Genomic DNA, 55914 nt, shown 5'->3' on the forward strand with positions numbered 1-55914 from the left:
GGCTGGCGCAATCCGCTGGCGCTGGTCTTGTCGCTGGTGATGCTCGGCGTTTTCTATACGCAGGTGATTGCGCCCGCCCGCAGCGCGCCCTTCATGCATGACATCACCACCGATGTGGACGATCCGCCGCAGTTCCAGACCCTGCCGCTGCGCGACGATTATCTCGAGATGTATGAAGGCGATATCGAAGCGTGGCGATCAGCGCACCGCGAAAGCTATCCCGATCTCGAGCCGGTGATTATCGACCAGCCACCCGAACTGGTGATTGCCGATGCGCGTGCGCTAGCCGAAGAACGCGGCTGGGAAATCGCCGAATATTCGCCCGAAGCGGGCCGCTTGGAAGCAACCGCGACAGCAGGTTTCATCCGCTTCTTCGACGATGTGGTGGTCGAAGTGACACCGATTGCGGACGGCTCCACACGCGTCGACATGCGCAGCATCAGCCGCGTTGGCGGCAGCGATCTCGGCTACAATGCTGCACGGATCGAGGCATTCCTGTCAGACCTCGAAGAAGTCCCTATGCGTTAGACCAGCGGGCGAAAATGGCGGTGGGCAGCAGCCTGCCGCCCCGCCCCTCTTCGCGGACAGCCAGTTCGCCGCATTCGATAGTGCCCGGCAAATCGGCAAAGACCTCAGCCAGCAAGCCGCCGATCGACAGCGCGCTCATCCGCACGGCGTAGACCGTAAGGAACAGGAAGCTACTGTCGGCATCGAGCAATTGGCGACAATCGCCGATGAGGCCCGGTAGTGATTCCTCCAGACGCCATGTCTCATTCTTTGGCCCGCGACCGAATTTCGGCGGATCGAGAATAATCCCGTCATAGCGCCGCTCGCGCCGCACTTCGCGTGCTGTGAACTTGGCCGCATCATCGATCAGCCAGCGGATCGAGCGATCCTCCATGCCAGACAGAGCCGCATTGTCGCGCGCCTGCGCCACGGACTTCTTGCTCGCATCGACATGGGTGACGGGGCCGCATTGGCTTAACGCCAGCGAGCCGACGCCGGTATAGCCGAACAGATTCATCGTCTGCGCATCGTCGCGACCGGAAAGCTGTCCGCGCATCCATTCCCAAACGGGCGCCATGTCGGGGAAAAAGCCGAGATGGCGGAAGGGAGTGCATTGCGCGGTGAATTTCACCTCGTTCCACACCAGCTCCCAGCCGTCGCGCGGGACTTCGCGATTGAAATGCCAGCGGCCGCCGCCATCCTCGTCACTGCCGGGTATGAATTCCGCATCAGCCTGCCATTCGGCATCGGAGAGACGCGGTTGCCACATGGCCTGCGGTTCGGGGCGAATGAAACGGTAGGGGCCGTAGCGTTCCAGCTTGCGACCATTGCCGCTATCGAGCAGGCCGTAGTCAGACCACGCCTCGCCAGCCATCACGAGAGGTTGCGGCGCGAGATCAGCCATCGGTGCTCTCCGTGGCGTGCTGGGCCACGTAGTCGCGTATGGCATCGTAGGTGCCGGGGAGGCGCGTGAAGCTTTCCTCCCGATCGAACAGGTCGCCCATGCGCGCAGGCAGGTCCGGATGCACGCCGGTAGCCGCCTTCACTGCATCGGGGAATTTGGCCGGATGCGCGGTGGCGAGTGTCACGACAGGCACTGCCGGATCGATCCCGGCATTGCGCGCGGCGGCAAGACCGATGGCGGTATGCGGATCGAGGATCTGTCCGTAACGCTCTGCCGCATAAGCCATGGTTGCGCGCATCGAATCCGCATCGGCACGCGCACTGGTAAACAGGGCGGAGGCGCCATCACGCTGTGCATTTGTCAGCTGCATGGCCTTGTCTGCCTCGAAACCGCGCATCTGGTCGGCCAGTGCCGCGCCGTCCCGGCCACCGACATCGAACAGCAGGCGTTCGAAGTTCGAGCTGACCTGGATATCCATACTCGGTGCATCGGTGGGGGTTACGGTGCCCGCCGAATAATCGCCCGTGCTGAGTGCGCGGTGGAGGATGTCGTTCACATTGGTGGCGACGATCAGCCGCTCTATCGGCAATCCCATCTGCGCCGCGACATAGCCTGCAAATACATCGCCGAAATTGCCCGTCGGCACTGCAAACGCGACTTTGCGCTGCGGCCCGCCCAATTGCAGCGCGGCGGCGAAGTAATAGACGACCTGCGCCATCAGCCGCGCCCAGTTGATCGAATTGACCGCGGTGATGCGGAAGCGGCCACCGTTCGAAGCGGCCATTTCTGTATCGTTGAACATCCGCTTCACCATCGCCTGCGCATCGTCGAACGATCCGTCGATGGCGATGTTGTGGACGTTGGGCGCCTGCACCGTCGTCATCTGCCGGCGCTGCACATCGCTGACGCGGCCATCGGGATGGAGCATGAAGATGTCGACCCGCTCGCGCCCCGCGACGGCATCGATGGCCGCGCTGCCGGTATCCCCGCTCGTCGCGCCGACGATGGTCAGGTGATTCTCGCTGCGGCTGAGGAAGTGCTCGAACAGCCGACCGAGCAATTGAAGCGCCACATCCTTGAAGGCGAGCGTGGGGCCGTGAAACAGTTCGAGCAGCCAGTGCTGCTGATCCAGCTGGACGAGCGGCGTCACCGCATCATGGGCAAAGCTGCCATAGGCTGCTTCACACAGGCTGCGCAGCTCGTCCTCCCTCAGCGATCCGGCGGTGAACGGCGCCATGACGCGCAGAGCGAGTTCAGCATAAGGCAGGCCAGCCATCGCCGCGATCTCGTCTTGCGAAAAGCGCGGCCATTCTTCCGGCACATAAAGCCCGCCATCGCCGGCGAGCCCTGCCAATGTGACCCCTTCGAAATCGAGCGCCGGAGCGCTCCCCCTGGTGGAAATATACTTCATGCTGCGCTGCGACGTAGCCGCGCGTCCCTTTCTTGCCAAGAAAGCAATGCTTTTCGCCCTGTTACGCATGCGAGCGCGCCCCGAAGCTCTTCACCGCACTGCACCATAAGTTTCTGATTACAGAATGGTAATTCGTTTTGGAGCGCAAACAGGTTCATTGCGACCATGGGTTCGCATAGCTGAATCCGGAAAGAGAATTGCCCTGCTCTGCAGACGCGATCGACCGGAACTTCATTCAACAAAAGAAAGAATGGGAAGGAAGATCAATGCAAGAACTTACCATGGAACAATCGCGCCCCGATCAGGATCATATCCAGCAGGCCACGATTGAATCGCTCGGCAAGGCTGTGGGGGAAGACCAGGCGAGAGAATTCGTTGCCAAGATGGCGAGCGAGTCCACACCTGCGCCAATCGGCGCGACAGCCAGCCTGAAGCTCGCCATATGGGGGAAAATATCCTGCGAACCGGATGGGAAGCCTTACAAATTCGACCAGACGGTTTGGGGCGGGCCAGCCTATTTCTGCACCTCCGCGGGATTTCTCTACACCGCCTACGATAGCTGGGACGCGTTCTTCAGTCTGACCACGTCCTTCCACGCGCAAGGCATCGCGTCGGGTGGTGGCTTCCTGCAGATCAACTGGTTCAACAAGGATGCTGTCCCCATCGGCCAGTTCAACGGCGCATCGGGCGGTGCCGGGGTCGCAGAAGCTGGCGGCAAAGGTGGCTGGAGCCACACCTGACCCTGAAGGTCTGGTGAAGGTTCTCAGGCGTCGCGCCAGCGGCGCCTGAGTGCCAGCCCATAAATGAGCAGCGCGGTGAGCGCGAAGAAGAACCACTGGCCCGCATAGGCGAGATGATTGTTGGGCATGTCTGACGGGTCGGGCGCGGCGGAAGCTTCAAGTCCCTGTACCGGCTCGGCAAGGGTGATCCGGTAATCATCGCCAAGCTGCGTCAGAACGCCAGTGATATTGCCACCCGACCAATCGGGTTCATTCGGTCCCGGAGACCATCCCACCACGGCATATATGGCAGGCGTTATCGCCACATCGGGCTGACCCCAATCCGTCCGTTCGCGGCAGGTGAATTGCTGAGAATAACCGGTCCGCCCAGCGCGGTTGCGGCCTGCGATCGCGCTCCAAGACGTGGGTTCAGGGCACGCGAACTCCACCGTGCGATAAAGGTAATTATCGAGATCCTGATCGCCTATACGCACCGGGCCCCGCTCAGAAGCGGACTCGAATTCAGCAATCAGCGCCTCCTTCTCATCCGCCCTGCCCAGCTGCCAGATGCCGAGCGCCACCATCACACATGCGGCGGCCACAACGATGATTGTCGGGATGATCGGAACCTTGCGCACGCTCATTGCCCATCCTCCGCCTCATGCCGATGCTCTTCGGCGCGGCGTCTGTATTCGGTCGTAAGCAGCCACGCCTTGGTCATCCGCAGGCCGAGCACAACGCCGCCCACGATCAGCGGCAGCCACAGCAACACATGCACCCACCACGGCGGCTCCACGCTCAATTGCAGCCACAGCGCCAATGCGACGACAATCGCGCCCACACCCATCGTCAGGAATGCGGCTGGCCCATCGCCCACATTGAACTTGGTGAAATCGAGCCCGCAGGCGTCACAGCGATCGGCGAAGGCTATGGGGCCTGCAAACAGCGTCTTCGCGCCGCAGCGCGGGCAGGATGCGAAAAGGGCGGCCACGCCAGATGCGGGCCGCCCCTTCGTTTCGTGAGGAAAATCCGTCACGATAATCCTTAGTAGATCGGCGCGCCCCATCCGCCCCAGACGTAGACAGCGATGAAGAGGAACAGCCAGACGACGTCAACGAAGTGCCAGTACCAGGCAGCCGCTTCGAAGCCGAAGTGCTGCTGCGGCGTGAAGTGGCCCTTGTAGGTACGGAACAGGCAGACCGCCAGGAAGATGGTGCCGACGAGAACGTGGAAGCCGTGGAAGCCGGTCGCCATGTAGAATGCGCTGGAATAGGTGTTGCCACCGAAGCCGAACGGCGCGTGGCCATATTCGTAGACCTGCACGGCGGTAAACAGTACGCCCAGTGCGATGGTAAGCCACAGGCCCTTCTTCAGGCCTTCACGATCGCCATTGATCAGCGAGTGGTGCGCCCAGGTTACCGTGGTGCCCGAGCACAGCAGGATCAGCGTGTTGAGCAGCGGCAGGCTGAACGGATCGAGGACTTCCACACCTTCAGGCGGGAATTGTGCGAGCAGCGCAGCCCCTTCCTGACCGATAAGGTTCTGCCAGACATTGTCCGCCGCCTCTCGAATAGGCGCAGGGAACAGGGCAAAATCGAAGAAAGCCCAGAACCAGCCGACGAAGAACATCACTTCCGATGCGATGAACAGGATCATGCCGTAACGCATGTGCAGCTGCACAACCGGCGTGTGATCGCCGCGCTCTGCTTCGTTCACGATCTTGGTGAACCAAGCGAAGAAAGTCGCGATCAGCAGCGCAATGCCGACGCCGAGAACAGCCGGTCCGCCGGCCAATTCGTGCATGAACAGCACCATGCCGCTGGTGAAGACGAGCCCGCCGAGCGCGCCAATCAGCGGCCAGATATCGGGATCGAGAATGTGATAGTCGTGGTTCTTCGCGCCAGCCATGTGTCTGTCCTGATCTTGCGTTTCAACAGCCCCTTAAACTCCGCTTCGCAGCGGGTCCAGAGGCTTAACTGGGTTCTTCGTTATTTGCTGCAGCCTCGTCCGCATCCTCGGCGAGACCACGGTGGAAAGTGTAGCTGAGCGTGATCTGCTCAACGCCTTGCATATTGGGGTCATCCAGCGCTGCCGGATCGACATAGTAAAGCACCGGCATGCGGATTTCCTCGCCCGGCCGCAGCGTCTGCTCGACAAAGCAGAAACACTGAACCTTGGCGAAATAGCGGCCTGCGGATTTGGGCTCTACATTGAACGTGGCCGTGCCGGTGATCGTTTCGTTCGTATCGTTGCGCGCGATGTAGAAAGCCATGTCGCGCTCACCCACGGCAACGGTGTCGGTCACCTGCACCGGCTCGAACGTCCAGGGCATGTCACGCGCCGTGTTGGCATCGAAACGGATGGAGTAGGTCGCTCCGGTCGCGCGGGAGGCTGCGGCATCCGCCTCTGCCTCACTTGCAACCTGAGTCGTGCCGCCGAAGCCGGTAACGCGGCAGAAAAGGTCGTAAAGCGGCACAGCGGCATAGCCGAGCCCGAGCATGGCCAGCGCCGCGCCAAAGGCAAACAGCATGGTGCGACGGTTGCGATCTTCGAGAGTAGCCGTCGTCATTGCTCGCCAATCCTCACGATGGTGATGGCGTAGAACAGCACGACCATGCCGAGCAGCACCATGCCGATCACGGCATTGCGCGCTTTGCGGCGGCGCTTGAATTCCTGCTCTTCTTCAGGGGTCATGCGATTACTCCTGCCTGTGCCAGCACGCGGTCGAGCACCAGCGCACCGAACAGGACGAACAGATAAAGGATCGAATAGGCGAACAGCTTCTTTTCCGGCTTCATCCCGTCGCCCTCGACACTGCGGCGCAAGCCTACGGGAATGGTCAGGGCAAGGAAGATGGCCGAAAGGATCAGCGCCGAAATGCCGTAGATCGGGCCAGTGCCGCCGATGAGCCATGGCGTAATGCTGAGCGGCAGCAGGAGCACGGAATAAACAAGGCTCTGTCGGCGGGTCGAAACTTCGCCTGCGGCATTGGGCATCATGGGAATATTGGCTGCGGCATAATCGGGCTTGACCCACAGGGCGAGCGCCCAGAAATGCGGCGGGGTCCACATAAAGATGATCGCGAACAGCAGCACCGGCATCCATGTCACTTCGCCTGTCACGGCAATCCAGCCGATCAGCGGCGGGAACGCTCCTGCGGCGCCGCCGATGACGATATTCTGCGGAGTGCGCGGCTTCAGCCACATCGTGTAGATCACGACATAGAAGAATACCGAGAAGGCGAGGAAAGCAGCGGCGAGCCAGTGGACCGCGAGGCCCATGACCATCACGCTCATGCCAGAAAGCAGCAGGCCGAAATCGCGCGCATCGATCGGGCGGATCGTGCCGCGCGGAAGCGGGCGGCCCTGCGTCCGCTTCATCTTGGCATCGATATCGGCTTCCCACCACATGTTGAGCGCGCCTGCGCCGCCTGCGGCCAGCGCGATGCACAGGATGGCGGTAAAGCCGATAACGGGGTGGATGCTACCCGGCGCGGCGAGCAAGCCGCACAGCGCCGTGAACACCACCAGACGCATGACCTTTGGCTTGGTCAGCGCGAAGAAATCGCGCCAATCCGCCGGCATGCTCGTGCCGCTTGCAGGAAGCGCGACCACATCCACCGGGCTGGCAGCCACGGCGATTGCGTCGATCTCTTCTGCATTGGGGGCGGTAATGGCGGTCATTGTCCTGTTGTCTTGCAGGAAGGGGCGCTCCGTTTCCGAAGCGCCCCCTCCCCGTTGTTCAGTGCAGCCGAGAGGCGGGCGTTATGCCGTCGCCGGCTTCGAACTGATGTGATCGTCAGCGCTGTGGTGGTCTTCGATCACCGGCAGCGTTTCGAACTGGTGGAACGGCGGCGGGCTGGAGAGGCTCCATTCGAGCGTCGTTGCGCCAGCGCCCCAGTAATTGTCTTCCGCACGGCGACCCGCCAGCAGCGCGTAACCGATGTTTACGAAGAACACGACCATCGAACCGGCCATGATCAGATAGCCGTAGCTGGCAATCTCGTTCCAGTAGGCGAACGCGGCGGTGAAATCCGGGTAACGACGCGCCATGCCCTGCAGGCCGAGGAAGTGCATCGGGAAGAAGATCACGTTCACGCCGATAAAGAACAGCCAGAAATGCACGTGGCTCAGGAATTCGCTGTGCCAGCGGCCGCTCATCTTCGGGAACCAGTAGTAGAAACCGGCGAAGATCGAGAAGACTGCACCCATCGAAAGCACGTAGTGGAAGTGTGCCACCACGTAATAGGTATCGTGGAGGTTGTCGTCCACGCCGCCATTGGCGAGCACAACGCCGGTCACGCCGCCCACGGTGAAGAGGAAGATGAAGCCCATCGCCCACACCATCGGTGACTTGAACTCTATCGAGCCGCCCCACATGGTCGCAATCCAGCTGAAGATCTTGATGCCGGTCGGCACCGCGATCACCATGGTTGCGGCAGTGAAGTACATCTTCGTGTTCACATCGAGGCCGACGGTATACATGTGGTGCGCCCACACGATGAAGCCGACGACGCCGATGGCGACCATGGCGTAGGCCATGCCGAGATAGCCGAACACCGGCTTGCGGCTGAAGGTCGCCACGATCTGCGAGATCATACCGAAGCCCGGCAGGATCATGATGTAGACTTCGGGGTGACCGAAGAACCAGAACAGGTGCTGGTACAGAACCGGATCACCACCGCCGGCAGCGGTGAAGAAGGTGGTTCCAAAGTTACGGTCGGTCAGCAGCATGGTGATAGCAGCCGCAAGCACCGGAAGCGCGAGCAGCAGCAGGAATGCCGTGACCAGCACCGACCATACGAACAGCGGCATCTTGTGCAGGGTCATACCCGGCGCGCGCATGTTGAAAATGGTGGTGATGAAGTTGGTCGCACCAAGGATCGAGCCCGCGCCAGCCAAGTGGAGCGAGAAGATCGCAAAGTCGACAGCCGGGCCGACGGAGCCCGTGGTCGAAAGCGGTGCATAGACTGTCCAGCCGGTACCTGCGCCAAGGCCCACGCCGCCCGGAACGAAGAGCGAGAACAGCAGCGAGAAGAAACCGGCAACGGTCAGCCAGAAAGAAACGTTGTTCATGCGCGGGAAGGCCATATCCGGCGCACCGATCATCAGCGGGACGAACCAGTTGCCGAAGCCGCCGATCATTGCCGGCATGACCATGAAGAACACCATGATCAGGCCGTGTGCCGTGATCAGCACATTCCACATGTGGCCCTGCTGGTCGAAGCTTGAGCCGTCGCCACCCAGCATATTCACGATCCAGCCCATGTGCTGGAGACCCGGCTCTGCCAGTTCCCAACGCATCGCGCCGGAAATGACGCCGCCAATGATACCCGCGATGATCGCGAAGATCAGGTAGAGCGTACCGATGTCCTTATGGTTGGTCGACATGAACCAACGCGCGAAGAAACCAGGCTTATGATCGGCGTGATCATGCGCATGGTCTTCGTGGTGGGCTTGGAAACCGTCTGCGGTGGTGGCCATTTTCGTGAACCTTACTGTTTACGTCTATTCTTGAAATTCGATCAGGCGGCTTCAGCAGCTTCGGCTGCCTCGACACCTTCAGCATCGCCTGCCTCGGCAGCGTCTTCAGCCGACTCTTCGATTTCGGCTTCGGTACCGGCAGCCGCGGCTTCGGCCTCAAGCTGAGCACGGGTCATACCGCCGGGCTGCGACTGCACCCACGCGTTGAAATCTTCCATGCTGCGCGCTTCGATGGTGATCGGCATGTACCCGTGACGGGCACCGCACAATTCCATGCACTGGCCGTAGTAAATGCCTTCCCGCTCGATCGTCAGCACCTTTTCATTGATGCGACCGGGCACGGCATCAAGCTTGAACCACAGCGAAGGCATGCCGAACGAGTGGATCACGTCTGCGCCGAACGTCTGCAGGCGGATCGGAACGCCAACCGGCACAACCATGCGATTGTCGACTGCGAGCTGATGCGGCTCACCGGCGGTCAGCGCTTCTTCTTCGCTCAGCATGTTCGAAATGACTTCGAAACCGCCATTGTCGACGTATTCATAGCCCCAGTACCACTGGTAACCATTGGCCTTGATCGTGATCGCATCGGCAGGCGGTGCCTGATATTGCTTGGCGATCAGCGAGATCGACGGAACAGCGATCACGACGAGGATGATTACCGGAACAACCGTCCAGATGACTTCGATCAGCGTGTTGTGGCTGGTCTTGGAAGGATTGGGGTTTTTCGCACGGCGATACCGCATGATGACCCACATCAGCAGGAAGAGAACAAAAATGCTGATAGCGGTTATAACCGGCATCAGGATCCAGTTATGCATCCAAAGCGCGTAGTCTCCGTTGGCAGTATACTGGTCCTGGAAGGTCATCGAAGCGATGGCATCGTCTTCAAAAGCGGTCGGCTGGCCGAGAATCATGTCGGGCCCGAAATGCTCGAAAGCGGGCGCGTCGGCTTCCAGCACCACGTCGCCGTCAGCCACGCTCTGGCCTTCTGCCACAGCCTCTTCAACCGAAGTTGCAGGCTCGGAAATTTCCTGCGCAAAGCTGCTCTGCGGCAGAATTGCTAGGGAAACGGCAGCGACCAGCAGGGCCAGGGACTGCAGTTTGTTGCGGGCGATGTCGCCAAAATTCATAGCGTCCGTGCTTTCCAATTTTCTACTCGGGCCAACAGCCGTCTCGACCAAGCTTGGGCTGTTTGTGCGCGCCTATACGCGCGCTTGCCCCATGCCTCAAGCGCATCTAGGGACTTTTTTCGACAGGGTCTATGTGGCCCTTTGTCCCAAGTCCGGCAACACGATCAAAAGTATAAGAGGCCTGCCCATATGACACAGGATGAAGTCCTTGCCGAATTCCGTGCCAGCGGCGCCTTGCTCGAAGGGCATTTCAAGCTCTCCTCAGGCAGACACAGCGGGCATTACCTGCAATGCGCCCGCGTGCTGATGAACCCGCACCGCGCGGCAAGGCTCGCAGAGGCGCTGGCAGAGAAAATCCCCGGAGACATCCTCGACTCGCTCGATGCGGTCGTTGCACCCGCAATGGGCGGCATCATCATAGGCCACGAAATGGGGCGCGCGCTCAACCTCGACGCGATGTTTCTCGAACGGCCCGAAGGCACTTTCCACCTGCGCCGCGGATTCGCTCTGGAGCCGGGCGCCAAAGTGTTGATGGTGGAGGACGTTGTCACCACCGGTCTTTCCAGCCGCGAGGCGATTGCAGCAGTGGGCCACGAAGGCGGCGAAGTGCTGGCGGAAGTCGCGCTGGTGGATCGCAGCAACGGCTCGGTTGACCTGGGCGTGCCTTTCTTTCCGCTCATCGACATCGACTTCCCGACTTACGCCGAAGATGAGGTGCCGGCGGAGCTTGCAGCGATTGAAATCACCAAGCCGGGGAGCCGCGCTTCTTGAGGTATGTCCTCGCAATTATTGTGGGCCTGTCTGCGATTCTCGCCACGCCTGCGGTCGCGCTGGCCTGCACATTCTGGGCTGTCGAACCGCCGAGCGAAGAGGAGCGACGGGCCGCAGTGCCACCCTTCGCCATTATGACCGGTGATGCTTTAGGCGAAGATTTCCCGGGCGATGCCATCCTCTATCGTGAAGGCATGACCTACTTTTTGCATTGGGCTGGCGAATGCGACGAGGGAGCCGATTGGCCTTGGGCTTCGGTCAGCAAGCAGGTTGTCGCCACACTGGTGATGCAGGAAGTGGAGCGAGGCACCCTTGCGCTCGATGCTTTGGCAATTTCGTATCTGCCATTCCCGCCAGCGATGACGGACGACGCGCCAACAATACGCCAGCTCCTTCAGCACCAGTCAGGCCTGCGCAATCCGGAAGACTCGCCCCTGAATGCAAACGGCATTCCGGAATTCTATGCGACCGGGGAACATGGGCTCGACTGGTGTCTCGCCGGGCGCGACAATCCGCGCACCGAAGGCTGGGAATATAACAATTGCGATTACATAGTGCTTGGCGCCGTGCTGGAGGCTGTGACCGGGGAGCGTTTTGCAGGTCTACTCAACCGCCGGTTTCGCGAGGCAGAGCTTAGGCAGATGTCCTTGCCGTCGCGCAGACCGCGCGGTGGCATCAAATACTATGATAGCGACTTCCCAATAGATATCTCGCGTTACGGCCCGTCAGCCGGATTGCTTGGCTCAGTAGATGATATGATCGCGTTCGATCGCGCGCTTCTCGACGGGCGCCTCTTGTCAGATGAAGCGCGCGAAACGATGTGGGAAAGCGATCCGGCGCTTGGCTACATGGCGCTTGGCCAATGGGTCTTCGAACTGGCACTGGCGGGATGCGATGCACCTGTACGGATCGTGGAGCGTCGCGGCGATATCGGAGCATATGAAGTGCGCAATTTCATCATTCCTGAACGCGACGCTGCGCTCGCGATGATTGTCCACGATGAAGATTTCTCTTTCGGCGAGACATGGCAGGCGGACAGCTTCAGCAACTCCGTGCTTTCAGCGGCCATTTGCGGAGACGCGGCATGAGCAAACCCCTCCGCCTTGGCGTGAATATCGATCACGTCGCCACTATCCGAAATGCGCGCGGCGGCGATCATCCCGATCCGGTCCGCGCGGCGGAAATCGTGGCGCGATGCGGTGGTGATGGTATCACGGCGCACCTTCGCGAAGACCGGCGGCACATCCGCGACGATGATCTGAAACGCATCCAGGATGCGACCGACCTGCCGCTCAATCTGGAGATGGCGGCGACCGAGGAAATGCTCGCCATCGCCCTCGCCCACAAGCCGCATGCTGCATGTATCGTGCCGGAAAAGCGCGAGGAGCGGACGACCGAAGGCGGGCTCGATGCCGCTGGCCAGCATAATCACCTCACCCCGATCATCACCCAGCTGAAAGATGCCGGGATTCGCGTTTCACTTTTCATCGAGGCGAGTGAGCGCCAGCTCGATGCCGCGCTGCAGATGGGTGTGCCCGTGGTCGAATTTCACACCGGCGAATACGCCCATGCCGCGCTGGATGGCGACAATGAAAAGGTCGAGCGCGAGCTGAAACGCATTTCCGATATGTCGGCCCTCGCGGCCAAGAACGGGATCGAGCCACATGCGGGCCACGGGCTGACTTACGAAAACGTCCAGCCCATCGCCGCCATCCCGCAGCTCGCCGAGCTCAACATCGGGCATTATCTAATTGGCGAGGCGATTTTCGACGGGCTGGAGCCTGCAGTTTTGCGGATGCGCGAACTGATGGATTTGGCGAGATAATTATGATCAAAACAGCCCACCCCGCTGCGACTATGCCTCGCCTTTCGGCTCGGCAAATCTCGCTCCCCTCCCGCTTGCGGGAGGGGTTGGGGGTGGGCAAATGATCATCGGTCTCGGCTCAGACCTCTGCAATATCGAGCGCATCCAGAATTCGCTCGACCGGTGGGGTGATCGCTTCAAGCAGCGCAGCTTTACCGATGTGGAGAACGCCAAGGCGGCGCGCCGTCCGCTCACACAGGCAGGCACTTATGCCAAGCGTTTCGCGGCGAAGGAGGCGTTCAGCAAGGCAGTGGGCACCGGTTTCAAGCGCGGCGTTTTCATGAAGGATATCGGCGTGGTGAATGCGCCCTCCGGCGCGCCGACTCTCGCGCTGACCGGAGGGGCGAAAGCGCGGCTGGAACAGCTGACGCCGGACGGGTATGAGGTGTTCATTCATCTCACCCTCACCGATGATCATCCATGGGCGCAGGCCTTCGTGATCCTTGAAGCGCATCCCAAGCCCTAGAAATTCCCGGCAATGACTGACGAAAAAGAGCAGGACGAGAAGGTCAACTGGTGGGCGGAGCTGCGCGGCCTTGCCGTGATGCTGCTTGTCGTGTTGCTGTTCCACACCTTCATCGCCAAGCCGTTCTACATACCCTCAGCCAGCATGGTGCCCAATCTGATGGTGGGGGACCGGCTGATCGTGTCCAAATATCCCTATGGCTGGAGCTGGGTCTCGGCGAGCTTTCACGTCTTTCCGCGCAGCGACTGGCGCATCGCCCCTGCAACGCCCGAATATGGCGACATTGTCATCGCCGTGCCGCCCGATGAAAACACCGATTATATCAAGCGCGTGATCGGCCTGCCGGGTGACACCGTGGCGCTAGTCGATGGGCAGATCATCCTGAACGGCGAGCCGGTGCCGCAGGATATGGAGCCCCCGGTTCGCATTCCGGCAGAAAACGATAATCTGTGCGCCACCGCTTTCGGCAGCGAAGTTCCGTGCCTCGATGACTTCGAGCCCTATCGCGTGACGCTGGAAAACGGGACGCAAGTTTACGAGCCGCCCACCTATCGCGAAACCCTGCCCAATGGCGCGAGCTATCTGATCATCGATCATATGCGCCAGCGCTTCGACAATATGCTGCCCGTCACCGTGCCGGAAGGTCACGTATTCCTGATGGGCGACAATCGCGATCACTCCTCGGACAGCCGCGCGCCTTCGCTGATGCAGGGCGGCAATGGCCTTGGCGGGCCGGTGCCGCTGACCAGCGTGGGCGGGCGGGCTGAGATCATTACATTTTCGCTGGACGGAACTTCCAGCTACAACCCGCTTTCTTGGTGGGGGGCCTTGCGCGGCGAACGTGCCTGGACTCCGTTACGGCCGGAGCTGAGAGGTGAGCCATCGCAATGACTGATATGACAGAGGATGACGAGAGCGGCATTGGCGCCAGCCCCGCGCGCATTTCCAGCCCGGAATTGCGATTTGAGGCGTGGCGGGCTTTCGTTTGGACTGCCGTTATCGGTCTGATCGCGCTGGCAGTCTATATATCGCACAGCCTGCTGGTCATTTTCGGAGCAATGGTCTTTGCAGCCATGGTCGATGGCGGTTCCCGCCTGTTGGGCCGCGTCCTGCCGATTGGCCGAATGTGGCGCGTGGCAATCGTTCTCATCACCGTATCCGGCCTTCTCCTGTGGCTCAGCATGTTCGCGGGATCGCAGATTTCGCGCGAAGCTGCTGAGTTTCCCTCAATCGTGCAAGAACAGGCCACGCGCATCTTTGCCTGGATGCGGGAACAGGGCTTTGAAATCAGCATGGACAGCGTGCAGGCAATGGCCAGTCAGGCAGCCAGCGGCTTCGGTACTGTGACACGCGCCCTTGGCGGCCTGCTCGGCGGCGTGACGACGCTTGTCCTGATCGTGATCATTGGGATCTACTTCGCGCTCGAGCCGCAGCTTTACGAGCGCGGTGTGGCATGGATGCTGCCCAAGCGCCGTCGCCACGATTTCTTCCAGACGGCCAAGAAAATGGGCTTCACCATGCGCCGACTGATGGCCGGGCGACTTGTCGGCATGGTGGTGGAGGGCATTTTCACCTATCTCATGCTGCTCGGATATGGCCTCGTCACGGGCGACGAAATCCCGATGGCTGCGCTGCTTGCGATCCTGACCGGCTTGCTGGCTTTCGTGCCCAATATCGGCGCGATCATTTCCGGCGTGCTGATGGTGCTGGTGGGCTTTTCGGGCGGCGTGCAGATGGGGGTCTATACGATCTTCGTCTATTTCTTCGTCCAGAACATCGATGGCTACATTGTGGTGCCGATGATCGCGCGAAAGACGGTGGACCTCGCCCCTGCCCTCGTGCTCGCATTCCAGCTCATCATGGGTATCCTGTTCGGCATTCTCGGCCTATTCCTTGCCGATCCGTTGCTCGCAATGATCAAGGTGGCGCTGGAACAGCGCGCCGCAGCCCATGATGCGGATGATGAAGCGGCCCGGATCAACGGCCAAAGCCCCTTGGAGACCGACCCTGCGTAAGTTTCTCTATACGATCGTTTTCCTGATCATCCTCGTGGGCGCTGGTGCGTTCGTGCTGCGCATGTACGGCGAGGAACTGACCGAGCTCACCTTCGTGCCGGACAGCGAGTTCGTTGCGCCCGACGCGCTGGCGGACAACGCCTATCAGGACCCGGCCATGTGGTTCAGCCGCCCCGGTAAGGGCGCGCAGAACGATCCGGCACGCTGGCAACCGCTGTTTGAAGGCGATGAAGGACCGCGCGAGGAGGATGGCACGCCAATTCCCTCAGCTGACCTCCCGACCCCGCGCTTCGCAGTATTCTTTGTTCATCCGACCAGCTATTTCGATGGTCGCCAATGGAATGCGCCGATCGATGACGAGGAATCGCAGGCCCGCGCGCGGTTGATGGTGCGCGGCATGGCGAGCGCGTTCAACCAAGCGAGCGAGATCTGGGTGCCGCGCTATCGCCAGGCGACTTTCGGTGCGTTCATCACCATCGATCCGCAAGCGCAGGAAGCGCTCGACGCGGCCTATTCGGATATCGAAGCGGCCTTTGCCTTTTTCGTAGACTCAATCCCGGCAGATATGCCGATCGTCATCGCCGGACACAGCCAGGGCGGCTATCACGCGACCCGCCTGCTGGAAGAGCAGGTCGCCGGAACCCCGCTGCAACAGCGCGTCGCCATGGCCTATCCCATCGGCTGGCCGATCAGCATCGAACATGATTTGCCGAGCCTTGGCCTGCCGGCATGCGCGACGGCCGATCAATCGGGCTGTATCGTGAGCTGGGCGAGCTTTGCCGATCCGCCCGAACCCGGCCAGTTCCTGCGCCGCTACACCGAGCTTCCCGGCATGGACGGAGAGCCGCGCGGCGAATCTCCAATCCTCTGTGTCAATCCGCTGACCGGCGTGATGGGCGGCAGCGCCGATGCGGAGATGAACCTTGGCACGCTGGTTCCGGAAGACGATCTGTCGACCGGCACGCTTGTCAGGCGCTCTGTGCCCGCGACCTGTGCGGACAACGGCCTGCTGATCATCGGCAATCCGCCCGATCTTGGCCAGTATGTGCTGCCGGGCAACAATTACCACGTCTATGATATTCCACTCTTCTGGCAGAACCTGAACGAGGACGTGGTGCGAAGAGTGGCGGCATGGCAACCCGCGCCCTGATCACCGAGAACGCCGCCGAATTCCGTGACGCGCTGCCCGATGGCGGTGTGCTGCTCGGCCTCGACCTCGGCACCAAGACCATCGGCATTGCCACATGCGATGCCGGCTGGAGCTTTGCCACGGCGGGCAAGACCCTGGCCAAAGGCAAGTTCGCGCGCGACAAGTCGGCGCTGGAAGCGATTTGCAAGGATCGCGGTGTGGCGGGTGTCGTGATCGGCCTTCCGCTGAATATGGATGGCAGCGCCGGCCCGCGCGCGCAGGCAAGCCGCAGTTTTGCTCGCAACCTCGTCCAGCAGGACATCGGCCTCGGTCTGCCTGTATTGCTGTGGGATGAGCGCTGGTCCACAACAAGTGCGGAGCGCGATCTGATTGCGCAGGATCTCAGCCGAGCCAAACGCGCCGAGCGGATAGACAGCCACGCGGCTGCCGTCATCCTGCAAGGCGCGATCGATAGGCTGGCAGGCGGTATCCTTTAAGCCAGTTCGAGCGCCGCTCTGCGCCGTGTGGCTTCTCTCGCGATCAAGCGGCTGCCGGAACATTCCGCCGCGCGCCAAAGTGCATCCTGAGCAGCGCCATCAAGCACCCCCGCCTGCGCTTCCAGCGCTACCAACCGCATGCGGTCGCTAGGGTGCGACCCGGCGAAGTGGTGCGCAAGATCGCGCGCCTCCTCGCCCCCCAGCCCGACCGCCATGCGGAGGAAAATCTCACTGCCGCCAGAACTCACCACTCCGGCAATCACATCATTCTCGACATCGAAGCGATACTGATCGAGCCACCCTTGTGCCCCGCCGGCATGCATGATGTTGAGCGAAACCGAGAGGCTTTCCGGCGGCAATTGCGAATGTACATCGCGATGTGCGCGGTAATGCATCAGCTTTCCGGGGGAGAGCGTCGCGCGTTCCACGAAGCGCAGATTGGCCTTTTCTCCCACAACGCCCGCCACGGCTTCATAATCATATTCGTAATAATCACTGGCATAACCAGGCCCGAAATATCCGACAGTTAAAAAATCGAAATTATGGTCATGCGGCAGCTCGTAAGAGAAAGCGGAATGGCCCGATGCGCGGAACATGTGTTCATCCCGGCTCGGCCAGAGATTGGCGCGCAGATAGAATTCGCTGCCGAGAGCCGAGAGCATGATGGTTTGGGGGCCGTAGTCCCCCGGCACTTTCGAGCTTTCCGGCCCGCGCTTCAGTTCCTCCACCATCAAATCGGCGAGAAATTCGCGATTGTTATTGAGCCTGCGAAGCCAGCGCGCTGCGCCCAGCAGGCTGTCTTCTTCCCAGGGATTGAACCCTTTTTCGTGAAGCGCGTCGATACATTCGCCAAGCTCGCACGATGAGGTATCGTCGCAATGGATTACGCGGGGCATCTGTCGGCCTCCAGTCTGGCAAATTCGGGATAGGTTTCGAGCAGCTGTGCTCGCAGCGCTCCCGCTGCTGCCGCGAGCGGATCGTCCCCAGTGCGGGCAACTCGCGCAAGCGTGCAGAAACCGCATGCGCTATCGAGGGCGATACACTCGCGAAGCGCCTGCCAGCGCAGTGACACGTCTTTCGCGGCAAGCGCGATCCGGGCAAGCTCAGGCGCGGCATCGCGGCGACCCATGCGCCCGAGCAGGGCAATCATGGCTTCCTGTCGGCTGATCGCGACCGAGGCTGCGCTTTGGCTCACCAGCCTGCCGGTTTTTAGATTAAAGCTTCGCTTCGGCTCCGGATCAGCAGCATCGCGCATGAGCTGCAGAGTAACCAGCCGCCGTTCCACCACGTCGACGACAAGCGTTTCGCTCGTGCGATCCAGAGCGATGCGCTCTTTCCCTGTGAGCACCATTGCCTGCGCACTGATATCCACGCGGTCCTCGCCAGCGCTGTGCGCCCGCAGGATGCGTGCTTCGGCGCGGCCGGCTAGCACGGCATCATATCGGGTCGCATCGCTAAGCGTGATTGACTCAGCGCCATAAGTGCCGGGTTCGCGGGTCTGCACCATCAATTGGGCGCGTCCCGATCTGGCGAGCAAGGTCGAACTCGCTCTGCCGTCGAAGCCGGTGCGGAAAGGCGGATGGCCAATCGGATTGGCCCGGATCGCGGCGCAATAATGCTGTGACAGCAGGCGCATCAGGCGTTCCGCTTCGCCGCATTCAGTGAAAATTGTCTCGAGCTGGGGGCAATGCTCCAAAGGTGCTCCGGCACCGTAGCGCTGCAGCTCCGAAAGCATCGCATCGGCACCGGGCTCCGCCCGCCAAGCCATGCGTGCGCGCTCCATGGCGGTCTGGGCGTCGCGTTGCGGAGAGCGATCTCTCCGCAACGCTGCGATTTCAGGATTTACGTCCATCGCCTGACCCGATTCAATCAGAACAAGCCGCTGGCCGGCGGATTGCTGTCATAGACGATGGTGGCGATCACAATGATCGTATCGTCATGGCCGGGGCCTTCGGAAAAACCGAAGAAGCCGGTCAGCTTGTCGAGGTCCGGCAGGCTGGCGAGATCGATCTTGGGAAGTTTCATTGCGGTTCTCCATTTGCACGGGGCGACACCATGTCGACCTGTGCAAAGCCTGCCGATGCAGAACCGCCCTTTGAAATTAAATTGCTGTAATCACTGTATTTATTGTAATTTTTCTATATTGAGTACAATCACCAGACCGTCAGGCTCAGAGCCCTCAAAAGGTTGGAAAAAACGCTGCGCATCAGCCCTGGCACGGGCGAGAATTTCGGCAGGAATCGCAGGATCAGCTATGATCGCATCTGCGCTGCCAAGGAGCCGAGCCTGACGCAGCGTCAGATCCTCGGGATCATCACTGGTGAGTGTGAAAGTGATCCTCTGCGATGACGTGACTTCGTCAGCCCCTTCGAGCCAGTCATCCAGCCGGGCAGGCCCACCTTCGCGCAGGGGATCTAGCGGCCCGCCTTCGCGCATCGCATCGTCCAGCGCGCGGCGCCGGTCTGGCATGGCAGGAAAGCGCGCCTTGATCGCATCGCGCGCGCCGAACAATCTCTCGGCGAGCTGGCCAAGATCGGCGGGAAGAAGCTTTTCGAGGCGCAGGCGCAATTGCTTGGCAAGCCCCGCCGATGCCCCACCCGTCCCCACCGCCACGAGCACGGGATCGCGATCAAGTATGCTTGGCGTCGTGAAATCGCACAGATCAGGCCGGTCGACGACATTGACGAGGAGCCCGGCACACCGCAGGCGGATCGCATCGGCTTCGCACATGGCCGCGTCATCATGCGCGACGAAGGCTATCCGAGCGCCTTCATCTATGCCGGTCTGCATATCGGTGATGATATGCGCGCCAGCCCGCTCGACCAAACGCCGCTTTGGCTCGGCCATATCGCCTTCACCCAGAACGATCACCGGCTTGCCGGTCAGCTGGTGGAAGAGCGGGAGCGACTGCATTGCCTAGCTAAGCAGGAAGTCCGGCACGCGTTCGGCATCGGCGATATCGCCGGGCAGGATGCGATCGGCGACCACGGCATAATCGCTGCCATCGACCATCACTTCAGCCACGAATCCGCGCGAGTTGTAACTGCTGGCCATGGTCGCGCCATAGGCCCCGGCGGTCCGGAACACGGCGAGATCGCCCGATGCCAGCACGTCGGTCTCCCGGTCCATTGCGAAAGTGTCCCCGGTCTCACAGATCGGGCCGACGATATTGGCCATCATCCGCTCGCCCGAAGGCTTGACCGCATCGAAATCGTGCCATGCACCGTAGAGCGCAGGCCGCGCCAGATCGTTCATCGCCGCATCGACGATCACGAAGGGGTGGTTGAGGCCTTTCTTCACGCGAATCACGCGGGTCAGCAGCACGCCCGCATTGCCCGCGATCACACGCCCCGGCTCGAACATCAGCGTAACATCCCAGCCTTTCGTGATGCGCGCGACCATTGCGCCATATTGAGCGGGAGACGGCGGCACTTCGCCTTTTCGATAGGGCACGCCAAGACCCCCGCCGAGGTCCATATGCGTGATCGTGTGCCCCGCAGCTCGCAGGCGAGACAGCATGGCACCGAGCTTTTCGAAGGCCAGTTCCAGCGGCGTGAGTTCTGACAGCTGGCTGCCGATATGCACCGCAAGACCGCGCAATTCGAGACCGGGGAGCGCCGAGAGCTCGGCAAACAGTTCCGGCGCGCGGCCGATGGGAACACCGAATTTGTTGTCCGCCTTGCCGGTCGAAATCTTGTCATGCGTGCCCGCGTCGACATCCGGGTTCACGCGCAAAGCGCAGCGCGCAACTTTCCCGCGCGCAGCCGCAATGGCCGCAAGCTCGCGCCCTTCTTCGCCCGATTCAATGTTGAACTGGCCGATGCCAGCGTCGAGCCCCTGAACCAGCTCGGCATCGGTCTTGCCGACGCCGGAGAACACGATGTCGCTTGCCGGCATGCCCGCCTGCATCGCGCGCGCCAATTCACCGCCGGACACCACGTCCGCCCCATATCCTTCGCGGCTGAGCAATTTAAGAACCGCGAGGTTGGGATTGCTCTTCACCGCAAAGGCGATGTGCGGCGGTTTCTCAAGGTCGCTCAGCGCCTCTTTGAACACTCTTGCATGGCGCTCGAAAGTCGCGCGCGAATAGACGTAGACAGGTGTGCCCACCTCGTCTGCGATGCGCGACAGTGGCACATCCTCGGCGTACAGCTCGCCATTGCGGATCTGAAAATGGTCCAAAACTTAGCTTTCTGGCGGAAGATCGAAAGGATCGTCCTCACGCTCTTCGCTTTCGCGGCGTAGCTCGACACTGCGTTCCGGGACAGCCTGGGGATCGGTTTCGAGCAATTCCTCCGCGGTCAGCGGCTCGCTCACACCGTAAGGAGGCGGCGGAAGGGTTTCGCCAGCAGCGGGTTCAAGGGGCGCGCGCTGCCCGCATGCCGCAAGTGCAGCAGCAAGAGCAAAGGTGATAGGGATACGCTTCATGTGTCCATTCCCAATTTCTGGCGAGCCTTTGCCACCTGTTTGCGCACCTGATCCGGCGCAGTACCACCATAGGATCCCCTCGCGGCGACCGATGCTTCCACCGAAAGCGCCGTGTACACGCGATCATCAATACGCGCATCAATATCCTGAAGTTCCGCGAGCGAAAGCTCATCCAGCGCAGCGCCCTTGCTTTCCGCCAGCTTCACCGCAGCGCCTGTAATGTGATGGGCTTCACGGAAAGGGATATCGGCCTCACGCACCAGCCAGTCTGCGAGATCGGTGGCGGTCGCATAGCCAAGTTCAGCGGCCTGCCGCATGCGGTCTGTGCGGAAATCGGCTCCTTCGACCATCCCGGTCATGGCCGCGATGCACAGTTGAAGCAGCCCCGCCGCTTCAAACACGGGGGGCTTATCGTCTTGCATATCCTTGGAATAGGCGAGTGGCAGCCCCTTCATGGTGACCATCAGCGCAGTGTGACAGCCGACAATACGCCCGGCATGGCCGCGCACCAATTCGGCTGCGTCGGGGTTCTTCTTCTGCGGCATGATCGAGCTGCCGGTCGAGAGCGCATCGGGCATGCGCACGAAGCCGAAAGGCTGGCTCGCCCAAATCACGAACTCCTCCGCGAGGCGGGAGAGATGCAACGCGCATTGGCTGGCCGCCGCGAGATAATCGAGGGCGAAATCGCGGTCCGATACGGCATCGAGACTGTTCGCAGTAGGCGCATCGAAGCCGAGCGCCTGCGCGGTCATTTCGCGATCGATCGGAAAGCCCGTGCCCGCCAGCGCCGCACTGCCCAGCGGCGACTGGTTGAGCCTGCCGCGCGCCTCGGTAAAGCGCGCCATATCGCGGCTCACCATCTCGTAATAAGCCATCAGGTGATGACCTAGGGTGACCGGCTGTGCGGTCTGTAAGTGAGTAAAGCCCGGCATGATGGAGCCAGCATGCTCATCAGCGCGTCCGACCAGAGCGCGCTGCAAGGCCTTCAGCCCGGCCCGTGTCTGGTCGATCATGTCGCGGGTCCACAGGCGAAAATCGGTCGCCACCTGATCATTGCGGCTGCGCGCGGTGTGGAGGCGTCCGGCAACCGGACCGATAAGCTCGGCCAGCCTCGCCTCTGTTGTCATATGGATATCTTCGAGGTCCCAGTTCTCCGGAACCCCATCCGCTTCATATTCCGCTGCGACCTTTTCCAGACCGTCGATGATGGTTTCGGCATCCTCATCACTCACGATATCGCAGGCGGCCAGCATAGCGACATGCGCCTTGCTCGCCGCGATATCCTGCCGCCACAGCGCCTTGTCGAAAGGGATAGAGGCATTGATTTCGCGCATGATAGCACTAGGTCCATCTGCGAACCTGCCGCCCCACATCTTATTGCCCTGCTGGGCGTTAGAGGAATTATCCGTGGCCAAGATCAACTGTCCTTCGATCGCATATGCGTGCCTTGCCGCAGGCTTGCTTGCCGCGTGCGATACCGGCGCGGCTGACGAGGCGCAAGAAAGCACGGCTGTTGAGGGTGAAAGCACGGCTGATGTGCTGACCGGCACACTGGATCGCAGCTTTGCCGGTGATCCCATCCCCGCAGTGACTGTCGCGACGCCCGATGGCGAAACGCTGCTGCTCACCGATCTTGGCGAACCGGTGCTGGTCAATCTCTGGGCGACATGGTGTGCGCCCTGCGTGGTGGAGATGCCGCTGCTCGATGGCCTTGCCGCCGATCTGGACGGCCAAGTCCGCGTGATGACCATCAGCGAGGATCTGCGCGGCGCAGAAGTGGTGGTCCCGTTCTTCGAGGCGAACGACCTCCCTAATCTCCCGCAATGGATGGACGAGGAAAACGAGCTCGCCTTCTCCTATGGCGGCGGTGCGGTCCTTCCGCTCACCATTCTTTATGATGCCGAAGGGCGCGAAGTCTGGCGCGTGATCGGCGCCTATGACTGGGGCAGCGCTGCGGCGCGAGAAGAGGTGCTTGAGGCACTCTGACCACGCGTCAATGCGGTGTAATCGGGGACACTGAGTTCCAGCTCGTCTAGACGCGCGCCAGCCAATCCCGCCACCAGATGCGCCTTCAATCCCGGACCGGGCGGCACGCGCGATGCCGGCGCCATGAAAAGATCGCGGAACAGCGCTGGCCAGATCGAATCCGACTGGAACGGCGGAGTGAACAGCCAGGTCAGCGCCTGATACAGCCGGACATGCGATGCGCGCAGACGGACATAGGAGGACAAGGCTTCATCCAGATCGTCTGATTTCTCCATCGCCACGGCGAGACCGCGCGCATCGAGCAGCGCCATATTGGCACCCTGCCCCAACTGCGGGCTGGCTGCGTGCCAGCTATCACCGATGTGAGCTATGCGATCACCTGTCGCATGTGGGCTCGTGCGGTGGGCATAGCGGGCGAAGGTCAGCTGCTCCGGATCAGTCAACTGCTCCATGACCGGATCAAGCGCAGGCCAAAGGGTGCAAACCTCCTCATGGAAGGCCGCCATTCCGCGGGTTTTCCAGCTTTCGTAATTTTCGCCCTTCAGCGACCAGAAGAACGCCGCCTTCCCTTCGCCGATCGGCAGCAAGCCGACCATCTGATCCGCGCGGCGATAGCGTTGTTCGAGCAGCCGCGGATTGAATGGCCCTGTACCCGGCCAATCGACGGTCGCCCAAAGCGCGCCGAACGGCAGGCTGGCTTCCGCAGGCGGAACGAGCGGCGAACCGATACCAAGCGAATCGATCACCAGATCAAATTTTTTCGAGGCACTGCCATCGGCAAAGGAGAGCGTGCGGCCATCCGTATCGACCGATGTCCCAGTGACCTGACGTCCGGTTTCAATCGCAATTCCTTCCGCTCGCACAGCGTCAAAGAGTGTTGCGAAAAGGCTCGCACGGTGAATCCCGATACCCACGGCATCGGGATAGGGGAGATCGGCATAGGCGGCCTCCAGCACAGGCTCGCCCTCGGTATTGAGCCCCCACAAGCCGTCGACCGGCGCACCGCGCGTTAGGACCGTTTCGGCAAGGCTCAGCGCGTCCAGCACCGCCAGGCCTGTCGGCTGGATCATCAAGCCGGAGCCTATTGGGCGCGCCTCGGCAAATCGCTCAAACAGGGTAATCCGATGCCCCTGCCGATGCAGCATGAGCGCAGCCGCCAGCCCGGCAATGCCGCATCCGGCAATCGCGATGTCGATTTTCTGCATATTTTCTCTTTTGCCCCGATCAACCTTTCGCTAAGGCGCGCCAGCTACACACTGTGTAGGGGCGATTAGCTCAGTTGGTAGAGCATCTCGTTTACACCGAGAGGGTCGGCAGTTCGAGCCTGTCATCGCCCACCAGTTTTCGCTAGACGAAACCATCCGGGGGATGGTTTCGCGCGAAAACTCCCGAGCGCAAGCGAAGGGCTGGTCTCACGTGAAACCAGCGTCTATCGGCGCTTCATGAGCGAAACCTCCATTCTCGTCCTTGCCACAGGCGGCACGATTGCCGGGCAGGCTGGCTCTGCCACGCGGCGCGATTATCGGCCCGGCCAGATCAATATTGCCGACTTCCTCGTCGAATTCGACACGCTGGGTGTGAATGCACGGCTTGAAGGCAAGCAGGTTGCCGCTATCGATTCGGCCAATATCGGACCTGATATCTGGCGCGAACTGCACAGCGCTTGCGCTGCGGCGATGGGCGATCCTGCGTGTGGCGGGGTCATCATCACGCATGGGACCGACACGGCGGAGGAAACCGCCTTCCTTCTCGACCTGACCCTGCCCGCTACAAAGCCGGTAGTTCTGGTGGGCGCGATGCGGCCAGCCGATGCGGTGGGCAGCGATGGCCTGAGAAACTTCGCCAATGCCGTGCAGGTTGCGGCTGATCCTGAAGCGGCTGGGCGCGGCGTGCTGTTGGTCATGAGCGACCATGTCTTTTCCGCGCGAGACGTGCGCAAAGCGCGCACCAGTGGCTCCAACGCATTCGAAGGGTTTCCGCGCGGGCCCATCGGCCTGGCGACCCCGTCCTCGCTCGATTGGCTGTCGCCGCCATGGCGCTCGCAAGAAGATGCGCGCTTTGGCTTTCCTTCGGAATTTCCGCCCGTTCCCATCCTGCATGCCTTTGCCGGAATGGATGCAAGCTATGTCGAGCATGCGATAGCGCAGGGAGCAAAGGGTATCGTTTTGGCGGGTATGGGCGACGGCAATGCGCCCGATGTCGTCCGCGCTGCTCTTGCAGATGCGGTAAGCAAAGGCATTCCCGTAGTCCGCGCCAGCCGCGTGGATGAAGGCCTCGTCGATCCCGATCCCAGCGATACAAAGCATGGCTTCATCGTCGCGCGCGCACTTGGCCCCGCCAAGGCACGCATCTTGCTGCAGGTGTTGGTCGCGAACGGCGTTACCGATCGCGAGAGTGCGCAGGACGCTTTCGATAATCGCTAGGTCTGGCTTACGCCGCCATCAGCGCGCCTTGCCCGATCTCCTCGAAATAGCGCGCCATGGCGTCCGCTGCCTTGTCGCTGAGATCGATAAAGGCGCGGCGGCGATCGGCATCGTCTTCCACGCGCTCAAACAGGCCGGCTTCGATCATCTGTCCGATCCAGCGCAGCGCGGTCGTCGGAGGGACACCCGAAGCGATGCAGAGTGACGTAACGCAGACGCGCTGATGCTCCACGCGCGCTGCCGTCAGGTCGAGAAGCATGTCCCATGCCGGATCTGCAAACAGGTCTTCATCGAAGAATTTCGCACGCGCCTTGCGCTGGGCGATGATCTGCCGGACCAGACGCGCGTCAGGCAGCGGCGGGCGCGGCTTGCGGACCAGATCATTCTCAGCGCGATAGCCCTCTTTCGGACTCTCAAAACGAAACGCACCGCCGGCCGATTTCTGGCCCCAGCCGCTCGCACTATCGAGCCGGTCCAGCCGCTCAGCAATGTGCCCGACTTGCTCGGTGAGCCGCAGCAGCGTCAACCGGTCATCCTCCGACAATTCGCGCACGCGCAGATTGGGGATGTCCGCCAGTACGCGGCCGAGAGCGATGACCCGCTCAGCCCGAAGCGGATTGACGAGGATTTGCGGGCTCGACTGGCTGCAGCAGGCAAACACCGCATCGAGCGCTTCGATAGTAGTCGAAAGAATCAGGCGTGCGCCTGAATTACCCGCCCGGCTGTCCAGCCTTGCCAATACCGCCATCGCCGCCGCATCGGGATCGGGGCAATCGACAAGCACCAACTCTCCCAAGGCGCGGACATCGCCCGCCAGCAATTGCGCCAGATCACCGCTTTCACGCACCGTCAGGCCAGCTTGTGCGACGTCATCCTGCATCTGCTCGAGCAACACGGCATCATCGGCGAAAATAGAAACCGCCAGCGGCAGGCCAGCAGCATCGGCCGCCAATGAATAAGCAAAATCGGCCTGAGCCATCGAGTGTTCCTTCCATGCCGCGATTCGCGAACACAGTGAGAACAAAACGAGATCGTGTCAAGAATTAGCGCTCAAAATCAATCCGCAAACGGGTCTCGCACAAGGATCGTGTCGTCACGCTCCGGGCTGGTCGAGACGCTCGCAACCGGGCAATCGATCAGCTCTTCGATGCGGCGGATGTATTTAATCGCCTGCGCGGGAAGATCGGCCCAGCTGCGCGCACCCACAGTGGTGCCTTCCCAGCCTTCGAATTCTTCGTAAATCGGTTCGACCGCGTCCTGCTCCGCCGCGTGGCTGGGCAGGTAATCGAGGACCTTGTCGCCCAACCGGTAGCCAGTGCAGATCTTGATGGTCTCAAACCCGTCGAGCACATCGATTTTGGTAAGCGCTATACCCGTAACGCCCGAGAGTGCGCAGGTCTGGCGCACCAGCACCGCATCGAACCAGCCGCAGCGACGCTTGCGTGCGGTGACTGTGCCGAATTCGTGGCCGCGCTCGCCCAGTTTCTGGCCCGTTGCGTCCTCCAGCTCGGTCGGGAACGGGCCGCTGCCGACCCGGGTGGTATAAGCCTTCACGATACCGAGCACGAAGCCCGCGGATCCCGGGCCGAGGCCTGAACCACTCGCGACGGTGCCGCTCACAGTGTTGGAGCTGGTGACGAAGGGGTAGGTGCCGTGATCGACGTCCAGCAGCACACCCTGCGCGCCTTCGAACAGGATTTTCGCGCCGGTCTTGCGCACATCGTTGAGGCGCTTCCATACAGGCTGCGCGAACTGCGCAACGAAAGGTGCGATTTCGCGGAGCTCTGCGAGAAGTCCTTCACGGTCCACCGGGTCCTGACCGAAGCCGGCACGCAAGGCATCGTGATGCGCGCACAGGCGATCGAGTTGCGGTTCCAGATCATCGAGATGCGCCAGATCGCAAACCCGGATCGCGCGGCGGCCGACCTTGTCTTCATAGGCGGGGCCAATGCCGCGGCCGGTGGTGCCGATTTTGCCCTTGCCAGCAGCCGCTTCGCGCAGACCATCGAGATCGCGGTGAAGCGGCAGGATCAGCGGACAATTGTCTGCAATGCCGAAATTCTCCGGCGTGATAGACACACCCTGGCTTTCCAGCTTAGCGATTTCATCGCGAAGCGCCCACGGGTCTAGCACCACACCGTTGCCGATCAGGCTCAGCGTGCCGGTGACGATACCGCTCGGCAGCAGGCTCAGCTTGTAGGTCTGGTCGCCGACAACCAGCGTGTGGCCGGCATTGTGACCGCCCTGAAAGCGCACGACAGCATCCGCGCGGGACGCCAGCCAGTCGACAATCTTGCCCTTGCCTTCATCGCCCCACTGAGCGCCGATAACGGTGACATTTGCCATGCGATCAATCCTGCAGTTTTCAAGCCAAGGCGCGCCCTAGGCGCTCGCGCGTGATGGGGCAATGGCTTACGCCTGTTGAAGAGACGGGAAAGCGGATTTCAGCCACAGCTAAAGGGTGATTAACTGTGACTGGAAGCTGCGCATTAGCAATGTTGCGGCAGGCTTGGCCTGCTGGATTGTAGGGATCGAGGGGCCCAATGCTGGACGACAACTCCGATAACATCGCGCTGCGCGACGAAGATCAGGATACCGCGCCTGCCGAGCGCGACACGCCATCAACGACTCGGACGCTTGGACGCGCTGCGAGTCTCGCGGCACTTGCGAGCGCGACTGCGGCATGCGGCGGAGGCGGTTCGAGCAGCGGCGGCGGTGGCCCTGTTGCTGGCGGTGGCGGCGGAGGAAGCTCCGGCGGAGGCACGCCCACACCCACGGTAGTCAAACCGCAGACCGATCAGGAAGCCGCGCGCTTTCTTTTGCGTGCATCCTTGCGCGCTTCTACCGGCGACATCTCTTCCCTGCGCGATCGTGGCTATGAGCCCTGGCTTGACGATCGCATGGATGCGCCCAACAGCCAGACGGGCGCGCAATTCCTGCAGGCGCGCGGTTATGAAACCGTCGATACCAATGAATGGTACAACCAGAGCAGGCCTGGCGATCACATGATCTGGAGCCAGCTGCTGTCCAGCGGCAATGCGGTGCGCAAGCGCGCGGCGCTGGCGATGTCCGAATTCTTCGTCGTTTCACTCAACACGATTTCCATGTCGTGGCGCGGCAGCGCAATCGCGGCCTATTGGGACATTCTGAACCAGCACGCCTTCGGCAATTTCCGCGACCTGCTGGAAGACATCACGCTCAATCCCGCGATGGGCGTCTATCTCAATACGCGTGGCAATCGGAAGGCCGATCCGCGCACCGGCCGCGTGCCTGATGAGAATTTTGGCCGCGAGATCATGCAGCTGTTCACCATCGGCCTGTATGAACTCAATATCGACGGATCGCTGCGGCTCGATGGCAATGGGCAGCCGATCGAGACTTACGACAATGACGATGTGACCGGCATCGCCAAGGCCTTCACCGGTTATGATTTCGATTTCAACGGCATCGGCTTCACCCAGCAGATCGGCGGGACTCGTCAGGTCGAGGACGCGGCATATGCGCGCCAGCCGATGACGGCAGATACCAATCGCTGGCGCCAGACCTGGCTTGCGGGGCGCGATTATCACTCTGCCGAAGAAAAAAGCTTTCTCGGCGTCACGATCCCGGCGGGCACCAATGCCAGCGAAACGCTGCGGATCACGCTCGATACGCTGTTCAACCACCCGAATGTCGGCCCGTTCTTCGGTAAGCAGATGATCCAGCGGCTGGTCACCAGCAATCCCAGCCCGGGTTACGTCCAGCGCGTAGCAGAGGCGTTCAATAACAACGGCTCGGGCGTGCGCGGCGATCTGCGCGCCGTTTTCAAGGCAATCTTGCTCGATGACGAAGCGCTCGACAGCGGCAATTTGAGCAGCGCGCAATTCGGGAAAGTGCGCGAGCCCATGCTGCGTTTCGTACAGTGGGGCCGCACTTTCGGTGCGCAATCGGCCAGCGGCAATTGGGAATTGCGCGATTTGGGCGATTCCTCGTCCGCGCTCGGCCAGTCGCCGCTGCGACCGCCTTCGGTCTTCAACTTCTTTCGCCCCGGCTACGTGCCGCAGAATTCGGAAACGTCCTCCGCCGGACTGGTCGCGCCGGAAATGCAGATCACGAACGAGACGAGCGTTGCCGGCTATGTGAATTTCATGGAGCGCTTTATCGACGGGCGCCTCTGGATGGCCAGCGATGTGAAGGCGACCTACGCGGACCAACTGCCGATCGCGCATGATACCGCTGCGCTGCTCGACCAGCTCGATCTGCTGCTTACCGCAGGGCAGCTAAGCGAGGCGACGCGCAACACGATCGCAACCACGCTGAACGCCAATCCGGTGGCGCAAGGCGATAGCGATGATGCGAAGCGCGCGCGTGTGCATGCGGCCGTCTTCCTCGTCATGATTTCCAACGACTACACGGTCCAGCGATAGGAGGGCCTCGCGCATGTTCATCGGCAAGAACCTTGAAATTACGCGCCGCGCTTTCCTGCAGCGGTCCAGCCAGCTCGCCGCGGTGGGCGCAGCATCAACCTATGCCATGGGCCTCGCCGGGATGAGCGAGGCGGCAGCTTTCAGCTCAGCTGGTGGGTACAAGGCGCTGGTTTGCGTCTTTCTCTATGGCGGGAATGATTACGCCAACACGCTGATCCCTTTTGATGATACCAATTACGCGCGCTATCTCGACATTCGCGGAAGAGCGGCTGACGGCGGGATCGCGCTGCCGCAATCGAGCCTCGCGAACACCGTCTTGCCAGCGCCGCAGGGCCAGACGCTGACCGACGATATGACGCTGGCAATTGCGCCCACTATGCCGCGACTTGCCGCGCGCTATCGTGAAGGCGCGATGGCCCCGCTGCTCAATGTCGGTCCGCTGGTGGTTCCGCTGACCAAGGAGCAATACGAAAGCGGCAACAATTCCAGTTTCCCGCGCCCGGCCAAGCTCTTCTCGCACAATGACCAGCAATCGACCTGGCAGAGTTCGCAGCCCGAAGGATCGGTAACCGGCTGGGGCGGCCGCATGGGTGACCTCGCCCAGTCGAGCAATACCAACTCCATGTTCACAGCGATCAATGCGAGCGGCAATGCGGTTTTCCTCGCCGGCAACCAGGCGCAACCCTACCAGCTCTCCGGTGACACGGCGACGACGATCCGCGGCCTGACGCGCCGCGTTTACGGATCAAGTGATGTGAGCGGGGCGATGAATTCGCTGCTGACCACGCACCATGGTCACATGCTGCAAGCCGATCACGCGCAGACGCTGGCGCGCTCGATCCAGTATGCCGACTTCGTCAATTCCGCGCTCGCTAACACCAATCTCTCTACCGATTTCGGTACGGGCAATCGGCTCGCCAGCCAGCTGCGCACAGTTGCGCGGCTGATTGCTGCGCGCGGTTCACTGCAGGTGACGCGGCAGGTGTTCTTCGTCAGCATCGGCGGGTTCGACCACCATGACGGGCTGATCGGATCGCATGAGGCACTGCTGGGCCAGGTCGATTTCGCGATGGATGCCTTTTACCGCGCAACGCAGGAAATGGGCGTGGCCGATCAGGTGACGACATTTACCGCATCCGATTTCGGTCGCACGCTGGCGAGTAATGGCGACGGATCGGACCACGGCTGGGGCAGCCATCACTTTATCATGGGCGGCGGCGTAAACGGAGGCCGCTTCTACGGCACTGCACCCAAGATCGCGGTGGATGGGCCGGACGATGTGGGCCGCGGACGCCTGCTGCCGACAACGTCGGTGGACGAATATTCCGCCACGCTCGCCAAATGGTTCGGCGTATCGCCCAACGAGATGCCGAGCATTTCTCCCAATATTGGCCGATTCAACAATCCCGATCTGGGCTTCATGCAGGCGGCCACCTGACTCCGCCGAAAAGGCAAGAAAGTTGGAAAGAAGATCGCCCTTGTCCGTTGATCGGGCAAAGGAGATTTTATGACTGACTACCCTACACTTACGCTCAATGACGATCGCCAGATTCCACAGCTCGGCTTCGGAACCTTCAAGATGAAAGGCGATGATGCGACTCAGCCGGTGAAGACCGCAATCGAAACCGGTTACTGGCTGATCGACACGGCTGCCGTCTATGAAAACGAGGAAGGCGTCGGCAAAGGCATTGGCGACTGGTCGGACATCTTCCTCCAGACAAAAGTCTGGAATGATGATCAGGGTTACGAAAGCGCCAAACAGGCCGCGCGCGACAGCCTTGAACGCCTTGGCCGCGAGCATGTCGACATGCTGCTGATCCACTGGCCCTGCCCCGACAAGGGCAAGTTCGTCGACACGTGGAAAGCCTTTGTGGAACTACGCGATGAAGGCCTCGCCAAGTCGATCGGTGTATCGAATTTCCGCGAGCAGGATCTGAAGGCCATCGTCGATGCGACCGGTGTCGTTCCCGCGCTAAACCAGATCGAACTCCACCCCGCATTCCAGCAGCACGAAATGCGCCGCGTGCATGAGGAGATGGGTATTGTGACGCAGTGCTGGTCCCCGCTTGGGCAGGGTGACGGCCTCGAAAACGAGACCATCAGCCGCATCGCCGAGGAAACGGAAGCGTCACCCGCCGCTGTCGTGCTCGCATGGCATCTGCATCATGGCCTTCTGCCCATCCCGAAGGCGAGCAGCGAAGACCATATCAAGGACAATTTCACCGCCCTTAACCTCTCGCTGAGCGATGACCAGATCGCTGCCATCGACGCGCTCGACAGCGACGACGGACGCATCGGGCCTGACCCGGCAGAATTCTGCTAAGAGAACAGGCTAAAGAGCGCTCGGCTCGCCATCCGCCAACACGTGGGTGCAGCCGAGCGCTTTTCCATCATCATCTTCCGATAATGCCGCGACGGTGCGCCAACCTTCGGCGCGGAGCTTCGCCGCTGCATCGCGGTCGTGCCCTAGCGGCAGGAAGAGTTTGTCGCCCAGCTGTTCGTCCGCTTTGACCGCTTCGATCAGCTCTTCGGGATATAGCGAGAAGCCCGTGGCCGCCTCGTCCGAGCCGCCGATGCAATAGGTGCCGCCGCGACCCAGCGCACCGCGGACGCCGTCCGCATAGAGCGTGAAGCCGAGCCAGCTCTGATATTCAAAGCCATGACGCTCGGAAGGATCGAGCGTGATGCGTGCGCGCCCTTTGATACCCTCAGCGATCTGGCGCAGCGCGGTGATGCGCGTTTCCAGAACACCCGACGTATCGATCGCGGAAAGCTTGTCTGCCGCCTCTTCGAATGGCCCTGCGGCATGGATGAGCGGAAGGTAAGCCTCGCCGCCCGCATCGACCAGTCCGCCGGCATCCTTGGTGTCGAGCTCCCGGCGAACCGCAGCGCGCGTTTCCTCATCCAGCGGCAATGGTCCATCGGCGAGCGTGTCGACGAGATCCGGCAGGGTAAAATCGACGGAAATGCCCTTTGCGCCAGCCGCTTCCAGTGCTTCGATGGCCAGCGCAACAATCTCGCCCGCGGCGGCGACGCTGTCTGTCCCGATCAGCTCCGCACCGATCTGGAGATTCTCGCGGCGCGGATCGAGCATATCGCCTGCGATGCGAGCAACCTGTCCGGCATAGCATAGGCGCAGCGGACGCGGCGCGTCGGCCAGACCGGTCGCGGCGATGCGCCCGACTTGCACGGTCATGTCGGAGCGCAGCGCAAGGCTGCGCAGGCTCTTCGGATCGACGAAGCGGAAGAGGTTGCGCGTGCGGACGCCGTCCATCCGCGCCGCCATGCTCTGCTCGAATTCGATCAGCGGCGGGCGCACCTGGTCATAGCCATGTGCGCCCATCGCATCGAGCATCGCACGCTGGATGCGCGATGCAGCAGCCGCGCTTTGCGGCAGTCGGTCTTCGAGCCCTTCGGGCAGCAAATCTTGCGTCGGATCGGTCATGCCGCGCCTCTTAAGCGGAAGAGTGTCAGAACGAAAGCGCCCTGACCTTCTTCACGCCTTCGAGCGCGCAGACGGCATCCTGCACATCCTTGCTCGGTGCCTGATCCAGCGTCAGCATCAGCACAGCATCGCCGCCCTTGTGCTTGTCCGGCAGGCGGCGGCCAAGGTGGAAGTTGCCGATATTGACGCCCGCTTCACCGAGTACGGAGCCGAGGCGGCCGATGAAGCCGGGACGGTCTTCGTTGACGATATAGATCATATGGCCTTCCAGATCGGTCTCAATCCGTGTTCCGGCGATCTCCACCAGGCGCATCTGCGAGTCGCCGAACAGGCTGCCCGCAACTTCGCGGCGGCGCTCGGGGGTGGTGGCAATGATGCGGACCAGCGTATGGTAATCGCCTTCCTTGGCATGGCGCACTTCGCGCACATCCAGACCGCGCTCCTTGGCGAGGATCGGCGCATTGACCATGTTGATGCTGTCGGACCAGCTGCGCATCATTCCTGCGAGCACTGCCGCAGTGATCGGCTTCAGATTGAGCTCCGACGCTGCGCCCGACACTTCGATGGTGATCGCGTTCACGTCCGGCCCTTCAAGCTGGCCGACCAGCGAACCGAGCTTTTCTGCCAGCGAGATGTAAGGCTTGAGGCGCGGTGCTTCCTCTGCGCTCAGCGAGGGCACGTTGAGAGCGTTCGTCACGCCGCCGCTCACCAGATAGTCGGCCATCTGCTCTGCCACCTGCAAGGCGACATTGACCTGCGCCTCGGTGGTGGAGGCACCAAGGTGCGGCGTGCAGATGAAGTTCTTCGTGCCAAACAGCGGATTGTCGGTAGCGGGTTCCTCGGCAAACACATCGAGCGCTGCTCCTGCGATATGGCCGCTTTCAAGCAGGTCTTTGAGCGCGGCCTCGTCGATCAACCCGCCACGCGCGCAATTGACGATGCGCACGCCGGGCGTTGCCGCTTCGAGCCGCTCGCGGCTCAGGATATTGCGCGTTTCGTCCGTCAGCGGCGTATGCAGCGTGATGAAATCGGCGCGCTCCATCAGCTGTCCGAGATCGACCTTTTCCACGCCCAGTTCCATCGCGCGTTCGGGAGTCAGGAAAGGATCATAAGCGATCACTTTCATCCGCAGACCCTGCGCGCGGCTGGCGACGATGCTGCCGATATTGCCCGAGCCGATCAGGCCCAGCGTCTTGCCGGTGACTTCAACGCCCATGAAATCCTTCTTTGGCCATTCACCTGCCTGCGTGCGGCGGTTGGCTTCGGGGATCTGGCGAGCGAGCGTCAGCATCATGGCGATGGCGTGCTCTGCGGTCGTGATCGAATTGCCGAAAGGCGTATTCATCACCACCACGCCGTGGCTGCTGGCTTTCGGGATATCGACATTGTCGACACCGATGCCTGCACGACCGATCACCTTGAGATTGGTCGCCGCTTCAAGGATGTCCGCCGTCACCTTGGTGGAAGAGCGGATGGCAAGGCCATCGTACTCACCAATACGCGCTTTCAATTCTTCGGGCGTTTCGCCGGTGATGACATCGACATCGCAGCCGCGCTCTTCAAAAATGCGGGCGGCGTTGGGGTCCATCTTGTCGGAGATGAGGACTTTGGGTTTGGTCATGTTTACCTCGTCATCCCAGCGGAAGCTGGGATCGTTGTGTCAATTAACTGACATTCAAATGGGGAGATCCCAGCTTTCGCTGGGATGACGGCATCTAGAGATTGCCGGCCTTGAGCTCTTCGTAAGCCCATTCGATCCACGGCAGCAGGCGGCGGATGTCTTCGGCTTCTACCGAACCACCGCACCAGATACGCAGGCCCGGAGGGGCATCGCGGTAACCGTTGAAATCGTAGCCGATGTCCATCTCTTCCAGCTTGGAGGCGATTTTCTTCGGCACGGCAGCCTTGTCCTCATCGGACAGGCTTTCATACCATTCGCCCTGGAAAACCATGCACACGCCGGTGTTGGTCTGCAGTGCCGGATCGCTCGCCATATTGCGCAGCCACGGCGTGGCTTCGATCCAGTCCTTCACAATTCCGGAATTGGTATTGGCGCGCTCGATCATTGCGGAAAGGCCACCGATCGATTTCGCCCATTCGAGCGCCCAGATGTAGTCTTCGACTGCCAGCATGGAGGGCGTATTGATGGTCGCGCCTTCGAAGATCGCGGTATTGATCTTATCGCCCTTCTTCAGGCGAAAGAGCTTGGGCAGCGGCCATTCCGGATCGTAACTTTCGATCCGCTCGACAGCCTTGGGGCTGAGGATGAGCATGCCGTGCTGGGCTTCGGAGCCCATGATCTTCTGCCAGCTGTATGTCGTCGCATCGAGCTTCGGCCAATCCATCTCCATCGCGAAGACGGCGCTGGTCGCATCGTTGATCGTGATCCCCTTGCGGCCCGGCTCAAGCCAGTCCGTGCTGGGGATTTTCGCGCCCGACGTGGTGCCGTTCCATGTGAAGACGACGTCGTGATCCTGCGGAATGCTCGCCAAATCGGGGATCTCGCCATAATCGGCGGAGAGCGTCGTCAGATCCTTGAGCTTCAGCTGCTTGACCGCATCCTGGATCCAGACGTTGCCGAAGCTTTCCCATGCCGCGACGGTGGCAGGACCTGCGCCCAGCATTGTCCACATCGCGCATTCCAGCGCGCCGGTGTCAGAGCCGGGCATGATGCCGACGAGGTAATCGTCGGGCACGCCCAGCAATTCACGGCTGAGATCGATCGCATATTTCAGGCGACCCTTGGCATATTTCGAGCGGTGGGAACGGCCGAGGCTTTTCGTATCGAGCTTGTCGGCAGACCATCCGGGCGGCTTCGCCGTGGGACCGGATGAAAAGAAAGGGCGCTCCGGCCGGAGCGTCGGCATATTCGTCATTTGTATTCTCTCCTTACAGAGAGCACGCGCGGCGTTGGGACCGCGTGGCCCGTCGGCGGCACTAGAGATACGCTCTCAAGAGTCAAAGGTTACTTATGTAACGACTATCCGTGCGCGAAATCGTTTCCGCTGCGTTAACCTTACCTGCCACGGCGGGCTTAACCATTGTATGTCCATGTAACCCGTCATGAAACGCGCATACCTCATATCCGCCGTTAGCCTTGTTCTCGCAGGGTGCTCGATCGTGCCGCAATCGAATTACCAGCCGCAGCAGCGCGATTATCGCAGCAGCAGCAATGCGGAATGGAACGCGCGCAGCACTCCGGAGCGCGCACCAGCTGGTTCCGCAGCACCGCGCCTCGCCGCGGCAACCGCCGTCGCCATGCGTCCGGCAGAGGCGCAATGCCTGTCCAATCTCGGCAGTGTGGGGGTCAGCTTCGATGCCCTGCCCAATCGCTATCTGGACGAAGGATGCAGCAATCTGAACACGGTGCAGATGCACGCGCTTCAAGGCGATTCCGGCAGGCTGGATGTCAGCAATCTGGGGCCGGTGACCTGCCCCGTCTCCACCGCCTTTGCCGCCTGGGCACGCTTCGGTGTCGACCGGGCCGCACAGCAGATTTTCGGTACGCGGCTGGCGAGTATCCAGACAATGGGCAGCTATTCGTGTCGCAATGTCGCGGGAACGGGCCGCCGTTCGGCGCATGCGTCAGCCAATGCTATCGATATTGCCGGTTTCGTGCTGGCCGACGGTCGCCGGATCAGCGTCCAGGACGATTGGAATGGTACTGCCGAAGAGCGCGAGTTCCTCCGCGTGGTCCAGCGCTCCGCCTGCCGCCGATTCAACACCGTGCTCGGTCCAGACTACAATGCGGCGCACCGCGATCATTTCCATGTCGAAGGCGTGATCGACGGCAATTCCTACTGCCGCTGATACCGGGCTGGCTAAGCGTCAGGCCTGCGAGGCTGTCGGTGTGATGAGAATTTCGCCGATCATCATGTCATCCTGCGCTGGCGACGGTCGGTTCGCCATCGTCATCCCAATCTGATCGTTTTTTTTAGCGGCTTCCAGACTCGCCTCGAGCCGCAGACGCACAGCTTCTGCGGCATGGTTGGCGCCGAGCTTGTCCATCATGTTTGCGCGGTGAATTTCGACCGTGCGCGGACTGATTTCCAGCTCGCGCGCAATAGCCTTGTTCGAGCAGCCTTCGCTGAGCCAGTCGAGGACTTCGCGTTCGCGATTGGATAGCGCTGCAATCCGGCGGCGCGCATCGATCAGGCGGCGGCGTGCCTCGGCATGACGCCCTGCATCATTGTGCACATGGGCGAGCATGCGGCGCAGCTCTTCCTCGGTGAGCGGGAGCGTCAGGAAATCCAGCGCGCCAGCCTGAATGGCCTCCACCACTTCATCCACCCCGGGCTCCTCGCGCGCTGCGACGAGCGGGATCCAGATGCCGTGATCGGCGAGTTTTTCGAGCAGTTTCTCGATCCCGTCTTCCACCACATCATCCGAGGCGATGATCACCCCATCGTGCGGCGGCCTGTCGAGCAGTTCCACCAGATCGGAATAGACTTCCGCATGGTGGCCCATCGATAGGACAAGGCGCGACTGCGAGGCGCGGGAGCGGCTGTTACCGCCGACGATATGCATGGTAAGACGCTGTTCCATGCAACTGAATCTGAACCGAAAAATTGGATTTTACATTCCGTATAAATACGGATTTGCACCTATTTGCTGTTCATGATTGCGCAAACCCGCGCGTTTCCGCCAAAAAATTACCTCCATGGCGGATAAAATACCGGGATTTTGCTTATGCAGGGCCCCCGATTTGTCGCAAATCTACAACTCGGGACAAATGGCTACGTAGAATTACTCAGACGTTTCAAAGCTGTAATCGGGCAGCGAGTGGAATGCCGAACGCAGCGCGTCGCCCCAGCGCGTGGAGATCGCATCGAAATAAGGATCGTCATGCTCGATCCGCCGCTCATGCGTGGCCGCGAAAGCATCGCGTTCAATCACCATCAAATCCAGCGGCATACCGACCGACAGATTGGCCTTGAGCGTGGAATCGAAGCTGACCATCAGCAGCTTTGCCGCATCCTCGAAATTCATGGTCCGGTCATAGCCGCGCAGAATGATCGGCCGGCCATATTTGGTCTCTCCGATCTGGAAGAAGGGCGTGTCGAAGCTTGCCTCGATGAAATTGCCTTCGGGATAGATCATGAACAAGCGCGGCTCCATCCCGGCGATCTGGCCTGCCAAGATGATCGATGCCGTGAACCGTCCCTTCCCGCGTGTGCCGTTGGCGTCCTGCGTCTGCTCGATTGTCTCACGCAGCAATTTGCCGGTTTCCACTGCGACCTGGAACATTGTGGGAAGCTCCAGCAGGCCATGCTGGCGGTCCTCAGGTGCCTTGGTGCGCTCTTCCAGCTGGCTGACGACAGACTGGGTTGTGGCGAGATTTCCCGCGGTCATGATCGAGATAATCCGCTCTCCCGGCACCGACCAGGTGAACATCTTCTTGAAAACGGAAATATTATCGACACCCGAATTGGTGCGGGTGTCGCTCATCAGGACAAGGCCTTTTTCAAGCACCATGCCAACGCAATAGGTCATTAAAATCTCCGGCTGCGGCGCCAAAGGCCGCGAATCATTGCTGCTGCTGTTCTTCGAATTGCTGCTCTACCGCAAGATCGACCGACAGGTCTTCTGTGACGGCGCCAAAGCTGATTCCGGTGATGGGCGCCGCATCCTGATAATCCCGGCCAGTCGCCACGCGCACATAACGCGGATCGGGGCTGATGCCGTTGGAAATATCGAAGCCAACCCAGCCAAGGCCATCGACATGTGCCTCTGCCCATGCGTGGCTGGCTTCCTGTTCGATCCGGTCGTTCATCATCAGGTAGCCGCTGACGTAGCGGGCGGGGATATCGAGACTGCGCGCGGCAGCGATGAAGATATGCGCATGATCCTGGCACACGCCCCAACCGTCTTCAGCGGCTTCTTCCGCAGTCGTGGTGACGCGCGTGGTGCCGGTTCCATACTCGACATTTTCGCGGATAACGCGGGACAGGTCATGTAGAGTATCGACCATACCCTCTTCACTGCGTTCGACCTTGGCGATCAGCGCTTTGATTTTCGGCCCCGGCTTGGTGAGCTTGGTCTGGCCGAGAAACGCCCATAGCGGGAGATGTCCCGCGTGCTGCCCGATGACGCCGGCATTGTCTTCCGTATCGACAAGCCCCTTGCAGGTGACGACAACTTCAGTCGTACCCTCTTCGACGCCTACCAGCGTGACATGATTGAAGTTCTGATCGTCGTAACTCAGCTGCTCATGCGCGCCTTCATACTCCATCGACCATTCGAGGATGCGCTGACCCTGCGTTTCCTTGGGGGTGAGGCGCAAGCGCTGGATGCCGTGAGCAACCGGCTCCCTGAAACGATACTTCGTGGTGTGGCGAACGGATAGGCGCATGGTGTCTCGTCGATCCTCGCTTAGGAATTGAACCGGTAATCGCTGCCAATGGCACTGGCTAGCGACTGGTTGCTGGCAATGAAGTCGAGCAGGAATTCGTGCAGGCCCTGATCGAAAATGTCTTCTACGCTTTTGTCACGCAGGCGCATGTCGAATTGCCGCATGTTCTCATGGGCTTCGCCTTCACCGCCATGAAATTTGGCGAGATCGGCCATCGTGTCGCGCAGTTCGGAATAGCAGAACACAAGGCTGCGGGGGAAACGATCGTCAAGGATAAGGAAATCCGCGATTGACCGCGCATCCATCCGCCCTGCATTCAGCCAGCGATAGGCGCGCTCCGCCGAAAGCGAGCGCAGCACAGTGTCCCATTGCCCTGTATCGAGCGGCGTGCCGACATAGCTGAGCGATGGCAGCAGCAGATAATATTTCACATCGAGGATACGCGCGGTCTTGTCCGCGCGTTCAATGAATGTGCCAAGGCGCGAAAAGCTGTAAGCCTCGTTTCGCAGCATGGAGCCATGCGTCGTGCCGCGGACCATCGTGCTGACCCGGCGAACCGCCCCCAGCGCCTGATTGAGAGTGGCGGAGCGAACAGGCTTCTTCAGCAGATCGCAAAGAGTCATCCAGCCTTCATTGATCGCTTCCCAAACCTCGCCAGTGATGGAAGAGCGGGCTGCGCGCGCGTTGGTGCGAGCCCGTTCGATCATCGACAGAACATTTTCGGAATTGTCTTTCGACCGCAGGACGAAGTCGCAGACCTGCGCGCCGCTGAAATCGGTGTATTTCGCTTCATAGGCCTGCTGCAGGCCTAGCGTGGTGAGGACGGAGCGCCACTCCTGAACGGCCATATCCTCGCTGCGGGTCATGGTCATCCGGTGCCCTGCTTCGAGCAGGCGCGCGGTGTTCTCCGCCCGTTCGAGATAGCGATACATCCAGAAAATGGCACTGGCTGTGCGACCTAGCATGATGTCTCTCCCGCCATCAGTCTTCCAGCACCCAGCTATCCTTGGTGCCGCCGCCCTGGCTGGAGTTCACCACCAGCGATCCTTTCTTGAGCGCCACACGCGTGAGCCCACCGGGTGTGATGTCGACACCGTCAGGCGAGCACAGGACGAAGGGCCGCAGATCGACATGTCGCGGGGCGAGACCTTTCTTGGTGAAAATCGGACAGGTGCTCAGCGAAAGCGTCGGCTGGGCGATGTAGTTCTCGGGGTCGGCTTCCAGCTTGGCGCGGAATTGCTGAATTTCCTTCTTGGAGGAGGTCGGGCCGATCAGCATGCCATAACCGCCTGAGCCGTGGACTTCCTTCACCACCAGCTCTTCCAGATTGGAAAGCACATATTTGAGGCTGTCCGGATCGGCGCAGCGCCACGTCTCGACATTGGGAAGCAGCGCTTTCTCGCCGGTGTAGAATTCGACGATTTCGGGCATGAAGGAATAGATCGCCTTGTCGTCCGCCACTCCAGTCCCGGGCGCATTGGCGATCGTGATCCCGCCCGCGCGGTAGACATCCATGATGCCGGGCACGCCCAGCATTGAATCGGGATTGAATGTCAGCGGATCGAGGAAATCATCATCCACCCGGCGATAGAGCACATCGACCGGCTTGAAGCCCATGGTCGTACGCATCTGGACCTTGCCATCGACAACACGCAGATCGCTGCCTTCGACAAGCTCTGCGCCCATCTGGTCTGCCAGGAAGGCGTGTTCGTAATAGGCGGAGTTGTAGATACCCGGGGTCAACACCGCGATGGTGGGTTTGTCTCCGGCACCTTCGGGCGCGCAGGCGGCGAGGCTCTTGGCGAGGCGGCGCGGGTAATCCGAGACGGGGCAGACCTTCACCTGGCTGAACAGTTCCGGGAACATCGCCATCATCGTTTCGCGATTTTCCAGCATGTAGGACACGCCGCTGGGCGTGCGGGCGTTGTCTTCCAGCACCATGAATTCATCCGGTCCGGTGCGGACCAAATCGATGCCGGTGATATGCGTGTAAACTCCGCCCGGCGGCGTGAAGCCCACCATTTGCGGCAGCCACGCGGCATTGTTGCGGAAAAGGCGCTCGGGCAGTCGCCCCGAACGAATGATTTCCTGCCGGTGATAGAGATCGTGCATGAAAGCGTTGAGCGCCCTCACACGCTGCTCGATCCCGCGGCTGAGCCTGCGCCATTCGCCGCCCGAGATGATCCGTGGCACCATGTCGAAGGGGATCAGCCGCTCCTCGGCGTCATCTTCCCCATAGACATTGAAAGTGATGCCGGTCTTGCGGAAGAACCCTTCAGCTTCGAAGGCTTTCCGGCGCATGAGGCCGTCTTCCTGAGCGTCGAGCCACTTCTGATAATCGGCATAGGGCTCGCGCACCGAACCATCGGGCGCGTGCATCTCATCGAAATTGGGCTGCTTGGAAGCTGTCATTGATCCCCGTGAGCGATGTGTCGGCGCACGCCAGATGCGCGCCGAACCGTCTGTCACTTAAAGGATGATCAGGCTTCAAGTTCCCGAACGAGCGCAAGAATGCAGTCTTTGGCGTTGGGGAACATCAAATGCGAACAGCGCAGCGCCACCGCCTTGTCCCGCTCTTCCGGCAAGCCAGAAGCGGCGCGGCGGGAAATAACCCCGTCGCGCGGACTCCAGAATGCGACGGTTTCGACAGGCGGCTTCACCCGCGTATCTGCGGCGATCGGCGGCTGCTCGACAGAGTGCCCCGCCACCAACTGATAAGGCCTCCAGAAATTGTTCGAATAGGGCGAGTGGCTAAAGGGTGATCCCATCGAAATGACCTTTGCCACGCTGTCCGGCACCTGCTTGGCCACTTCGCGTGCGAACACACCGCCAAGGCTCCAGCCGATCAGCACGACCTTCTGGCCATAGCGCTGTTCGACCGCCTGCACCCGGTCTGCCAGGATATCGATCGTTTCCTCGGTCGGGCCGAGATTGTGGCCCATGCCCCAGCGTTTGACCGTGTGCCCTGCCCGCTCCAGCTGGCGCGCCAGATAGCGCATCCTGTTTGGCCCCGTCGCGAAGCCCGGCAGAAGGATGACAACGCGCGGATTGGCCGAGGGCTTTATGTCGGGCGCGGAATGGAATGGTCGGACGAGCGGCTCGCCAAAAGACAAGAGCTCGGCAAAGAAATAACGCAGCGGCGGCGTGTGCGCATCCTCAGGCTGCACGCCGCGCAGCAGTTTCAGCCGATGGCGCAGGGCGTCAGACAGCTTCATCGCACGCCCGGCTGGCGCGTTAACGGCAAAGGCCGGAAGGGGTTTGATCGCAGACACATTGTGACGGTTAGATGAAATCCATCCGCCAGCAAATTTGCAACCACCAGTGTCACGAAATTGCAATATTCGCGGGACGCAGGCGCATGATGCTATTCGCAATCACCGGTGCGCTGGAGATCGACTTCCATCGCGAATGTGATTTTGCCGACAGAGGGATCGTGCATTCTCATAGTCATCTGCAAATCCATGCCTTGCTCGCTTCCTTCGCCAGACATCCTGATATCGAATGCGGGCGCGCCGGCTGCCATTTCTCGACATTGCAGCGTCTGGGTAAAGCGATTGCCATCGACCTGTAGATTGGCTGCGGTGCAAGCGCCATCCATGAATTCGTTGACCCAATCGACCCGCTCCGGCTCACCTTCGAGACAATAAGACCGGGTTTCCGGCGGCTCCGCCATCAATGCGTCAGCCATGTATTCCATCTCCGATCCCGTCGGAATGGACACATCGGTGATCCGCATCTCCATCTCGTAATTGCCGGGCTGCGGCGTGACCGAGAGGAAATCGGGCCAGGGGAAATCAGGCTCATCATCATCGCCGACTTCAGCCGTGACATCCTGATAAGGCGATGAAAATGCGAAAGCCGGAACTGCAACAGCGGCGGCGACGGGAAGGAGTAGCTTGGCGACCTTATACATGCAGCCAAGGTATCGCCAATCAGCTGCAATCGCCAGTGCGTTCTGCGACGGTCTGCCAGACGACAGTGCCTTCGCCCGCTGCTGTTTCCAGATTGTAGGCCATTCGTACATTGGAGCCGCTTTCCGCGGTACGACCGGAAATCTCGACGCGGCCATTGAGGCCGATATCCGAATTGCACATCATCACGCCGTCGAGATCATTGCCGTCGGCGGTGAAGCGCGAGAGCGTGCATTCGGCTTCGGTCATTTCCGAAAGCCATTGTTCGCGTGTCAGCTCTTCGGTGACGCAGTAGGAATTCTCTTCCGCCGCACCCGCCTCAAATTCGGAGCGTGCCTCGGCTATCGCGTCCTCGGTCAGGCCGGGAGCGGCGAATTCGACCAGCTCGATGCGCGTGGAATACTGCCCGGGCTGCGGCATCACGCCATTGTCTTCGATCACGGGCGCGACATCTTCCGAAGCCAGCGCTTCGTCGGTCAGAGCCTCATCAACATCGTCTCCGCACGCGGTGAGCGCGGCGAATGCAATCAGCGGTAGGGCAGCTTTGAAACGCATGGTCGGTCCTCGAAACAGCAGGCGCACAGCAGGAACTGCGCGGGATATGGGTGCTGGCTAACAAGCCGGTTTCACCCTGCCAATCGCGGTAACCCTGTTTCGGCCCTGTTTCTCGCGCACGTCCCAAAACCGGTCACGCTGAGTTGCATTGCTTTCCAGCAAGGATCGTCAACAATCGCCGATCCGCGTACCTTCCTGTATGGCGATCATCTTGAGCACATGCTGGCTCTGGTCCGGCAGAGTGATAGTACCTTCCATAGTCACGACATCCCGGTGCGTATCGACGGTGAATGTGGACCGCCCCCGGATTTGCGGATTGTATTCACCACCTGTCCCGGAGATTTCACAGCGGCCCGAATATTCGGCGCTGTCGGTGTCGTGAGTGTACACGGAAAGCTCGCAATACCCACCAGTGCGGCTGGCAACATCCTCTGCCTGAGCATTGGCATCTGTATAGACCGGCTCACCGCAGCGGCGCTCCGTTCCTTCGAATGCACGCATCTCCGCTGGCAGATCTTCCGATGCGTAGGCGACTCCGTCGATCGTCACGCTATCGAGCGTGCGGACTTGCTCCCACTCGCCCAGAAGCGGCGGATTCTCCGGAATATCCTGAGCGCATGAGGCCAACACAGGCAACACCAACAGAATGGCGTATTTCTGACTGAGCATTTTCTTTCCCCTCAGCTACGAAGATTGGCGGCCCAGGGTAAAGATTTGCCGAACTATCCGGCGCGCAGGCTCTTACCCCATCCCTAAGCCGGGCAATCGCCCACGCGCTCGGTCTGGTTACGCATCACCATGCGCATGGCCTGACCTTCTGCGGTATTTTCCATTTCCATCGTCACCGTCATGTCTTGGCTGGTTTCGGTGATCGTGCCTGCGAAGCTCACCGTACCCGCGCCGCCCTGCCCGCCATCGCAGCGCATGGAGGCATCAAGCTGGTCGCCATCGACGGTAAAGTCGGTGAAGCTGCATTCGTCCGAATTGTCGCTCATCGCCGTCAGGAATTCCTGGAATCCGGCATCCGCCTGTTCCTGCGTGATGCAGACCAGCTGTTCCTGCCCCGCACCCATTTCCATAAAGCCGCGTACCATTTCGACCTCTTCGGCAGGCGCGCCGGGCATATCGAATTCGACGAGCTCCCCGCTTGTGCGATATTGGCCGGGCTGCGGCTTCGCGATGCTTTCAGCCACGGCTGCGACCTGATCGGGATCGTTCGGATCGGCCGCCGATTCCGGCCCTCCGCACGCGGTGAGAGCAAAGGCCGAAGCCGCGATACCGAGAACTGCTACACGCATAGGAAACTCCCCTGAAATCATCTGCACCCATGCTGAAGGGTTCAGAGCGCTTGAGCAAGCACCATTGTGTCCCCATATCGCTGCGCATGGCAGAACTCGTAATCCGTCGCGGTCTTGAAGAGCCCGATACAACAGGTGAATTCACTCCGCACAAACCCGCACGGCCCGAGAAGTCGCTGCCGGGCAAGAGGTTCAAGCTGGTATCCGAATATGAGCCTGCAGGCGACCAGCCGACCGCCATCGCAGAACTGGTAGCAGGCGCGCGCGAAGGCGAGAAAACGCAGACGCTGCTCGGCGTGACGGGTTCGGGCAAGACCTTCACCATGGCGAAGGTGGTCGAGGAGTTGCAGCGCCCTGCCCTCGTCCTTGCTCCCAACAAGATCCTCGCCGCGCAGCTGTACGGCGAGTTCAAGAGCTTCTTCCCGGAAAACGCGGTCGAGTATTTCGTCAGCTATTACGATTACTACCAGCCCGAAGCCTATGTCCCTCGCTCCGACACCTATATCGAGAAGGAAAGCTCGGTTAACGAGGCGATCGACCGGATGCGGCACTCGGCCACCCGTGCGCTGCTGGAGCGGGATGATGTGCTGATCGTAGCGTCCGTCTCCTGCCTCTACGGTATCGGTTCGGTCGAGACCTATTCGGCCATGATCTTCGACATCAAGAAAGACGACACGGTCGACCAGCGCGAGCTGATCCGCAAGCTCGTCGCCCTGCAATACAAGCGCAATGACACCGCCTTTGCACGCGGCTGTTTCCGTGTGCGCGGGGACAATCTGGAAATCTTTCCAAGCCACCTTGAAGACACTGCATGGCGCATCAGCTTCTTCGGTGACGATATCGAGGAAATCGCCGAATTCGATCCGCTGACCGGCAAAAAGGGCGAGGTGCTGGAAAAGGTCCGCGTCTACGCCAACAGCCACTATGTCACACCCGGCCCGACGATGAAGCAGGCAGCCGAGGCGATCAAATTCGAGTTGCAGGAGCGGCTCAAGGAATTGCACGAGGAAGGCCGCCTGCTCGAAGCACAGCGGCTCGAACAACGCACCAATTTCGACCTTGAAATGATTGCCGCGACCGGCAGCTGCAACGGGATCGAGAATTATTCGCGCTTCCTGACCGGTCGCCTTCCCGGCGAACCGCCGCCCACCCTGTTCGAATACTTGCCCGAGAACGCGCTGCTCTTTGTCGATGAAAGCCACCAGACCGTGCCGCAGATCGGCGCGATGGCGCGCGGAGACCACCGCCGCAAACTGACGCTCGCCGAATACGGCTTCCGGCTGCCCAGCTGTATCGATAACCGCCCGCTGCGTTTCAACGAGTGGGACGCGATGCGCCCGCAGACCTTCGCCGTGTCGGCAACGCCGGGCAGCTGGGAAATGGAAGAGACCGGCGGTGTCTTCGCAGAGCAGGTCATCCGCCCCACCGGCCTCATCGATCCGCCGGTCGAGATCAAGCCGGTCGAGGACCAGGTGCAGGACTGCATCGCCGAAGCGAAGGCAACGGCCCAGAAAGGCTATCGCACGCTGGTGACCACGCTCACCAAGCGCATGGCCGAGGATCTGACGGAGTTCATGCACGAACAGGGCGTGCGCGTGCGCTACATGCACTCCGACGTGGAAACGCTGGAGCGTATCGAGCTTATCCGCGACTTGCGGCTGGGCGTTTATGACGTGCTTGTCGGCATCAACCTGCTGCGCGAGGGGCTCGACATTCCCGAATGTGGGCTGGTGGCGATCCTCGATGCCGACAAGGAAGGCTTCCTGCGCTCCGAAACAAGCCTCATCCAGACCATCGGCCGCGCCGCGCGCAATGTCGATGGCCGCGTGATCCTGTATGCCGACCGTGTCACCGGCAGCATGGAACGCGCGATGGCCGAAACCGAACGCCGCCGTGAAAAGCAGCGCGAATTCAACGAAGAGCACGGCATCACCCCAACCACGATCAAGCGCGACATCGCCGATATCGTGGCCCATTCGGCAGCCGCCGACGGAGTGACGGTCGGTACCGGCGATGACGAGGTGAACAATCTCGTCGGCCATAATCTGCGCGCCTATATCGAAGACCTCGAAAAACGCATGCGCGCCGCCGCAGCCGATCTCGAATTCGAGGAAGCCGGTCGCCTGCGTGACGAAATCCGGCGTCTGGAGAATGACGAACTGGGTCTTGGCGATGCGGAGAAAAAGGCGCCTGTCGTGGGCCGATCGAATGAAGGCCGTCCGGGGACGCGGAAGCTTCGGTATGGCAGGACGCAGCGCAAGTTCGGGAAGTAAAGATAAGCTGCGAAAATGTCGCTGTGGTACATTGAAGTTCTGCGGCAATGACGCATAATTCCTCGCGACATCGCCTTGCGAATACAGGCGATTGGAGGGAGGCATTATGAAATTCACCAAAGCAAAAGCCACCCTGTGCGCGCTCAGCCTAGCGCTTGCCGCTTGCGGAGGCGGCGGCTCAGGTGGGGGCAACAATGGCGGTGGAGGCGGCGGAGGCGGCACGGCGAACACCCCGCCGAGCTTTACCAACAGCAACGATATTTCTTTCGTCGAGAGCACCACATCCACTGACACACGCACGGTGGTCCAACTCTCCGCGACCGACGTGGACGGCGATCCTGTGACTTTCGATTTCGTCGCCGGGAAAGATGCCGCACTCTTCAGCTTTGTCGGCGCAGCAGGTGCTGTCGGTTTCAACGATCCGGTCAGCTTCGAAACGCCGCGCGATGCGAATGGCGACAATGTCTACGAAGTCGATGTCAGCGTGAGCGACGGCACAGCCACGACGCGCCAGACGCTAACGATCACTGTCACCAACGATCGCGAAAACCTGCTGGTCACGGAAGTGGCCAACGGCCTCGGGCAGAACGGCCATGTCGAATATATCGACGATACCAACGAGTTGCTCGTGGTAAGCCGCAATGGACAGGTTTCTACAGTGGATGCGCAAACCGGTGCGGTGACAAATCATGGCGTCCTTTTCTCCGGCGCTGCCGAAATCGAGGACATGGTCACCGACGGGAATTTCACCGGAAGCGGCAGGTTTTTTGTCGCCTTTTATGAAGGAAGCAAGCTGACATTGAGCTCCATTCGGCTGAGCGATCTGAGCGAGCGGCGGCTATGGCTAAGAGAAGGCCGGGAGTTTTTCGCGTCGCTCGGGCGGCGCGGCAACAATATCCTGCTTGGCCTTTTCGATAACGGCAATTTTGCTCAGTCGCCAAGTATTCCGGCAGGAAGCATCACCGAATTTCAGTTCTTTGGCAACGGAACCGACCCCTTCGCTACCGTAAACCTAGTTCCACGTGGGTGGGGAGTGAGAAGCCCGCGCCTCCTTACTTCGACCAATCTGCAAGGCTGGGTGATCGACCAAGGGGCAAGTTTCAACGAGCTTAACCAGGCAGATTTCGAGCTGGGCCAGGCGGATGCGAATTTCGAATGGCCTTATCGCGATGGCCTCACCGACGTGCAGACCCCGCCTGCAACTTATCCGGGCACATTTGTCAGTCCGGTTCTGGTGCAGGAAGTCGATACCGATGGTGCTGGCCGCTGGGTGGATGCGTCGGACAGTCTGCAAGGCGATACCTGGTTCGGTGTCGTCGTGATAGCTGATACACGCAGCAATATCTGGACTTGGGACCGCAACAATGATGGCCCGCTGGAAAACCGTAATCTCGATTTCTGGGGTGATGTGCCAGAAGCAGACAGGCCGCGCATCGTCTCGATGGATGATGGTGACATCGATGTCGGCAATGCCATACCCATCTATATGCTCGGTTTCGATGGTACGCTCTACAGCATTGATCTCAATCCATGAGGGCGCCGAGCGACGAACCCCGCCACGCGGCCTGATCACGATCGCGGGGCAAAATCCTGTGATCTCACTTGATTAGCGAAAAGGCCCGCATCATCTGCATGGCATGCGATCCTGCGCGCTTCTTTTTGTATCTTCACTTGCCCTCACCGCGTGCGAGCGCAGCGCGTCCGAGCCGGTGCCCGATGGCGTGCAACAGGTTGCGATCGAGGACCTCGGCCCGCCGCAAGCGCGCGCCGATCCTTCGCCCGACACGTCTGGTGCGGGCTGGACGGTGGCGGAGAATGGTCAGGCGATCCTGTTCGGCGATCCGGGCGCCGATCCGTGGCTGACACTGGCGTGCGATCTCTCCGAGGAGCCTGCCCGTTTCACCATCATCCGCCATGCAGAGGCATTTCCCGGCCAGAGCGCGCTGTTTCCTTTCGTTGGCAATGGCATGCGCAGCCGGTTCCTTGCCGATGCGACGCTGGCGCAGAACGCGGACGGCGGCGAATGGCGCTGGGAAGCGGTGCTGCCTGCCGATGACCCGCAGCTCGATGTCTTTGCCGGCACACGCGATTTGACGGCCACCCTGCCGGGACGCGGGATGCTGGAGATTTCGGGCAGCCGGATACCCGGGCAGTTTCTCGACTGGTGCCGTGCGGGTGGAGAAATTGCGGAGCCTGAAGAGGACACCGAAACCGAAGCGGAAAGCGAGAGCTAGTCCGCAGCCTGAGCCCGTTCGACCAGACTGTTTGGCGTTAGAACCTGCGGCAATTGCTCGCCTTCGCCGCCCGCGGGGAACCAGATATACAGCGGCACACCGGCAACGGCCCATTGCTCCAGATAGCGCGTGATCTCCGGATCGGCCCTAGTCCAATCACCGCGCATCGCAATCACGTCTGCGTCTTCGAAAGCCGCGCGGGTTGCCTCCCGCTCGATCGCCACGCCTTCATTCACTTTGCAGCTGACGCACCAATCGGCGGTGAACCAGAGGAAGACCGGCTGGCCTGATGCACGCGCCTCGGCCAGCGCCTGCTCGCTGAAGGCCACCGGCTCTAGCACGCTTTCCTCCGCCATGCTCGCAGCCTCATCCACGCGGAACGGTGTGGCGATCAGGAAATAGGCGGGGATGATGAGCAGGATTGCTTTCATCGCAGGCGCCGCGCGGCCGAAGGAGCCGAACAGCACCGCAAGCGTCACCCCAGCGCCAAGTGCGCTAAAGGCAAAATGCATGCCGCCCAGCCGCCATGCGAGCCAGACCAGCGCGATCGCGGTCAGCCCCATCGGTGCGGCCATGATTTTGCGGAATTTCTCCATCCACGGGCCCGGCTTGGGTAAGCGGCTGCGCAGCGCCGGTATGAAACCCAGCAACAGGAAAGGCAGCGCGAGTCCTAATCCCAATGCGGCGAACAACAACAGCGCCTGCGGGACGGGAAGCAAGAGCGCCGCGCCAAGCGCTGCGGCCATGAAAGGACCGGTGCATGGAGTGGCGACAACTGCCGCCAGCAGGCCCGTCGCAAAGGCGCTCCCGCGCCCACCGGTGCGGATCGGCATGCTGGGTATTTCGAAGAAGCCGGCAAGATTGGCCGTGATCAGCACCGCGAGCACCAACAGCGCGGCCACTACCAGCGGTTGTTGCAATTGGAACGCCCAGCCCACTTGCTCTCCCGCCGCGCGCAGGGCCAGCATCAGCGCGCCGAGCGCCAGCACCGCCAGCAAGACCCCCGCCGTGTAGGCGAGCCCCTCACGCCGCGCCTGCCCTTCGCTTTCGCCTGCGCGCGCCAGCGTCAGCGCTTTCAGGCTCAGGATGGGGAAGACGCAGGGCATCAGATTGAGCAGCAATCCGCCGAGTAGCGCTCCGCCCAGCAGGAGCGGCAGCGGGCTGCTGGAAAGCGATCCGCCAATCGGTGTTCCGCCTGTCGGCACTTCGCCGGGACCTGCTGCAAAGCGCACACCATTGCCCGCATCATCGAAAGCGAGAATGCCGCTCAGCGCGTCATGCTCGGCCCGCAGCTGGCCGCGCTGGAGCTCCACGACCAGCATATCGCCATTGCGGAAGAAGCGCTGCTGCGCGCCATAGTCCACGGTGTCGCGGTTCTCTATGAACACATGCGGCGCGGGCAATTCAACGCCCTCGGCCAGTGGAATGGCGAGCCGCGTGAGATTGTCGGTGAACGCGAAACTGCCCTGTTGGTCCAGCAGAGGAGGGATCACAGCGCGATGCGTATCGAATTGCGCGTCGAGCGCCGCGCCTTGCTGCGGGAAGCGCAGGGACAGCGTTGCCTGCTCCGGAATGCACAGTTCGTCCGAACAGGCGAGCCAGCGCGCGTCCAGAGTAACATTGCCGCCCGGATCATCGCCCACTTCAAGCGGGATCAGGACCGCATAATCATCCTTGTAGGCGTGATTGGCGATGTTGAAGAGCGTGAGGACGTGCGGCACCGGATACAGCGGCTCGCCCGCTTGCCAGCCTTCGGGCAATTGCCATTCGAGCTCCATGCCGAGGCCCGCCTCGCCCGGATTTGACCAATATCCGTGCCAGCCTTCATTCGGACTGAAGCGCAGCGCGACCCACAGGGTCTCTCCGGCGACAGGCGCATTCTCCGCCACGAGATCGGCGGAAATCTGGTTTTCCCGCTGGGCCTGGGCCGCCGCAGGTGCGCTCGCCCCTGCCAGCATGAGCGCGGGCACCAGCACAGCAAGCACCAGCCGCCACAACAATAGGCCAAAGGATAGACTTGCCTGCATATGCCCGCACACCTAGGTAGCTTGGCGATGGCGGACAAGCGCGAACTCCTGATCCTTGGTGGCGGCCTCGTGGGTATGACCCTCGCACTGGCGGCTGCGCGCAAGGGCATTTCATCGCATGTGGTGGACCGGGCAGACCCGGCGGACCTTCTGGCAGAGGGATTTGACGGGCGCGCTTCGGCGATTTCGACCGCGAGCTGGAACCTGTTCAAGAATATCGGCCTTGCCGATCAGCTGGAGCCGCATGGCTGCCGGATCGAAAGCATTGCCGTAACTGATAATATGCGCCCGGGCCGGATCGATTTCGTGCCCGAAGAACACGAAGGCACGCTTGGGCGGATGTTCGCCAACCGCCAGCTTCGCGTCGCACTGTTCGAAGCGGCCAAGGATGAGAAGCTCATCAGCTGGCATGCCAAGGCCAATGTGATCGAGCGTCATCGCGGCGAGCATGGCGTGTCGGTCACGCTGGAAGATGGCACCGTGCTGGAAGCGAGCCTGCTGGTTGGCGCCGAGGGTCGTGGCTCACCCACACGGGATGGCGCCGGCATTTCCATCGCCAAATGGGATTACAGCCACCGCGCCATCATTCAGGGCCTGATCCACGAAAAGCCGCACGACGGCGTCGCTTGGGAAATATTCTACGAAGCGGGGCCCTTCGCCCTTCTGCCGCTGCTCGATGACGATCAGGGCCGCCACCGCTCGGCACTTGTCTGGACCGTTAGCGAGGCGGATGGCGAAGGCGTGATGAAGCTTGGCCCGCGCGCCTTCAAAGCCGAAGTCGAAAAGCGACTGCACGGCATTTTCGGCGACATCGAACTCAACGGTGGGCGCAGCTCCTACCCGCTGGGTTTCCATCACACGGCCAAAATCGTCGACAATCGCCTCGCTCTCGTGGGCGATGCTGCACACGGCATCCACCCCATTGCGGGCCAAGGTCTCAATCTCGGCCTGCGCGATGTCGGCGCGCTGGTGCAGGTCATTGCGGAAGGTATGCGGATCGGTCTCGATCCGGGCGACGCGCAGGTGCTCGCTCGCTATGAAAAATGGCGCGGTCTCGACAGTTTCATGGTCGCTCTCGCCACCGATGGGCTCACCCGCCTGTTCGGCGTTCCGGGCAAAGCCCCAAGCGCCATTCGCCGCATCGGCATGGGCGCAGTGCAGCGTATGCCGACGCTCAAACGCTGGTTCATGGATGAAGCGCGCGGGATGAGCGGCGATCTGCCCGAATTGCTGAAAGGTTAGGCACCTTCCAAGCGCGTTGCCTAATTGCGCGAATTGCCCGCCGGGCTGCGCTGCTCCACAGGTGAGCCTTCACCATCACGCAATTCACGCGGATCGAGCACGGCGGCGGTCTCCAGCGTTTCGAGCGCGCGTTGGGCGGCCGCAAACCGCTCCGCATCGTCGATCCAGTCCTGCGCGATGGCGGCATTGGGCATGTTGCGAATTTCCGAAATCGCCGCTTCGATGCGTCCGCTTTGCAGGAACAGCCGAGCGCGTTCGAGGCGACGCTCTGCAACGGGCGAAGCGGTGTCTTCGCGGCGCACCACGAACACTTCCGACAATTCACGCGCGAGCCGGGTGAAGACGTCTTCGCCCTCAGGCGCATCGTCCAATTGCGGAGCGAGGCCTTCCAGACGGGCGAGAAGCTGATCCAGCGTGACCGGATCCTGCGCCGCGTCGATCACTGTCTGCACGGCATTGGGGCGATCCTCACCAAAGCGCAGGCGCAATTGATCGGCGAGGTAGCCAAGCGGCGCGCCGCGTTCGATAGCCCGGCGACTGGCAAAGGCGATCAGCAGGGCTTCGGCGCGCGCAGCATTGCCCGCTGCCGCCTGCGATTGCAGATCGAGACGGGTGAGGCGCTGTTCCATCGCTGCGATACGGCTGTCGAGGCCGCCTTGCTGCTCGACCACCTGCTCGACCTGCTCAGCGGCCTGACGCGCTTCCTGCGCAACCTCTTCTGGCGAGGTTGGTTCGGGCGTGGGCAGCGCAGCGGCTTCGTCGACTGTGACGGCCGCGTCTTCACCTTCGACGGCGACTTCGCCCGCATCCTCACGCACGGTGAAAAGGCCGGAGAACAGATCGCTTTGCGACAGAGCCCATACGCTGACACCGCCCAGCAGGAATGCTCCACCGACGGCGATCAATATTGGCCGGTAGGGCGATTTGGCCTGCCGCTTGCTGGCGGGCTGGAAATCAAAACCTTGGTCCATTGCGTCCTTCTGCGCGCCCGAATTCAGGTGCTCGCTGCCTTCCCTTAAGCGCGGTTTACATTAATGACACATGTCATCGGCCAAGGCCAAGAGCGCTTCATCATCAGGCTGTGGAGCGCTCTTGCAGGCTTTCCAGCCCTTGCCAGCCGCTTTCGCGACCCGCGGACCGATGCACGCGAGCGCGATTGCGCCGCGATCCAGCCCGCGCCGATCGCACTCGGAAGCGAAATGCTCGGCCGCCTTGGCGGAATGCAGCAGCACGATGGGATCGCCAGCCCGCAGGCTCACTTCATCGCTGCCCGTCAGTGGAATTGTGCGGACAGCGTAGACGATGCGTGTGGTGACTTTCACCTTTGCCGGCAGGTCGAGCTCGACATGCTCTTCGCCCGCCAGCCGCAGGAAATGCATGTCGCCTTTTGCGCTATCGACCAGCTTCTGCAGGCCGCCCGTGCCGGTTTCTGCCACGGTAAATCCCGCCTCGCGCGCAGCGTCAGCTGTTGCTTCGCCAACCGCATGGACCGGCAATGATTCGAGGCTCTCCAGCCCCTCCCCGCCGTGACGAAAGGCATTGGCGCTGCCGATCAGCAGTGCGTCGAATTGCTTGGCATCGGGCACATCCCAGCCCATCGGCACCACTTCGAAGAGCGGCCGACCGATAATCGCCAGATTGCGGCTGCGCGCCTTTTGCAAAGTCGATTGCAGGCCGGGCTCGGGGCGGATCGCGAAAATCATGAAGCGTCGTCAAACACCGCGCGGATCGCGGGCGTTGCCTTGTCGAGCAAGGCTGTGCCGAGAGCCTTGGGCGCGTTCTGGTCGCCAGCAGCGAAGGTAGCGCTTTCCTCTACCCGCTCCGCCCCATCGGCGCTGAAAATGGCGGCGCGCATGGTGAGCTGGCCCACGTGATGGGTGCACAGCACGGCAATGGGCGAATGGCAATTGCCGCCGAGCGCCAGCAGTAGAGCGCGCTCAGCCATCACTTCCGCCCGGCTCGGCGCGTGGTCGAGTGGGGCGAGCAATTCCTGCGTACGCTTATCATCGTCGCGACACTCCACCGCAATCGCCCCTTGCGAGGGTGCGGGCAGCCATTCCTCCGCTTCGAGCGGCGCGCCAATATCGTTCTGCCCCAGCCGTTCAAGGCCGGCGGCGGCAAGGAAAGTCGCATCCGCCTCGCCCGCATCAAGCTTGCCGAGCCGTGTCGCCACATTGCCGCGGAACATCACGACCGAACAATCGGGCCGCTGGTTGAGCAATTGCGCTGCCCGGCGCGGGGCACTGGTGCCGACGACAGCGCCTTCCTTCAGCTCCGCAATGCTCGCGGCGCCAATCAGCCGATCGCGCTTGTCTGCGCGCGGCAGGATGGCGTGGAGCGTGAACACATCGGGCCGGATTGTCTCAACGTCTTTCAGCGAATGCACCGATGCGTCGATATTGCCCTCGGCCAGCCACGCATCCAGTTCCTTGGTC

At 61.2% G+C, this 55914-nt stretch carries 57 protein-coding genes and 1 tRNA gene (2 of these 58 only partly in view); 21 read left to right on the plus strand and 37 right to left on the minus strand.

Annotated features, from left to right (window positions below; genetic code table 11):
* On the plus strand, nt 1-528 hold the 3' portion of the coding sequence (locus O2N64_RS00580) for a DUF1499 domain-containing protein (RefSeq protein WP_271078366.1). It extends 330 nt beyond the left edge of the window; 528 of the gene's 858 nt are visible here — the last part of the coding sequence; its start codon lies off the left edge, out of view; the stop codon is at nt 526-528.
* Here the strand turns inward: O2N64_RS00580 and O2N64_RS00585 are convergent.
* Both O2N64_RS00585 and thrC read right to left on the minus strand, forming a co-directional pair.
* A complete protein-coding gene (locus O2N64_RS00585) occupies nt 518-1411 on the minus strand; it encodes a class I SAM-dependent methyltransferase (protein WP_271078367.1) in 894 nt (297 codons plus the stop codon). The two genes, O2N64_RS00580 and O2N64_RS00585, sit on opposite strands and share 11 nt — an antisense overlap.
* Entirely contained in the window at nt 1404-2822 is a 1419-nt protein-coding gene (thrC, locus tag O2N64_RS00590) for a threonine synthase (RefSeq protein WP_271078368.1), read from the minus strand. The genes O2N64_RS00585 and thrC overlap by 8 nt, the downstream gene beginning before the upstream one ends.
* Before the next feature lie 266 nt (nt 2823-3088).
* Between thrC and O2N64_RS00595 the strand changes: the two genes are divergently transcribed.
* A complete protein-coding gene (locus O2N64_RS00595) occupies nt 3089-3562 on the plus strand; it encodes a hypothetical protein (RefSeq protein ID WP_271078369.1) in 474 nt (157 codons plus the stop codon).
* 23 nt (nt 3563-3585) lie between these two features.
* Here O2N64_RS00595 and O2N64_RS00600 read toward each other — a convergent pair whose 3' ends face one another.
* The 8 genes from O2N64_RS00600 to coxB form a co-directional block, all read right to left on the minus strand.
* Entirely contained in the window at nt 3586-4185 is a 600-nt protein-coding gene (locus O2N64_RS00600; protein ID WP_271078370.1) for an SURF1 family cytochrome oxidase biogenesis protein, read from the minus strand.
* On the minus strand, nt 4182-4607 hold the full coding sequence (locus tag O2N64_RS00605) for a DUF983 domain-containing protein (RefSeq protein WP_442866735.1): 426 nt from the start codon (nt 4605-4607) through the stop codon (nt 4182-4184). The genes O2N64_RS00600 and O2N64_RS00605 overlap by 4 nt, the downstream gene beginning before the upstream one ends.
* A complete protein-coding gene (locus O2N64_RS00610; protein WP_271078372.1) occupies nt 4586-5449 on the minus strand; it encodes a cytochrome c oxidase subunit 3 in 864 nt (287 codons plus the stop codon). The genes O2N64_RS00605 and O2N64_RS00610 overlap by 22 nt, the downstream gene beginning before the upstream one ends.
* Nucleotides 5450-5513: 64 nt before the next feature.
* Entirely contained in the window at nt 5514-6110 is a 597-nt protein-coding gene (locus O2N64_RS00615) for a cytochrome c oxidase assembly protein (protein ID WP_271078373.1), read from the minus strand.
* Entirely contained in the window at nt 6107-6235 is a 129-nt protein-coding gene (locus tag O2N64_RS00620; RefSeq protein WP_271078374.1) for a hypothetical protein, read from the minus strand. Before O2N64_RS00620 ends, O2N64_RS00615 begins: the two co-directional genes overlap by 4 nt.
* Entirely contained in the window at nt 6232-7125 is an 894-nt protein-coding gene (locus O2N64_RS00625; RefSeq protein WP_271079681.1) for a heme o synthase, read from the minus strand. Before O2N64_RS00625 ends, O2N64_RS00620 begins: the two co-directional genes overlap by 4 nt.
* A 180-nt stretch (nt 7126-7305) precedes the next feature.
* The gene (gene ctaD, locus O2N64_RS00630; protein ID WP_271078375.1) at nt 7306-9024 is read right to left on the minus strand and encodes a cytochrome c oxidase subunit I; all 1719 of its coding nucleotides are present in this window, start codon (nt 9022-9024) and stop codon (nt 7306-7308) included.
* Between the two features lie 41 nt (nt 9025-9065).
* Nucleotides 9066-10157 (minus strand): cytochrome c oxidase subunit II, encoded by a 1092-nt coding sequence (gene coxB, locus O2N64_RS00635; RefSeq protein ID WP_271078376.1) that lies wholly within the window; start codon nt 10155-10157, stop codon nt 9066-9068.
* Nucleotides 10158-10346: 189 nt separating this feature from the next.
* Between coxB and pyrE the strand changes: the two genes are divergently transcribed.
* The 8 genes from pyrE (at nt 10347) to ruvX (ending at nt 16899) form a co-directional block, all read left to right on the plus strand.
* Nucleotides 10347-10928, plus strand: a complete 582-nt coding sequence (gene pyrE, locus O2N64_RS00640; protein ID WP_271078377.1) for an orotate phosphoribosyltransferase — start codon at nt 10347-10349, stop codon at nt 10926-10928.
* Between the two features lie 20 nt (nt 10929-10948).
* Complete coding sequence (locus tag O2N64_RS00645) at nt 10949-12016, plus strand: serine hydrolase domain-containing protein (RefSeq protein WP_271078378.1); 1068 nt, start codon at nt 10949-10951, stop codon at nt 12014-12016.
* Nucleotides 12013-12753 (plus strand): pyridoxine 5'-phosphate synthase, encoded by a 741-nt coding sequence (locus tag O2N64_RS00650; protein ID WP_271078379.1) that lies wholly within the window; start codon nt 12013-12015, stop codon nt 12751-12753. Before O2N64_RS00645 ends, O2N64_RS00650 begins: the two co-directional genes overlap by 4 nt.
* 100 nt (nt 12754-12853) lie before the next feature.
* Nucleotides 12854-13258, plus strand: coding sequence for a holo-ACP synthase (acpS, locus tag O2N64_RS00655; protein ID WP_197920799.1), 405 nt, complete (start codon nt 12854-12856; stop codon nt 13256-13258).
* 12 nt (nt 13259-13270) lie between these two features.
* A complete protein-coding gene (gene lepB / locus O2N64_RS00660; RefSeq protein WP_271078380.1) occupies nt 13271-14149 on the plus strand; it encodes a signal peptidase I in 879 nt (292 codons plus the stop codon).
* On the plus strand, nt 14146-15273 hold the full coding sequence (locus O2N64_RS00665) for an AI-2E family transporter (protein ID WP_271078381.1): 1128 nt from the start codon (nt 14146-14148) through the stop codon (nt 15271-15273). The genes lepB and O2N64_RS00665 overlap by 4 nt, the downstream gene beginning before the upstream one ends.
* Nucleotides 15218-16423: a DUF3089 domain-containing protein gene (locus tag O2N64_RS00670; protein ID WP_271078382.1), complete on the plus strand. Its 1206-nt coding sequence runs from the start codon at nt 15218-15220 to the stop codon at nt 16421-16423. The genes O2N64_RS00665 and O2N64_RS00670 overlap by 56 nt, the downstream gene beginning before the upstream one ends.
* Nucleotides 16405-16899 carry a Holliday junction resolvase RuvX gene (gene ruvX, locus O2N64_RS00675; protein WP_271078383.1) on the plus strand — a complete coding sequence of 165 codons (495 nt, stop codon included), beginning with the start codon at nt 16405-16407 and terminating at the stop codon, nt 16897-16899. The genes O2N64_RS00670 and ruvX overlap by 19 nt, the downstream gene beginning before the upstream one ends.
* On the opposite strand, the gene O2N64_RS00680 is transcribed toward ruvX, so the two are convergent.
* From O2N64_RS00680 to argH, 7 genes are all read right to left on the minus strand, one after another.
* Nucleotides 16896-17795, minus strand: a complete 900-nt coding sequence (locus O2N64_RS00680; protein WP_271078384.1) for a transposase — start codon at nt 17793-17795, stop codon at nt 16896-16898. The two genes, ruvX and O2N64_RS00680, sit on opposite strands and share 4 nt — an antisense overlap.
* Nucleotides 17783-18751: a hypothetical protein gene (locus O2N64_RS00685; protein ID WP_271078385.1), complete on the minus strand. Its 969-nt coding sequence runs from the start codon at nt 18749-18751 to the stop codon at nt 17783-17785. The genes O2N64_RS00680 and O2N64_RS00685 overlap by 13 nt, the downstream gene beginning before the upstream one ends.
* A gap of 17 nt (nt 18752-18768) precedes the next feature.
* The gene (locus tag O2N64_RS00690) at nt 18769-18924 is read right to left on the minus strand and encodes a hypothetical protein (RefSeq protein ID WP_271078386.1); all 156 of its coding nucleotides are present in this window, start codon (nt 18922-18924) and stop codon (nt 18769-18771) included.
* 99 nt (nt 18925-19023) lie between these two features.
* Complete coding sequence (locus O2N64_RS00695) at nt 19024-19812, minus strand: precorrin-2 dehydrogenase/sirohydrochlorin ferrochelatase family protein (RefSeq protein WP_271078387.1); 789 nt, start codon at nt 19810-19812, stop codon at nt 19024-19026.
* 3 nt (nt 19813-19815) lie between these two features.
* Nucleotides 19816-21081: a diaminopimelate decarboxylase gene (gene lysA / locus O2N64_RS00700; protein ID WP_271078388.1), complete on the minus strand. Its 1266-nt coding sequence runs from the start codon at nt 21079-21081 to the stop codon at nt 19816-19818.
* A 3-nt stretch (nt 21082-21084) separates the two neighbouring features.
* A complete protein-coding gene (gene lptM / locus O2N64_RS00705) occupies nt 21085-21327 on the minus strand; it encodes an LPS translocon maturation chaperone LptM (RefSeq protein ID WP_271078389.1) in 243 nt (80 codons plus the stop codon).
* Entirely contained in the window at nt 21324-22700 is a 1377-nt protein-coding gene (gene argH / locus O2N64_RS00710) for an argininosuccinate lyase (RefSeq protein ID WP_271079682.1), read from the minus strand. The genes lptM and argH overlap by 4 nt, the downstream gene beginning before the upstream one ends.
* 34 nt (nt 22701-22734) lie before the next feature.
* Between argH and O2N64_RS00715 the strand changes: the two genes are divergently transcribed.
* A complete protein-coding gene (locus tag O2N64_RS00715) occupies nt 22735-23313 on the plus strand; it encodes a TlpA family protein disulfide reductase (RefSeq protein WP_271078390.1) in 579 nt (192 codons plus the stop codon).
* Here O2N64_RS00715 and O2N64_RS00720 read toward each other — a convergent pair.
* Entirely contained in the window at nt 23262-24518 is a 1257-nt protein-coding gene (locus O2N64_RS00720; RefSeq protein WP_271078391.1) for an FAD-dependent oxidoreductase, read from the minus strand. The genes O2N64_RS00715 and O2N64_RS00720 overlap by 52 nt on opposite strands.
* Nucleotides 24519-24577: 59 nt before the next feature.
* Here O2N64_RS00720 and O2N64_RS00725 point away from each other — a divergent pair.
* Together O2N64_RS00725 and O2N64_RS00730 are read left to right on the plus strand one after the other, a co-directional pair.
* A tRNA-Val gene (locus O2N64_RS00725) sits at nt 24578-24653 on the plus strand.
* Nucleotides 24654-24755: 102 nt separating this feature from the next.
* On the plus strand, nt 24756-25736 hold the full coding sequence (locus O2N64_RS00730) for an asparaginase (protein ID WP_271078392.1): 981 nt from the start codon (nt 24756-24758) through the stop codon (nt 25734-25736).
* A 7-nt stretch (nt 25737-25743) separates the two neighbouring features.
* Here the strand turns inward: O2N64_RS00730 and O2N64_RS00735 are convergent, their stop codons facing one another.
* Both O2N64_RS00735 and O2N64_RS00740 read right to left on the minus strand, forming a co-directional pair.
* Nucleotides 25744-26715 carry a MarR family winged helix-turn-helix transcriptional regulator gene (locus O2N64_RS00735; protein ID WP_271078393.1) on the minus strand — a complete coding sequence of 324 codons (972 nt, stop codon included), beginning with the start codon at nt 26713-26715 and terminating at the stop codon, nt 25744-25746.
* 77 nt (nt 26716-26792) lie between these two features.
* Nucleotides 26793-28082, minus strand: a complete 1290-nt coding sequence (locus tag O2N64_RS00740; protein WP_271078394.1) for an adenylosuccinate synthase — start codon at nt 28080-28082, stop codon at nt 26793-26795.
* 197 nt (nt 28083-28279) lie between these two features.
* On the opposite strand from O2N64_RS00740, the gene O2N64_RS00745 reads away from it, so the two are divergent.
* From O2N64_RS00745 to O2N64_RS00755, 3 genes are all read left to right on the plus strand, one after another.
* Nucleotides 28280-30142 carry a DUF1800 domain-containing protein gene (locus O2N64_RS00745; RefSeq protein ID WP_271078395.1) on the plus strand — a complete coding sequence of 621 codons (1863 nt, stop codon included), beginning with the start codon at nt 28280-28282 and terminating at the stop codon, nt 30140-30142.
* A 13-nt stretch (nt 30143-30155) separates the two neighbouring features.
* A complete protein-coding gene (locus tag O2N64_RS00750) occupies nt 30156-31580 on the plus strand; it encodes a DUF1501 domain-containing protein (protein ID WP_271078396.1) in 1425 nt (474 codons plus the stop codon).
* A 69-nt stretch (nt 31581-31649) separates the two neighbouring features.
* The gene (locus tag O2N64_RS00755) at nt 31650-32465 is read left to right on the plus strand and encodes an aldo/keto reductase (protein WP_271078397.1); all 816 of its coding nucleotides are present in this window, start codon (nt 31650-31652) and stop codon (nt 32463-32465) included.
* Between the two features lie 9 nt (nt 32466-32474).
* On the opposite strand, the gene O2N64_RS00760 is transcribed toward O2N64_RS00755, so the two are convergent.
* The 3 genes from O2N64_RS00760 to O2N64_RS00770 form a co-directional block, all read right to left on the minus strand.
* On the minus strand, nt 32475-33587 hold the full coding sequence (locus tag O2N64_RS00760) for an ATP phosphoribosyltransferase regulatory subunit (RefSeq protein WP_271078398.1): 1113 nt from the start codon (nt 33585-33587) through the stop codon (nt 32475-32477).
* Nucleotides 33588-33612: 25 nt separating this feature from the next.
* On the minus strand, nt 33613-35208 hold the full coding sequence (serA, locus tag O2N64_RS00765; RefSeq protein WP_271078399.1) for a phosphoglycerate dehydrogenase: 1596 nt from the start codon (nt 35206-35208) through the stop codon (nt 33613-33615).
* 94 nt (nt 35209-35302) lie between these two features.
* Nucleotides 35303-36463 carry a phosphoserine transaminase gene (locus O2N64_RS00770; protein ID WP_271078400.1) on the minus strand — a complete coding sequence of 387 codons (1161 nt, stop codon included), beginning with the start codon at nt 36461-36463 and terminating at the stop codon, nt 35303-35305.
* 187 nt (nt 36464-36650) lie between these two features.
* On the opposite strand from O2N64_RS00770, the gene O2N64_RS00775 reads away from it, so the two are divergent.
* On the plus strand, nt 36651-37397 hold the full coding sequence (locus tag O2N64_RS00775; protein ID WP_271078401.1) for an extensin family protein: 747 nt from the start codon (nt 36651-36653) through the stop codon (nt 37395-37397).
* A gap of 18 nt (nt 37398-37415) precedes the next feature.
* Here the strand turns inward: O2N64_RS00775 and O2N64_RS00780 are convergent, their stop codons facing one another.
* From O2N64_RS00780 to O2N64_RS00825, 10 genes are all read right to left on the minus strand, one after another.
* Complete coding sequence (locus O2N64_RS00780) at nt 37416-38132, minus strand: response regulator transcription factor (protein ID WP_271078402.1); 717 nt, start codon at nt 38130-38132, stop codon at nt 37416-37418.
* 201 nt (nt 38133-38333) lie between these two features.
* Entirely contained in the window at nt 38334-39080 is a 747-nt protein-coding gene (locus tag O2N64_RS00785; RefSeq protein WP_271078403.1) for a proteasome-type protease, read from the minus strand.
* A 34-nt stretch (nt 39081-39114) separates the two neighbouring features.
* Nucleotides 39115-39939 (minus strand): transglutaminase family protein, encoded by an 825-nt coding sequence (locus O2N64_RS00790; RefSeq protein ID WP_271078404.1) that lies wholly within the window; start codon nt 39937-39939, stop codon nt 39115-39117.
* Nucleotides 39940-39959: 20 nt separating this feature from the next.
* The gene (locus O2N64_RS00795; protein WP_271078405.1) at nt 39960-40904 is read right to left on the minus strand and encodes an alpha-E domain-containing protein; all 945 of its coding nucleotides are present in this window, start codon (nt 40902-40904) and stop codon (nt 39960-39962) included.
* A gap of 16 nt (nt 40905-40920) precedes the next feature.
* Nucleotides 40921-42351, minus strand: coding sequence for a circularly permuted type 2 ATP-grasp protein (locus O2N64_RS00800; protein WP_271078406.1), 1431 nt, complete (start codon nt 42349-42351; stop codon nt 40921-40923).
* A gap of 68 nt (nt 42352-42419) precedes the next feature.
* On the minus strand, nt 42420-43211 hold the full coding sequence (locus tag O2N64_RS00805; protein ID WP_271078407.1) for an esterase/lipase family protein: 792 nt from the start codon (nt 43209-43211) through the stop codon (nt 42420-42422).
* A gap of 92 nt (nt 43212-43303) precedes the next feature.
* Nucleotides 43304-43852, minus strand: a complete 549-nt coding sequence (locus O2N64_RS00810; RefSeq protein WP_271078408.1) for a DUF3617 domain-containing protein — start codon at nt 43850-43852, stop codon at nt 43304-43306.
* Between the two features lie 19 nt (nt 43853-43871).
* Nucleotides 43872-44405, minus strand: a complete 534-nt coding sequence (locus O2N64_RS00815; protein ID WP_271078409.1) for a DUF3617 domain-containing protein — start codon at nt 44403-44405, stop codon at nt 43872-43874.
* A gap of 168 nt (nt 44406-44573) precedes the next feature.
* Nucleotides 44574-45074, minus strand: a complete 501-nt coding sequence (locus tag O2N64_RS00820; RefSeq protein WP_271078410.1) for a DUF3617 domain-containing protein — start codon at nt 45072-45074, stop codon at nt 44574-44576.
* A gap of 83 nt (nt 45075-45157) precedes the next feature.
* The gene (locus O2N64_RS00825) at nt 45158-45703 is read right to left on the minus strand and encodes a DUF3617 domain-containing protein (RefSeq protein ID WP_271078411.1); all 546 of its coding nucleotides are present in this window, start codon (nt 45701-45703) and stop codon (nt 45158-45160) included.
* Nucleotides 45704-45789: 86 nt separating this feature from the next.
* On the opposite strand from O2N64_RS00825, the gene uvrB reads away from it, so the two are divergent.
* From uvrB to O2N64_RS00840, 3 genes are all read left to right on the plus strand, one after another.
* On the plus strand, nt 45790-47976 hold the full coding sequence (gene uvrB, locus O2N64_RS00830; protein WP_271078412.1) for an excinuclease ABC subunit UvrB: 2187 nt from the start codon (nt 45790-45792) through the stop codon (nt 47974-47976).
* A gap of 106 nt (nt 47977-48082) precedes the next feature.
* Nucleotides 48083-49510, plus strand: coding sequence for a hypothetical protein (locus O2N64_RS00835; RefSeq protein WP_271078413.1), 1428 nt, complete (start codon nt 48083-48085; stop codon nt 49508-49510).
* Between the two features lie 103 nt (nt 49511-49613).
* On the plus strand, nt 49614-50210 hold the full coding sequence (locus tag O2N64_RS00840; protein ID WP_271078414.1) for a hypothetical protein: 597 nt from the start codon (nt 49614-49616) through the stop codon (nt 50208-50210).
* Here the strand turns inward: O2N64_RS00840 and O2N64_RS00845 are convergent.
* Nucleotides 50207-52237 (minus strand): protein-disulfide reductase DsbD family protein, encoded by a 2031-nt coding sequence (locus O2N64_RS00845; RefSeq protein ID WP_271078415.1) that lies wholly within the window; start codon nt 52235-52237, stop codon nt 50207-50209. The two genes, O2N64_RS00840 and O2N64_RS00845, sit on opposite strands and share 4 nt — an antisense overlap.
* 27 nt (nt 52238-52264) lie before the next feature.
* Here O2N64_RS00845 and O2N64_RS00850 point away from each other — a divergent pair, with 27 nt between their 5' ends.
* Entirely contained in the window at nt 52265-53479 is a 1215-nt protein-coding gene (locus O2N64_RS00850) for an FAD-dependent monooxygenase (protein WP_271078416.1), read from the plus strand.
* Between the two features lie 20 nt (nt 53480-53499).
* Here the strand turns inward: O2N64_RS00850 and O2N64_RS00855 are convergent, their stop codons facing one another.
* The 3 genes in view from O2N64_RS00855 to hemC are tightly spaced (at most 60 nt apart) and all read right to left on the minus strand, a layout consistent with a single transcriptional unit that may run on beyond the window.
* Nucleotides 53500-54450 (minus strand): hypothetical protein, encoded by a 951-nt coding sequence (locus tag O2N64_RS00855; RefSeq protein WP_271078417.1) that lies wholly within the window; start codon nt 54448-54450, stop codon nt 53500-53502.
* Nucleotides 54451-54510: 60 nt separating this feature from the next.
* On the minus strand, nt 54511-55182 hold the full coding sequence (locus O2N64_RS00860) for a uroporphyrinogen-III synthase (protein ID WP_271078418.1): 672 nt from the start codon (nt 55180-55182) through the stop codon (nt 54511-54513).
* Nucleotides 55179-55914 carry the 3' portion of a hydroxymethylbilane synthase gene (gene hemC, locus O2N64_RS00865; RefSeq protein WP_271078419.1) on the minus strand. The gene runs 194 nt beyond the window's last position, so 736 of the gene's 930 nt are visible here — the last part of the coding sequence; its start codon lies beyond the right edge, outside the window; the stop codon is at nt 55179-55181. The genes O2N64_RS00860 and hemC overlap by 4 nt, the downstream gene beginning before the upstream one ends.

Origin of the sequence: Aurantiacibacter sp. MUD61 (genome assembly GCF_027912455.1) — a bacterium.
Taxonomy (GTDB): Bacteria; Pseudomonadota; Alphaproteobacteria; order Sphingomonadales; family Sphingomonadaceae; genus Alteraurantiacibacter.

Bases quoted from the DNA above. Each gene is read 5' to 3' on its own strand.
- acpS (WP_197920799.1), top strand. From the start codon at position 12,854: ATGATCATCGGTCTCGGCTCAGACCTCTGCAATATCGAGCGCATCCAG.
- O2N64_RS00780 (WP_271078402.1), bottom strand. From the start codon at position 38,132: ATGGAACAGCGTCTTACCATGCATATCGTCGGCGGTAACAGCCGCTCC.
- O2N64_RS00740 (WP_271078394.1), bottom strand. From the start codon at position 28,082: ATGGCAAATGTCACCGTTATCGGCGCTCAGTGGGGCGATGAAGGCAAG.
- lptM (WP_271078389.1), bottom strand. From the start codon at position 21,327: ATGAAGCGTATCCCTATCACCTTTGCTCTTGCTGCTGCACTTGCGGCA.
- O2N64_RS00620 (WP_271078374.1), bottom strand. From the start codon at position 6,235: ATGACCCCTGAAGAAGAGCAGGAATTCAAGCGCCGCCGCAAAGCGCGC.
- O2N64_RS00750 (WP_271078396.1), top strand. From the start codon at position 30,156: ATGTTCATCGGCAAGAACCTTGAAATTACGCGCCGCGCTTTCCTGCAG.
- O2N64_RS00605 (WP_442866735.1), bottom strand. From the start codon at position 4,607: ATGGGGCGCGCCGATCTACTAAGGATTATCGTGACGGATTTTCCTCAC.
- O2N64_RS00625 (WP_271079681.1), bottom strand. From the start codon at position 7,125: ATGCCGGCGGATTGGCGCGATTTCTTCGCGCTGACCAAGCCAAAGGTC.
- O2N64_RS00695 (WP_271078387.1), bottom strand. From the start codon at position 19,812: ATGCAGTCGCTCCCGCTCTTCCACCAGCTGACCGGCAAGCCGGTGATC.
- O2N64_RS00745 (WP_271078395.1), top strand. From the start codon at position 28,280: ATGCTGGACGACAACTCCGATAACATCGCGCTGCGCGACGAAGATCAG.
- O2N64_RS00690 (WP_271078386.1), bottom strand. From the start codon at position 18,924: ATGAAACTTCCCAAGATCGATCTCGCCAGCCTGCCGGACCTCGACAAG.
- O2N64_RS00600 (WP_271078370.1), bottom strand. From the start codon at position 4,185: ATGAGCGTGCGCAAGGTTCCGATCATCCCGACAATCATCGTTGTGGCC.
- O2N64_RS00835 (WP_271078413.1), top strand. From the start codon at position 48,083: ATGAAATTCACCAAAGCAAAAGCCACCCTGTGCGCGCTCAGCCTAGCG.
- O2N64_RS00845 (WP_271078415.1), bottom strand. From the start codon at position 52,237: ATGCAGGCAAGTCTATCCTTTGGCCTATTGTTGTGGCGGCTGGTGCTT.
- O2N64_RS00820 (WP_271078410.1), bottom strand. From the start codon at position 45,074: ATGCTCAGTCAGAAATACGCCATTCTGTTGGTGTTGCCTGTGTTGGCC.
- O2N64_RS00720 (WP_271078391.1), bottom strand. From the start codon at position 24,518: ATGCAGAAAATCGACATCGCGATTGCCGGATGCGGCATTGCCGGGCTG.
- O2N64_RS00860 (WP_271078418.1), bottom strand. From the start codon at position 55,182: ATGATTTTCGCGATCCGCCCCGAGCCCGGCCTGCAATCGACTTTGCAA.
- O2N64_RS00730 (WP_271078392.1), top strand. From the start codon at position 24,756: ATGAGCGAAACCTCCATTCTCGTCCTTGCCACAGGCGGCACGATTGCC.
- argH (WP_271079682.1), bottom strand. From the start codon at position 22,700: ATGTGGGGCGGCAGGTTCGCAGATGGACCTAGTGCTATCATGCGCGAA.
- O2N64_RS00680 (WP_271078384.1), bottom strand. From the start codon at position 17,795: ATGCCCCGCGTAATCCATTGCGACGATACCTCATCGTGCGAGCTTGGC.
- uvrB (WP_271078412.1), top strand. From the start codon at position 45,790: ATGGCAGAACTCGTAATCCGTCGCGGTCTTGAAGAGCCCGATACAACA.
- O2N64_RS00790 (WP_271078404.1), bottom strand. From the start codon at position 39,939: ATGCGCCTATCCGTTCGCCACACCACGAAGTATCGTTTCAGGGAGCCG.
- O2N64_RS00735 (WP_271078393.1), bottom strand. From the start codon at position 26,715: ATGGCTCAGGCCGATTTTGCTTATTCATTGGCGGCCGATGCTGCTGGC.
- coxB (WP_271078376.1), bottom strand. From the start codon at position 10,157: ATGAATTTTGGCGACATCGCCCGCAACAAACTGCAGTCCCTGGCCCTG.
- O2N64_RS00850 (WP_271078416.1), top strand. From the start codon at position 52,265: ATGGCGGACAAGCGCGAACTCCTGATCCTTGGTGGCGGCCTCGTGGGT.
- O2N64_RS00595 (WP_271078369.1), top strand. From the start codon at position 3,089: ATGCAAGAACTTACCATGGAACAATCGCGCCCCGATCAGGATCATATC.
- O2N64_RS00795 (WP_271078405.1), bottom strand. From the start codon at position 40,904: ATGCTAGGTCGCACAGCCAGTGCCATTTTCTGGATGTATCGCTATCTC.
- lepB (WP_271078380.1), top strand. From the start codon at position 13,271: ATGACTGACGAAAAAGAGCAGGACGAGAAGGTCAACTGGTGGGCGGAG.
- ctaD (WP_271078375.1), bottom strand. From the start codon at position 9,024: ATGGCCACCACCGCAGACGGTTTCCAAGCCCACCACGAAGACCATGCG.
- O2N64_RS00825 (WP_271078411.1), bottom strand. From the start codon at position 45,703: ATGCGTGTAGCAGTTCTCGGTATCGCGGCTTCGGCCTTTGCTCTCACC.
- O2N64_RS00685 (WP_271078385.1), bottom strand. From the start codon at position 18,751: ATGGACGTAAATCCTGAAATCGCAGCGTTGCGGAGAGATCGCTCTCCG.
- O2N64_RS00800 (WP_271078406.1), bottom strand. From the start codon at position 42,351: ATGACAGCTTCCAAGCAGCCCAATTTCGATGAGATGCACGCGCCCGAT.
- O2N64_RS00815 (WP_271078409.1), bottom strand. From the start codon at position 44,405: ATGCGTTTCAAAGCTGCCCTACCGCTGATTGCATTCGCCGCGCTCACC.
- O2N64_RS00775 (WP_271078401.1), top strand. From the start codon at position 36,651: ATGAAACGCGCATACCTCATATCCGCCGTTAGCCTTGTTCTCGCAGGG.
- O2N64_RS00840 (WP_271078414.1), top strand. From the start codon at position 49,614: ATGCGATCCTGCGCGCTTCTTTTTGTATCTTCACTTGCCCTCACCGCG.
- O2N64_RS00610 (WP_271078372.1), bottom strand. From the start codon at position 5,449: ATGGCTGGCGCGAAGAACCACGACTATCACATTCTCGATCCCGATATC.
- O2N64_RS00760 (WP_271078398.1), bottom strand. From the start codon at position 33,587: ATGACCGATCCGACGCAAGATTTGCTGCCCGAAGGGCTCGAAGACCGA.
- O2N64_RS00585 (WP_271078367.1), bottom strand. From the start codon at position 1,411: ATGGCTGATCTCGCGCCGCAACCTCTCGTGATGGCTGGCGAGGCGTGG.
- serA (WP_271078399.1), bottom strand. From the start codon at position 35,208: ATGACCAAACCCAAAGTCCTCATCTCCGACAAGATGGACCCCAACGCC.
- O2N64_RS00650 (WP_271078379.1), top strand. From the start codon at position 12,013: ATGAGCAAACCCCTCCGCCTTGGCGTGAATATCGATCACGTCGCCACT.
- ruvX (WP_271078383.1), top strand. From the start codon at position 16,405: ATGGCAACCCGCGCCCTGATCACCGAGAACGCCGCCGAATTCCGTGAC.
- O2N64_RS00755 (WP_271078397.1), top strand. From the start codon at position 31,650: ATGACTGACTACCCTACACTTACGCTCAATGACGATCGCCAGATTCCA.
- O2N64_RS00770 (WP_271078400.1), bottom strand. From the start codon at position 36,463: ATGACGAATATGCCGACGCTCCGGCCGGAGCGCCCTTTCTTTTCATCC.
- O2N64_RS00665 (WP_271078381.1), top strand. From the start codon at position 14,146: ATGACTGATATGACAGAGGATGACGAGAGCGGCATTGGCGCCAGCCCC.
- O2N64_RS00615 (WP_271078373.1), bottom strand. From the start codon at position 6,110: ATGACGACGGCTACTCTCGAAGATCGCAACCGTCGCACCATGCTGTTT.
- O2N64_RS00785 (WP_271078403.1), bottom strand. From the start codon at position 39,080: ATGACCTATTGCGTTGGCATGGTGCTTGAAAAAGGCCTTGTCCTGATG.
- O2N64_RS00670 (WP_271078382.1), top strand. From the start codon at position 15,218: ATGATGAAGCGGCCCGGATCAACGGCCAAAGCCCCTTGGAGACCGACC.
- pyrE (WP_271078377.1), top strand. From the start codon at position 10,347: ATGACACAGGATGAAGTCCTTGCCGAATTCCGTGCCAGCGGCGCCTTG.
- O2N64_RS00810 (WP_271078408.1), bottom strand. From the start codon at position 43,852: ATGTATAAGGTCGCCAAGCTACTCCTTCCCGTCGCCGCCGCTGTTGCA.
- O2N64_RS00855 (WP_271078417.1), bottom strand. From the start codon at position 54,450: ATGGACCAAGGTTTTGATTTCCAGCCCGCCAGCAAGCGGCAGGCCAAA.
- thrC (WP_271078368.1), bottom strand. From the start codon at position 2,822: ATGAAGTATATTTCCACCAGGGGGAGCGCTCCGGCGCTCGATTTCGAA.